The sequence below is a fragment of the Rhizobium sp. MHM7A genome (genome assembly GCF_005862215.1).
GTDB lineage: Bacteria > Pseudomonadota > Alphaproteobacteria > Rhizobiales > Rhizobiaceae > Rhizobium > Rhizobium bangladeshense.
Genome location: NZ_VCHT01000014.1, coordinates 114736 through 171892 on the forward strand (window position 1 = coordinate 114736; position 57157 = coordinate 171892).

At 62.2% G+C, this 57157-nt stretch carries 51 protein-coding genes (2 of these 51 running past the window's edge); 34 read left to right on the plus strand and 17 right to left on the minus strand.

Going from position 1 to position 57157, the window contains the following annotated elements:
• Together FFR93_RS32070 and FFR93_RS32075 are read left to right on the plus strand one after the other, a co-directional pair.
• On the plus strand, positions 1-1359 hold the 3' portion of the coding sequence (locus FFR93_RS32070; RefSeq protein ID WP_138396176.1) for an ABC transporter ATP-binding protein. The gene continues 540 nt to the left of window position 1, outside the view; the window shows 1359 of its 1899 coding nt (coding positions 541-1899); the start codon falls outside the window, past its left edge; its stop codon occupies positions 1357-1359.
• A gap of 104 nt (positions 1360-1463) precedes the next feature.
• A complete protein-coding gene (locus FFR93_RS32075; protein WP_064707356.1) occupies positions 1464-1757 on the plus strand; it encodes a hypothetical protein in 294 nt (97 codons plus the stop codon).
• A gap of 217 nt (positions 1758-1974) precedes the next feature.
• Here the strand turns inward: FFR93_RS32075 and FFR93_RS32080 are convergent, their stop codons facing one another.
• On the minus strand, positions 1975-2337 hold the full coding sequence (locus FFR93_RS32080; protein ID WP_064707357.1) for a response regulator: 363 nt from the start codon (positions 2335-2337) through the stop codon (positions 1975-1977).
• The gene (locus tag FFR93_RS32085; RefSeq protein ID WP_138396177.1) at positions 2334-4520 is read right to left on the minus strand and encodes a PAS domain S-box protein; all 2187 of its coding nucleotides are present in this window, start codon (positions 4518-4520) and stop codon (positions 2334-2336) included. Before FFR93_RS32085 ends, FFR93_RS32080 begins: the two co-directional genes overlap by 4 nt.
• A 475-nt stretch (positions 4521-4995) precedes the next feature.
• Between FFR93_RS32085 and FFR93_RS32090 the strand changes: the two genes are divergently transcribed.
• On the plus strand, positions 4996-6036 hold the full coding sequence (locus FFR93_RS32090; protein ID WP_138396178.1) for a LacI family DNA-binding transcriptional regulator: 1041 nt from the start codon (positions 4996-4998) through the stop codon (positions 6034-6036).
• Positions 6037-6117: 81 nt separating this feature from the next.
• A complete protein-coding gene (locus FFR93_RS32095; RefSeq protein WP_138396179.1) occupies positions 6118-7155 on the plus strand; it encodes a LacI family DNA-binding transcriptional regulator in 1038 nt (345 codons plus the stop codon).
• Positions 7156-7191: 36 nt separating this feature from the next.
• On the opposite strand, the gene FFR93_RS32100 is transcribed toward FFR93_RS32095, so the two are convergent.
• Together FFR93_RS32100 and FFR93_RS32105 are read right to left on the minus strand one after the other, a co-directional pair.
• A complete protein-coding gene (locus FFR93_RS32100; protein ID WP_138396180.1) occupies positions 7192-8484 on the minus strand; it encodes an MFS transporter in 1293 nt (430 codons plus the stop codon).
• A 137-nt stretch (positions 8485-8621) separates the two neighbouring features.
• Positions 8622-9821 (minus strand): multidrug effflux MFS transporter, encoded by a 1200-nt coding sequence (locus FFR93_RS32105; RefSeq protein WP_138396181.1) that lies wholly within the window; start codon positions 9819-9821, stop codon positions 8622-8624.
• A 253-nt stretch (positions 9822-10074) separates the two neighbouring features.
• Here FFR93_RS32105 and FFR93_RS32110 point away from each other — a divergent pair, with 253 nt between their 5' ends.
• Positions 10075-10779, plus strand: a complete 705-nt coding sequence (locus FFR93_RS32110; protein ID WP_138396182.1) for a TetR/AcrR family transcriptional regulator — start codon at positions 10075-10077, stop codon at positions 10777-10779.
• A gap of 12 nt (positions 10780-10791) precedes the next feature.
• Here the strand turns inward: FFR93_RS32110 and FFR93_RS32115 are convergent, their stop codons facing one another.
• Positions 10792-11232, minus strand: coding sequence for a response regulator (locus FFR93_RS32115; RefSeq protein ID WP_064707364.1), 441 nt, complete (start codon positions 11230-11232; stop codon positions 10792-10794).
• Positions 11233-11513: 281 nt separating this feature from the next.
• Between FFR93_RS32115 and FFR93_RS32120 the strand changes: the two genes are divergently transcribed.
• The 6 genes from FFR93_RS32120 (at position 11514) to cueR (ending at position 25707) form a co-directional block, all read left to right on the plus strand.
• The gene (locus tag FFR93_RS32120) at positions 11514-12053 is read left to right on the plus strand and encodes a L,D-transpeptidase family protein (protein WP_064707365.1); all 540 of its coding nucleotides are present in this window, start codon (positions 11514-11516) and stop codon (positions 12051-12053) included.
• A 378-nt stretch (positions 12054-12431) separates the two neighbouring features.
• The gene (locus FFR93_RS32125; protein ID WP_138396183.1) at positions 12432-17900 is read left to right on the plus strand and encodes an alpha-2-macroglobulin family protein; all 5469 of its coding nucleotides are present in this window, start codon (positions 12432-12434) and stop codon (positions 17898-17900) included.
• Positions 17900-19981: a penicillin-binding protein 1C gene (pbpC, locus tag FFR93_RS32130; protein ID WP_138396184.1), complete on the plus strand. Its 2082-nt coding sequence runs from the start codon at positions 17900-17902 to the stop codon at positions 19979-19981. Before FFR93_RS32125 ends, pbpC begins: the two co-directional genes overlap by 1 nt.
• Positions 19982-20041: 60 nt before the next feature.
• Positions 20042-22651, plus strand: a complete 2610-nt coding sequence (gene treY, locus FFR93_RS32135) for a malto-oligosyltrehalose synthase (RefSeq protein ID WP_138396185.1) — start codon at positions 20042-20044, stop codon at positions 22649-22651.
• A 125-nt stretch (positions 22652-22776) separates the two neighbouring features.
• Positions 22777-25308: a heavy metal translocating P-type ATPase gene (locus FFR93_RS32140; protein ID WP_138396186.1), complete on the plus strand. Its 2532-nt coding sequence runs from the start codon at positions 22777-22779 to the stop codon at positions 25306-25308.
• A gap of 9 nt (positions 25309-25317) precedes the next feature.
• A complete protein-coding gene (gene cueR, locus FFR93_RS32145) occupies positions 25318-25707 on the plus strand; it encodes a Cu(I)-responsive transcriptional regulator (protein ID WP_064707370.1) in 390 nt (129 codons plus the stop codon).
• 23 nt (positions 25708-25730) lie between these two features.
• Here the strand turns inward: cueR and FFR93_RS32150 are convergent, their stop codons facing one another.
• On the minus strand, positions 25731-26015 hold the full coding sequence (locus FFR93_RS32150) for a hypothetical protein (RefSeq protein WP_138396187.1): 285 nt from the start codon (positions 26013-26015) through the stop codon (positions 25731-25733).
• A gap of 186 nt (positions 26016-26201) precedes the next feature.
• On the opposite strand from FFR93_RS32150, the gene FFR93_RS32155 reads away from it, so the two are divergent.
• Genes FFR93_RS32155 through FFR93_RS32165 form a run of 3 tightly spaced genes read left to right on the plus strand, consistent with a single transcriptional unit; the run spans position 26202 to position 28226 of the window.
• Complete coding sequence (locus tag FFR93_RS32155; RefSeq protein WP_064707372.1) at positions 26202-26741, plus strand: sigma-70 family RNA polymerase sigma factor; 540 nt, start codon at positions 26202-26204, stop codon at positions 26739-26741.
• A complete protein-coding gene (locus FFR93_RS32160; RefSeq protein ID WP_138396188.1) occupies positions 26728-27495 on the plus strand; it encodes an anti-sigma factor in 768 nt (255 codons plus the stop codon). Before FFR93_RS32155 ends, FFR93_RS32160 begins: the two co-directional genes overlap by 14 nt.
• 20 nt (positions 27496-27515) lie before the next feature.
• The gene (locus FFR93_RS32165) at positions 27516-28226 is read left to right on the plus strand and encodes a Bax inhibitor-1/YccA family protein (protein ID WP_138396189.1); all 711 of its coding nucleotides are present in this window, start codon (positions 27516-27518) and stop codon (positions 28224-28226) included.
• A gap of 127 nt (positions 28227-28353) precedes the next feature.
• Here FFR93_RS32165 and FFR93_RS32170 read toward each other — a convergent pair whose 3' ends face one another.
• The 4 genes from FFR93_RS32170 to repA form a co-directional block, all read right to left on the minus strand.
• Positions 28354-29487 carry an RHE_PE00001 family protein gene (locus tag FFR93_RS32170; protein ID WP_138396190.1) on the minus strand — a complete coding sequence of 378 codons (1134 nt, stop codon included), beginning with the start codon at positions 29485-29487 and terminating at the stop codon, positions 28354-28356.
• 175 nt (positions 29488-29662) lie between these two features.
• On the minus strand, positions 29663-30877 hold the full coding sequence (repC, locus tag FFR93_RS32175; RefSeq protein WP_138396191.1) for a plasmid replication protein RepC: 1215 nt from the start codon (positions 30875-30877) through the stop codon (positions 29663-29665).
• 154 nt (positions 30878-31031) lie between these two features.
• Positions 31032-32027: a plasmid partitioning protein RepB gene (repB, locus tag FFR93_RS32180; RefSeq protein ID WP_138396192.1), complete on the minus strand. Its 996-nt coding sequence runs from the start codon at positions 32025-32027 to the stop codon at positions 31032-31034.
• Positions 32024-33220, minus strand: coding sequence for a plasmid partitioning protein RepA (gene repA / locus FFR93_RS32185; protein WP_138396193.1), 1197 nt, complete (start codon positions 33218-33220; stop codon positions 32024-32026). The genes repB and repA overlap by 4 nt, the downstream gene beginning before the upstream one ends.
• A gap of 202 nt (positions 33221-33422) precedes the next feature.
• Here repA and cobF point away from each other — a divergent pair, with 202 nt between their 5' ends.
• The 5 genes from cobF to FFR93_RS32210 all read left to right on the plus strand — a co-directional run bounded on the left by cobF (position 33423) and on the right by FFR93_RS32210 (position 37754).
• On the plus strand, positions 33423-34187 hold the full coding sequence (gene cobF, locus FFR93_RS32190; protein WP_138396194.1) for a precorrin-6A synthase (deacetylating): 765 nt from the start codon (positions 33423-33425) through the stop codon (positions 34185-34187).
• Between the two features lie 63 nt (positions 34188-34250).
• Positions 34251-35630 (plus strand): precorrin-3B synthase, encoded by a 1380-nt coding sequence (cobG, locus tag FFR93_RS32195; RefSeq protein ID WP_138396195.1) that lies wholly within the window; start codon positions 34251-34253, stop codon positions 35628-35630.
• A gap of 2 nt (positions 35631-35632) precedes the next feature.
• A complete protein-coding gene (locus FFR93_RS32200; protein WP_064707379.1) occupies positions 35633-36265 on the plus strand; it encodes a precorrin-8X methylmutase in 633 nt (210 codons plus the stop codon).
• A complete protein-coding gene (locus tag FFR93_RS32205) occupies positions 36262-36993 on the plus strand; it encodes a precorrin-2 C(20)-methyltransferase (RefSeq protein ID WP_064713286.1) in 732 nt (243 codons plus the stop codon). Before FFR93_RS32200 ends, FFR93_RS32205 begins: the two co-directional genes overlap by 4 nt.
• On the plus strand, positions 36990-37754 hold the full coding sequence (locus tag FFR93_RS32210; RefSeq protein WP_138396196.1) for a precorrin-3B C(17)-methyltransferase: 765 nt from the start codon (positions 36990-36992) through the stop codon (positions 37752-37754). The genes FFR93_RS32205 and FFR93_RS32210 overlap by 4 nt, the downstream gene beginning before the upstream one ends.
• Here FFR93_RS32210 and FFR93_RS32215 read toward each other — a convergent pair.
• Positions 37718-38488 (minus strand): cobalt-precorrin-6A reductase, encoded by a 771-nt coding sequence (locus tag FFR93_RS32215; protein ID WP_064707382.1) that lies wholly within the window; start codon positions 38486-38488, stop codon positions 37718-37720. The genes FFR93_RS32210 and FFR93_RS32215 overlap by 37 nt on opposite strands.
• Between FFR93_RS32215 and cbiE the strand changes: the two genes are divergently transcribed.
• Entirely contained in the window at positions 38487-39719 is a 1233-nt protein-coding gene (gene cbiE / locus FFR93_RS32220) for a precorrin-6y C5,15-methyltransferase (decarboxylating) subunit CbiE (protein ID WP_138396197.1), read from the plus strand. The two genes, FFR93_RS32215 and cbiE, sit on opposite strands and share 2 nt — an antisense overlap.
• Before the next feature lie 4 nt (positions 39720-39723).
• Positions 39724-40482 (plus strand): precorrin-4 C(11)-methyltransferase, encoded by a 759-nt coding sequence (cobM, locus tag FFR93_RS32225; protein ID WP_138396198.1) that lies wholly within the window; start codon positions 39724-39726, stop codon positions 40480-40482.
• A 57-nt stretch (positions 40483-40539) separates the two neighbouring features.
• On the opposite strand, the gene FFR93_RS32230 is transcribed toward cobM, so the two are convergent.
• The 3 genes from FFR93_RS32230 to FFR93_RS32235 are packed head-to-tail and all read right to left on the minus strand — an operon-like array spanning position 40540 to position 42543.
• A complete protein-coding gene (locus tag FFR93_RS32230) occupies positions 40540-41352 on the minus strand; it encodes a TIM barrel protein (protein WP_138396199.1) in 813 nt (270 codons plus the stop codon).
• Positions 41349-41495, minus strand: a complete 147-nt coding sequence (locus tag FFR93_RS41090) for a hypothetical protein (protein WP_171049287.1) — start codon at positions 41493-41495, stop codon at positions 41349-41351. The genes FFR93_RS32230 and FFR93_RS41090 overlap by 4 nt, the downstream gene beginning before the upstream one ends.
• Before the next feature lie 19 nt (positions 41496-41514).
• Positions 41515-42543 (minus strand): LacI family DNA-binding transcriptional regulator, encoded by a 1029-nt coding sequence (locus FFR93_RS32235; protein WP_138396200.1) that lies wholly within the window; start codon positions 42541-42543, stop codon positions 41515-41517.
• Between the two features lie 133 nt (positions 42544-42676).
• On the opposite strand from FFR93_RS32235, the gene FFR93_RS32240 reads away from it, so the two are divergent.
• The 13 genes from FFR93_RS32240 to FFR93_RS32295 all read left to right on the plus strand — a co-directional run bounded on the left by FFR93_RS32240 (position 42677) and on the right by FFR93_RS32295 (position 55470).
• Positions 42677-43765, plus strand: a complete 1089-nt coding sequence (locus tag FFR93_RS32240; RefSeq protein WP_138396201.1) for a fatty acid desaturase family protein — start codon at positions 42677-42679, stop codon at positions 43763-43765.
• Between the two features lie 22 nt (positions 43766-43787).
• Positions 43788-44102 (plus strand): MocE family 2Fe-2S type ferredoxin, encoded by a 315-nt coding sequence (locus FFR93_RS32245; protein ID WP_138396202.1) that lies wholly within the window; start codon positions 43788-43790, stop codon positions 44100-44102.
• An 11-nt stretch (positions 44103-44113) separates the two neighbouring features.
• A complete protein-coding gene (locus FFR93_RS32250) occupies positions 44114-45340 on the plus strand; it encodes an FAD-dependent oxidoreductase (protein ID WP_138396203.1) in 1227 nt (408 codons plus the stop codon).
• 27 nt (positions 45341-45367) lie between these two features.
• On the plus strand, positions 45368-46183 hold the full coding sequence (locus FFR93_RS32255) for a 3-methyl-2-oxobutanoate hydroxymethyltransferase (protein WP_171049288.1): 816 nt from the start codon (positions 45368-45370) through the stop codon (positions 46181-46183).
• A 78-nt stretch (positions 46184-46261) separates the two neighbouring features.
• Complete coding sequence (locus FFR93_RS32260; RefSeq protein WP_171049289.1) at positions 46262-47200, plus strand: hypothetical protein; 939 nt, start codon at positions 46262-46264, stop codon at positions 47198-47200.
• A gap of 69 nt (positions 47201-47269) precedes the next feature.
• The gene (gene nadA, locus FFR93_RS32265) at positions 47270-48241 is read left to right on the plus strand and encodes a quinolinate synthase NadA (protein WP_138396205.1); all 972 of its coding nucleotides are present in this window, start codon (positions 47270-47272) and stop codon (positions 48239-48241) included.
• Positions 48238-49782, plus strand: a complete 1545-nt coding sequence (locus FFR93_RS32270; protein WP_138396206.1) for an L-aspartate oxidase — start codon at positions 48238-48240, stop codon at positions 49780-49782. The genes nadA and FFR93_RS32270 overlap by 4 nt, the downstream gene beginning before the upstream one ends.
• Before the next feature lies 1 nt (position 49783).
• A complete protein-coding gene (gene nadC / locus FFR93_RS32275) occupies positions 49784-50665 on the plus strand; it encodes a carboxylating nicotinate-nucleotide diphosphorylase (protein ID WP_138396207.1) in 882 nt (293 codons plus the stop codon).
• A 254-nt stretch (positions 50666-50919) separates the two neighbouring features.
• Positions 50920-52875 (plus strand): BTAD domain-containing putative transcriptional regulator, encoded by a 1956-nt coding sequence (locus FFR93_RS32280; RefSeq protein WP_138396208.1) that lies wholly within the window; start codon positions 50920-50922, stop codon positions 52873-52875.
• A 103-nt stretch (positions 52876-52978) separates the two neighbouring features.
• A complete protein-coding gene (locus tag FFR93_RS41095; protein WP_167358959.1) occupies positions 52979-53122 on the plus strand; it encodes a hypothetical protein in 144 nt (47 codons plus the stop codon).
• Between the two features lie 13 nt (positions 53123-53135).
• Positions 53136-54398 (plus strand): YcaO-like family protein, encoded by a 1263-nt coding sequence (locus FFR93_RS32285; protein WP_138396209.1) that lies wholly within the window; start codon positions 53136-53138, stop codon positions 54396-54398.
• A complete protein-coding gene (locus tag FFR93_RS32290) occupies positions 54395-55138 on the plus strand; it encodes a TfuA-like protein (RefSeq protein ID WP_064707396.1) in 744 nt (247 codons plus the stop codon). The genes FFR93_RS32285 and FFR93_RS32290 overlap by 4 nt, the downstream gene beginning before the upstream one ends.
• Positions 55139-55203: 65 nt before the next feature.
• On the plus strand, positions 55204-55470 hold the full coding sequence (locus FFR93_RS32295; protein ID WP_004668299.1) for a hypothetical protein: 267 nt from the start codon (positions 55204-55206) through the stop codon (positions 55468-55470).
• Positions 55471-55511: 41 nt separating this feature from the next.
• On the opposite strand, the gene FFR93_RS32300 is transcribed toward FFR93_RS32295, so the two are convergent.
• The 3 genes from FFR93_RS32300 to FFR93_RS32310 form a co-directional block, all read right to left on the minus strand.
• Positions 55512-55916 (minus strand): helix-turn-helix transcriptional regulator, encoded by a 405-nt coding sequence (locus tag FFR93_RS32300; RefSeq protein ID WP_011428287.1) that lies wholly within the window; start codon positions 55914-55916, stop codon positions 55512-55514.
• Between the two features lie 271 nt (positions 55917-56187).
• A complete protein-coding gene (locus FFR93_RS32305; protein ID WP_138396210.1) occupies positions 56188-57024 on the minus strand; it encodes an amidohydrolase in 837 nt (278 codons plus the stop codon).
• A gap of 66 nt (positions 57025-57090) precedes the next feature.
• Positions 57091-57157 carry the 3' portion of an IclR family transcriptional regulator gene (locus FFR93_RS32310; protein ID WP_138396211.1) on the minus strand. The gene runs 722 nt beyond the window's last position, so only the last 67 of its 789 coding nucleotides appear in the window; the start codon falls outside the window, past its right edge; its stop codon occupies positions 57091-57093.

A 57157-nucleotide genomic window follows, 5' to 3' on the forward strand; every position in this document is an offset into this window, starting at 1 on the left:
GTGCTGCTCTTCGGCATCATCTTCGTGATGCTGTATCTCGATTTCAAGCTGGGGTTGCTCACCCTCTCGGTGCTGCCTGTGCTCTTCATCGTCCGGCTGTTCTGGCTGCCGCTCGCCCGCAAGTCGTTCATGGCCGCGCACGAGACCAATTCGGTTGCGAACGGCGCGCTCGCCGAAGCGATCCACGGCGTGCGCGCCGTACAGAGCATGGACCGACAGGGCGTCAACTTCATGCTCTACGACGACAAGGCGCATGCTAATCTCAAGACGCATCTGACGGCAGCGCGTTATGCCCAGGTGATGGTGCCGATCGTCGACAGCCTGACCGGCGTGGCGATGGCGCTCGTCATCGTCGTCGGCGGCGCCCGCGTTCTCAACCAGGCGCTCGACGTCGGCGTGCTCGTCGCCTTCCTCTTCTACATCCAGCGTTTCTTCGACCCGATCCGGTCGCTGACTTTGCAATATTCGGTGATGCAGCGTGCCATGGCGTCGGGCCAGCGGCTGACCGAAGTGCTCGACGTGCCAGTTGACATCAAAGACGCGTCTGACGCCAAGACCCTGTCCCGCGACATGGACGGCTCGGTGGAATTCAAGGATGTCGTCTTCGGCTACAATCCGAAGCATCCGGTGCTGAAACATGTGAGCTTCAAAGTCAATCCGGGCGAGACGGTGGCGCTTGTCGGGCCGACGGGATCGGGCAAATCGAGCTGCATGTCGCTTATCCATCGCTTCTACGACGTGCAGCAGGGCCAGGTACTGGTCGGCGGCCATGACGTCAGGAAACTGACGCAGGATTCGCTCGGAGCGCAGATAGCCATGGTGCTGCAGGAGCCCTTCCTCTTTACCGGCACCGTCTTTGAAAACATCCGCTACCACAAGGTCAATGCGACCCGCGAGCAGGTGATCGAGGCGGCCAAAGCCGTCGGCGCGCATGAGTTTGTCATGCGCCTCCCCGATGGTTACGACAGCGTTCTCGGTGAGCGCGGCGGCAATCTCTCGCTCGGGCAGCGCCAGCTTCTGAGTTTTGCCCGCGCTTTGGTGGCGGATGCGAAGATCCTCGTTCTCGACGAGGCGACGGCCAATATCGACAGCTATACCGAAATGCTGATCCAGAAGGCTCTGGTGAAGCTGCTCGAAAACCGCACCGGTCTCGTCATCGCCCATCGCCTGGCGACGATCCGCGAAGCCGACCGCATCATCGTGCTGCAGAACGGCGAGATCATCGAAAGCGGCGATCACCGCCAGCTGATGAAGAACGGCAAGCTCTATTCCAAGCTCTATAATCTCAACTACGCCTCATTCGACGATATTCCCGAAGATGTGCTGGATGAGACGACGGCTGCGGAATCGGCGACCTGATGCCGGATGACCTGCGTTAATGCCTGTCGCAAAGTTTGAACGAACCAACGCCTTGCTGCCGCATTTCCCTTTTATCCGGGGCAAGTGCCACTGAGGAGAATGTCATGAAGAGAATTATTAGCAGCCTGTTGATCGCGACGGCCCTTGTTGGATCGGCCATTCAGCCTGCTGCCGCGCGTGACCGTCATCATGATGACACCGGTCGAATTATTGCCGGCGGCGTTGCCGCAGGTGTGGTCGGCGGCCTGATCGGAGGTGCGATAGCCAATAGCGGCCCTCGCTATATCGATGGCCCCCGCTATGTCGAACCGGCTCCGAGATGTTGGTACGAGGACCGCGATGTCCGCAACCGCTATGATGGCGGTTATCACGTCGAGACGGTACGCGTCTGCGAATAGCCTGAAATTTTGCGGCGGCATTGATGCGATTCAACGCCGCCGCTTTCGCGATCAGCCGAGTCTGCAACCGCCGCCTCGCTTATGCCAAGCACCATCGCGGTGCCGTTCAGCCTAAGCAAGATCACGGTCATAAGATCGGCGACACCCCCGAGTTTCATCGATAAAGACGAGCCGCCTCGGATCGAAGCGCAAGTCTTCAGTTGCCTGTCCCATTTCATCAGAAATTCAATGCGACTGCGATCGTCTGCTGTAGCTCGTTCTTCGAAAAGGGCTTGCCGACCAACGGCTGGTGAGCAAATTCAGCAGGCAATCCACTCAGGCCATATCCGGTGCTGAATATGAATGGAATTTGACGTTTGCGGAGGATTTCCGCGATCGAAAAGCTGGGCTCGCCAGCGAGGTTGACGTCCAGCACCGCCAGATCGACTTCCGCTTTGGTCGCGACGATTCGCGCGTCCGCAAGCCGCGATACGGAAGCGACGACCTCGAAACCGAGATCCTCGAGCATGTCCTCGATCATCAGGGCCACCAGGCCCTCGTCCTCGACAACGAGGACCTTCAGGCCGGAAATGTTTCTCATGCGTCCACCAGTCCGACTGGAATCGAGATGCGACAGGCTACGCCGGCCTGCTCAAAGGCGAGGTCAAACTCACCTCCCAGGTCGCGCTCGATGCAGCGTTCCATCAGCCGGGTGCCGAAACCGCGCCGGGTCGGTGGCCGGACCGGAGGCCCGTCATGCTCATGCCATTCGAGGATAATCCGTGGCTGAGCTCCGGCCTCACCTCGCAGACGCCAAGTCAGGGATAGCCAGCCCGCCTCCGAGGATAGTGCTCCGTATTTGATTGCATTCGTGGCGAGCTCATTGAGAGCCATTGTCAGGCTGAGTGCTGTCCTCGAATTTAGAGCAGCAGGAGGCCCATGGACCTTGATGCGCCCGGCTGCTTCGCCGGCGAGCGGCATCAGCACCTCCCGGGCGAGCGAATCCAGGGGAGCGTCCTCCCAGTGCCGCTTGGTCAGAAGATCGTGGGCGCGGGAAAGAGCCAACAGTCGGTCTTCGAAGCGCCGCAGGAAATCATCGAGATCGTCGGCGTATCTTGCGGTCTGTCCGGACAATGATTGCACGGTCGCCAGCATATTTTTGACGCGATGATTGAGCTCGTCAATGAGAGTCTTCTGCCTGCTTTCGGCCCTTTTGCGCTCGGTGATGTCGACGAGCATGTTTATCGCTCCGACGAGATGTCCATCGCCGTCATGAAGCGGCGTGGGATAGGGTATGAAGGGAACACGGCTGCCGTCCGGCCGCTCCGCAATGGCCTCCACTCCGCGAACCGGACGATCTTCCCTCAACGCTATGGCCATCGGACACTGGTCGTGCGGCAGTGGCGTGCCATCGGGATTGAAGAGACGCCAGGTGACACACCACATGTCGCCGGCCTGTGGCGTTCGCCCTGACATCTGTATCGCCGCCTTGTTATAGAAAGTAATCCGTCCCGCCTGATCCGTCGTATAGATTGCGGCCGGTAGTGCTTCGAGCAAATCGCGCATGTGTTGCTCGCTTGCGCGTATCTGATCTTCCATCTGCTTTGCGGCAGTGACGTCCTGGATTATGCGCACGCCGTAACGGAAGCCGCCGACCTTATCCCGCACGGACGAGCTATGGATATCGAGGTAGACGATGCTTCCATCCGGTTTTGTTGCGCGTTTGCGCAGCACATAATTATCGAGTTCTCCGACGATCTGACGCGCATAGAGTGTGGCGTCCTCCTCTCGGTCGTCACCATAGGTGTAGTCGAAGAAGCTCATGCTGAGAAGCTCGTCCCGAGAACGCCCCAGCATCTGGCACAGAGCGTCGTTGACGCGAAGCAGGCGCCCTGCGGAGTCCGCTTCCGCAATTCCGATAGTCGCAGCCTCGTAGGTCGCGGCAAGACGTTCCTCACTGTCCCTGCGGGCGCTCTCGGCTTCGTGGAGATCGGTCACATCGGTCGTGAAACAACGCGTATTGAGGAACTCTCCATCCTCGAACCGGCTGTTGGAGGTGATCAGCACATGTTTGATCGAACCGTCTTTGGCGCACAAACGAGCAGGATAACGGTCGAGCTTCTCGCCGCATGACAATTTGTGGAGGATATCCCCGATCACCGGCGCATCCGCGTGAAATTCGGCGATATGCCGTCCGACATACTCTTCGGCGGTGTAACCGAGAAGAGCAAGCTCTGCCTTGTTGGCGCGCTGGATGATGCCATCCCCACCAACGATGTGAAGACCTATTGCGCTGTTCTCGAAGAAATCCTCAAGATCTGTGTTTTTGCGATGCACCTCCTGCTCCATGGCCTTGTGCGCTGAGATGTCCTGGAAGCAGTTTATCGCACCTTGAATACGGCCCTCGTCGTCTTTCAGCGCACGCACGTTCACCAGTGCAACAAGACGCGAGCCATCCGGCCTTTCGATGACGACCTCAGCGTTGCGGACTTCCCTGCCGGTGAAAACAGCCGTCGCCATCGGGCAGACTTCGTGATCCAGGGGAGTTCCGTCCTGCAGGAAAAGAGCATGTGAACCGCAGAAGCGTTCGCGCCTGTCTTCGAGCGGAGGCGTTCTTCCCCAGAGGTTGGCGGCTTCTTTGTTATAGCGGACAAGCCAACCGTCGTGATCGCATAGATAGACGGCACCAGGGATTGCGTCCAGCACGCTCGGCGCCGCAGCAACAAGCGCGTCGTATTCGCTCATCTTGCGGGCGGGGACGGGGAATTCCTCGATATTCGACATCGGCGACCTTTGCGCTTATGATCTTGTCGTCGCAATCGAGGCAATTGTGGTGTCACGCGAGGTAGCACGATCTCGTCCACCTCATCCGCTAATCCATCGAACCAACAGCAACACGTCTAAACGTGCAACTTTGGGATTGGTTTCATCTGATAGCGAAGTTTCCAGAGGTCCTCAAAGTTGATGCAGTCGACCCCTGGCTCACCAGCGCAACTCGTTGCAGCTGCACAAAGTCTTTCAGCGTCGGTCCAAGCGCCTTAAGCCTCCCCGCAGCTTCGCCGGAAGCTCTTCCAACTGAGCCTTGGCGATGTCCAGCGCCTCGGCGCGGTTCGATTGAGATGCCGGTCGCGGATTTGCCCGATGAAGATCAGATGCTAGATCTCATAAGGATGCTATTGACGTTGGCCACGCCGCAAAATTCGGGCTGCCGCGGCCGTCTGTCATCTGGCTGTCAGAGACAATCAATACCTGACAGTTGATGAATGATGGTCCGGCGAACGGCGGCAAGACGCCAAAAAAAGAACGCATGCGTTTCGTCAGCGCCGAGCAGGTGGCACAGCTGGCGGGCGTTTCGCGTTCGGCCGTCTCGCGCAGCTTTACGCCAGGCGCGAGCGTTGCGCCTGCAACCCGCGAAAAAGTGCTGCGGGCCGCAGACGAACTCGGCTACCACGTCAACGACCTGGCGCGGGGCGTGCTTGCCAATCAGAGTCGCCTGGTCGGCATCGTCGCCACGCGGCCGGAGGTGGGTTTCCGCGCACATCTGGCCGCCGCCCTTGCCAAAGCCCTGATCCGGCGCGGAAGCATTCCGATCCTCATCAACACCGGCCAGACGGAAGACGAACTGCTCGCCGCCCAGAAGATGCTGATAGGCCATCGCGCCGAGGCGATCATCATCCTGTCCGGCTCGCCGCCGGCGAGTTTCCTCGAGCTCGCGCAGCGGAACGGCCAGCCGCTCGTCGTCATCGGCCGTTCGGAGCCAGACGTCGACCATGTGCGCGCCGGCAACTCCGAAGCCTCGCGCAGGGCGGCGACAGCCTTTTACGAAAGCGGCCGGCGTCGGCTGGCGGTCATCGGCTCCAACTCGGGGACGCCTGCGATCGTCGAGCGCGAAACCGCCTTCCTTTCCGCGGCCGAGTCGCTCGGCGCATCCGTTGTCGTCGTACGCGGCGACGATTCCGATTATGAGAGCGGCGTCGTTGCCGGCCGCGCGCTCTTATCAGAAAAAATAAAGACCGACGCTGTCTTCTGCGCCAACGACCTGATCGCCTTCGGACTGATGGATGTCGCGCGCCAGGAAGCACGGCTGCGCATTGCGGAAGATGTCGCCGTCATCGGTTTCGATGATGTGCCGGAATCCTCCTGGCTGAGCTATCAGCTGACCACCTTCCGCCAGGATCCTTTGACCATGGCGCAACGCGCCGTCGCGCTAATGGAGCGGCGGCTTGAAAACCCGAACGCGCCGCCGGCTTACGAACGCGTCATTCCGGAACTCGTCATCCGCCAGAGCTTCAGGCCATAACCCGTCCCCCGACTTTTCGCGGGCGGCATCCTGTGGCAAGAAAGGGCAAATACGATCCGGTCGGGAGGAAAATCGTCGGAGATGAAGGGAATTCGTCAGCTCGCCGAGCATCTCGACATTTCGATCGGGACCGTGTCCCGAGCGCTGAACGGGAAGCCGGATGTCAATGAAGACACGCGCCGGCGCGTGCTCGCCGCCGCCGAAGAGCTCGGTTATGTCGCCAACCAGTCGGGCCGCAGTCTCCGCCAGGGGATGACCAACGTCATCGGCCTGATGCTGGAGGTCAGCCGCGAGACGGTCGAAAACAGCGACGACTTCTTCCTCGGCGTCACCGACGGGCTGCAGAGCGTCTTTTCCCGCCACAAGCTCGATCTGGTCATGCTGCCCTGCCCCGATGACGAGGACCCGCATGAATATCTGAAGCGCATGGTGGCGCGGCGGCTGGTCGATGCGATGATCATCTCGGCGACGCGGCGCACCGATCGGCGCATCGAGCTTCTGGAAAAGGCCCGCATCCCCTTCGTGGCGCTCGGCCGCAGTGCGTCAGGCGGCAGCTATACCTGGATGGACCTCGATTTCGAGGGCGTGGCGGCGCGCGGCGTCGACCGGCTCGTGGCTAAGGGTCACCGGCGGATTGCGGTGGCGGCCCCCTCCTCCGACATCAATCTCGGCTACATCTTCATCGACAGCTACCGCCAGGCGCTGAAACGCCACGATATTCCCTTCGACCCGGCCCTCGTCATCCGCGTCAAGTCGAGCGAACAGGGGGGTTATCAGGCCGGTCACGAGCTGCTGATGATCGAAGAACGCCCGACCGCGATCATCCTCATCCACGAGCTGATGGCGATCGGGCTGTACCGGCGGCTTGCCGAAGCTGGCATCGTGCCGGGGCGCGATCTCGCCGTCGTCGGCTTCCGTGAGGAGCCGCGCACGCATTTCCTGCAGCCGTCGCTGACTTCCTTTCGCATGTCACTGCGCGATCTCGGCGCCCAGCTGGGGGAAACCTTGCTCGCCACCATGCCGGCCTATGCCGATCATTATCCGCAGGGCGCCCGCAACAGGATCTGGCCGATGGAGCTCGTTCCAGGCGAAAGCGACGCCTTCACGCTGACCGGCTGAACCCCGTCACATAGGCAAGGTTCAGCCGGGCCGGCATCAGGCGCGGCCTGAGGCCGCCTGATGCTCCCGGCTCGACAGCTGATGCGCGACGAAGAAGACCAACACGGCGCCGGCAGCAAGGCAGGCGGCCAGGAAGAACATCGGTGCGATGGTGCTTCCGCTCTCATCCTTGATCCAAGGCACGACGTTTTGGGCGATGAAGCCGCCGAGGTTGCCGACCGAGTTGATTGCGGCAAGGCCGGCCGCCGCACCCGCGCCTTTCAGGAAACGCGAAGGCAGGCTCCAGAACACCGGCTGGGGGGCGAAGATGCCGGCGGCAGCGACGCAGAGGAAGACGAATTGCACCGTATGGTTCGGGATCAGAGCTGACAGCAGCAGGCAAGCCGCGCCAATGAAGGCCGGAGTGACGATATAGGGCGTCTTCGATTGCGCCTTGTCGGCCATGGCGGGCACTGCATAGAGCGAGACGGCGACAAGCAGCCAGGGAATGACGTTGAGGAGACCGTTCACGGTGTTGCTTACGCCGAAGGCCTGGACGATGGTCGGCAGCCAATAGCTGAGCCCATAGGCCGACAGCGGAAAGGCGATATAGCAGAGCGCCATTAGAAGGACGCGCGGATCGACGAGCGCCTTGAAACCATTCTCGGCATTCTCGCCCATGCCGGCGTTTTCCGCAGTGAGCCGGCGTTGGAGCCAGTCCTTCTCCTCACGGCTGAGGAAACCTGCGCTCTCCGGCCGGCCGGGAAGATAGTAAAAGGTGACGATCCCGGCGATGACGGCCGGCACACCGGTCGCCAGGAATACCCATTCCCAGCCGGCAAAGCCGTAGAGGCCGTCGAGATCAAGCAGCACGCCGCCAAGCGGTGCACCGACGGCATTGGCGATCGCGCTGAAAATCATGAACAGCCCGACCATCCGACCGCGATAGGCCGAAGGGAACCAGAGCGTCAGCAGGTAGAGCACGCCAGGGAAGAAGCCGGCTTCGCAGACGCCGAGCAGGAAACGCAGGATATAGAACATCGTCGCGTTCTGCGTGAAGGCGAGCGCCACGGTGACAAGCCCCCAGGAGACCAGGATGCGTGCGAACCAGACACGCGCGCCGAGCCTGTCGAGGAAGAGATTGCTCGGCACTTCGAAGAGAAAATAACCGATGAAGAAGAGCGAAGCGCCAAGACCATAGGCATATTCGCTCAACCCGAGAGCATCAACCATCTGCAGCTTGGCGAAGCTGACGTTCTGCCGGTCGATATAGGCGATCAGATAGAGAATGCCGAGAAACGGCATCAGCTTCCAGGTGATTTTCGTGATCAACCGCTTCTCATCGACCATGCATATTCTCCAGATTGCGACCGTTTATGCAGCCTAAATAGAGCGGCTCTCCGATAATCAATTAGGCGTTGCATATTGTCGCAGCTCGCGCTGGGATGAGACGTCGCACCCGGCGACCGGGTGCGGCCTGTCTCCGGTCATTCGGCCGCGGCGACGGCGGCGCGGCGGCCGATCGTTGCCTGGGTCAGCACGAAAGCCGAGAAGGCGCAAAGTGCGATGCCGGCGGCCATCGGAACGGCCGTGCCGTCGAAGAACAGGCTCGATATGACCATGGCGACGGCGGCGATCACGAAATGCAGCGTACCCATCAGCGACGAGGCGGTGCCGGCGATTGCGCCGTGATCCTCAAGGGCAAGCACCGCGCTCGTCGGAATGACGAGCCCGAGGAAACCGTAACCGATGAAGAGGAAAGTCGCCATGACCGGCAGCTGATTGAAGCCTGCAGCCATCACCACCGCCACGACGATCATGGCCAGCGCGAATGCGCTGACGGCAATCCGCATGACGCGCACCAGGCCGAAACGCTCCCCGAGCCAGCCCGTCGCCTGCGATACCGCGAAGAAGGACACGGCATTGATCGAGAAGGCGAAGCTATATTCGGTCGGCGTCAGCCCGTAATGCTGGATGAGCACGAAGGGCGAGTTGGCGAGATAGACAAGGAAGCTCGAAATGCCGAGACCGCCGATGAAGGTCAGCGTCAGGAAATTACGGTCTGCGAGCAACAGACGATAGGCCTTCATGGCGCTGCGGAGGCCACTGCCGCCGCGCTCACTAGCAGGCCGTGTTTCATCGAGCTGTGTGGCGAGCAACCCCAGGCCAATTGCGGCAGCAATTGTCACAGCCCAGAACACACCGCGCCAGCCGTAAAACTCGATGACGGCGCTGCCCGTCAGGGGTGCCAGGATCGGCGAGATCGAGAAGACCAGCATCAGCAGCGACATCAGCCGTGCGGCTTGGACGCCGGTGTGCATGTCCCGGACGATGGCGCGCGGAATGACCATGCCGGCAGCGCCGCCGATACCCTGGACGAAACGGAAGGCGATCAGCGTTTCGATATCGGTCGCGAGCGCGCAGCCGATCGAGGCGAGCGCGAAAAGGCCGATGCCGAAATAGAGCGGCAGCTTGCGGCCCCACATGTCCGACAGCGGCCCGTATACGAGTTGGGCGAGCGCAAAGGAGATGAAGAAGGCGAGCAGGGTCAGCTGGGTAACGTTGTTATCCGCATGCAGGTCCTGGCCGATAGAGGGCAGCGCAGGCAGATACATGTCGATGGCAAAGGGGCCGATGGCCGACAACAGGCCGAGGATGAGGGCAATGCGAAAGAAGGAAGCCGTCATAATGGTGATCTTTCGTAATAGCGCAGCGGAGGCGCCTGATCGTCGCTCCGCACTCTTTAGAATCACGCATCGTGCTTTCCGAAAACCGGTTCGATTTCCGCGCCGATGCGCCGGTTGAATGATGATCGTTCGCGCGAAGACGAAGTTGGGAGCTCATATCTCCAGCGTGGAACCAAGAGTGTCAATAAATTTGGACACACCTGTAAAGCTAGACGCCATTGTCTAAACCGTCAAGACGTCTTATCTTCGCTCCATGAAAGACAGCATGACACCGGCAGTCCGGACGACTGGGCATTCGCAGCGTGGACAATGCGCCAAGCGTATGTCGATCCTCGACGCCGCCGCCGACGTCTTCTGCCGCCAGGGTTTTGCAGCCGCCAGCATCGACGAGATTGCCGCCGTCGCCTGTGTCTCCCGTCAGACGATCTACAACCATTATCGTGAAAAGGAGACGCTGTTTGTCGCGGTCGTCGAGGACGTGATGAATCGCGCCAACGCCATGCTCTTTTCCGTGCTGTCGACCTTTCCTGACAGCGCCGATGATCTGGAGGACGATTTGACGGCCTTTGCCGTGCGCCTCAACAAAAACTGCATCTGCAATCATGATGGAAAATTCCTGCGCAAGCTGGTGCAAACGGAGGGCGAGCGATATCCGCACCTCTTCGAAAACTGGCGTCAGCAGGGGCCGAGCAAGCTGACCACTGCGCTTTCCGCGCTTCTCGCGCGCCTTGCCCACAAACAAGCTCTTGCCATCGATGATTTCGACATCGCCGCCCGGCAGTTCGTGGCGCTCGCCAATGCCGACCTGCAGATGATGACGCTGTTTGGCGGCACACCCTCCAATGAAGAGCTGGAAAAGGCGGCGCGCAACGCCGTGCGTACTTTTCTCAAAGCCTATGGCGGCCCGAAGGCCGAAAAGGCCGGCGCACAGCCGCAGCTCGCGGCCATATCCGACTGATCACCCCTGGTATCAAGTAAAGACCGTCATCTGCGCAGGCACGACCGCGAACATGCCGACGCGGCGGGCGGCAAGATACTTGACCAGCTGTTCGACAACCGAAGGCATGACCGGCTTCTGGACCACGCCGACCGCGCCCTTGACGCCGTCGGCGACAGTCTCGGGATTGCCCGTCATGAAGACGACGGCAATGCCATGCTCTTCTGCCAGCCGCCTGCCGAGCTCAGGCCCGGTCGGGCCGTCGGCGAGATTGACGTCAACGAAGGCGATATCGGCGGACGGCGCCAGCCGCAGCGCCTGTTCGCGATCATTCGCAAGGCCGGCGACCTGCATGCCGATGCCCTCCACCGTCGCGCCGAGATCAAGCGCGATGAGGAACTCATCTTCGACGATCAGCACTCTCTGCTTCATGAGATCATCTCGTTGGCAGCGCCGCACGACATTGGTGGCCATGATACGTCCCCTTGCTACGCAAATACTTCGAAAGAAGGAGCCGCTTCGGCAGCCTGTCCCTGCCGAAACTCATTGTCGTAACGGGGAACTTGACGATATGTTCCGCGGTGGAACGCGATTTTCGCCATTTAACATATTGTTAACGTTGATAAATTCTTAACGGAGAACCGACAAGGCGAAATCGGCCCGATCATCTTTCAAACTCGAGCGAGCACTTCTGGACACGGACGCCCGATGATACGATATGATTATCCCATCGGTTTTGGTGGTTGAGGATAACATTGAGAACCAAGCTTATCGTCCTGGCCATCGTAGCCGTCAGCCTGTTCGCTTATACCAAAGTGATGGCCAGGATCGGCTCAGGCTCGCCGTCCCCGGATGCACCGCCGGAGCAAAGGGCCGATCTCATTCGCGTTTATAAATCCGAACGCCGCATGGTCCTCTTCAAAGGGGACGCTCCGATCTCGACCTATCAAATTTCGCTCGGAAGTGCCGCCGATGCGGGTCCCAAGCAACGCGAAGGCGACGAGAAAACACCGGAAGGGCGTTATGAAATAGACTGGCGCAATCCCAAATCCGTGGCCCATCTGAGCCTGCACATCTCCTATCCGAATGCGAAAGAGCGGCGCGAGGCGGAGGCGAATGGCTTTTCGCCAGGCGGCAGCATCATGATCCACGGACTGCCCAATGGCTGGGGCCTGCTAGGAGGGATCCATAGACTGTGGGATTGGACGGATGGCTGTATCGCCGTCACCAATGCAGAAATGAGTGATATCTGGGCACGCGTTCCCGATCACACGCCCATCGACATCATGCCTTAGGATCAGCCGCGCAAATCGACAGGCTTAAGTCAGCCTTGCCCTGCCTGACGAAAACCGCCCGGCTGCGGCAATCAGCGGGAAGCCACCGGCGAAAATAGTGGTTTCGTCAATCGCCGCCGCCGAATGACGAGGGCCTCCCCGGCGGCGCCTGCCATCCCCGTCCCGAGCGGGACATCAGCGGCAGCAAGGAGAAAGGCAAGGTTCCGAGGGCGGGAAGACAAGGCCGCCGAGGCAGATCACAAGGCGGCCGCTCAGGCCGATGTGACAACCAAATGAAAGCGTGTGTTTGAAGATGAAACAGCGCGCAAGTTGAGTTGACAATCTCGTGAGGAGTGAGGAGAGTGCCGCCGATCAGAGCCAGCATTCCGGGGGGAACCTATGTCCGTGCGCTCGTTCTTTGCTTTCGCCACCATCACATTGTTTTCCGCGATCGCCATCGGCTTTCCAGCCGCCGCTGCGGAGACTAAGCGCGACATCCAGACGATCAAGGACGCCGATTTCTTCGGCTTCGATCTCCGCACCGAGCAGAACGTCTCGCTCGATCAGTGCAAGACCTCCTGCATCGGCGACAAGAGCTGCAAGGCCTTCACCTACAATCCCAAGGTGAAATGGTGCTTCCTGAAATCAGATTTCAAGACGATGAACGCCTTCCCCGGCGCCATCGCCGGCAAGATCGTCGAGACATCAGCCCAGGTGGAGCCTGACATCGGTGTCGCGCCGCGCCTGACATTCCTGAGTAACGACCTCGTTCAGCAGGCTCGCGATTTCAAGGACAATCTTGCCTTGACCGACGGTCAGCAGGGCCAGGGCGCCGACAGCCTGACGGCCAACGCCCGTCTCGACATGACCGCCAATAATCTGACCGACGCGCTGATCTCCTTTCACGGCGCGCTCTCGATCACGCCTGAAGATGCCGATCTCTGGCTCGAAACCGCCCGTGCCGCGATTTCCTTCGGCAGCACGGAAAGCAGCGTCACCGGCCAGGCCGTGCTCGACGCGCTGAACGGCTACGAACTGACGCGCACCAAGGCCAAACGCGCCGAGGCGCTTGCCGTCCTCGCCACCGCTCTCGAACGAAACGCCAATTACCGCCCGGCGCTCGACGCCTACAAGGCGAGCCTGGCGCTGGCTGCCTCCGACGATGTGCAGACCGCCTACGTGCAGCTCAGAGCGACGCAGGGCTTTCGCATCACCGAACACACGGTCGATGCCGACAGCGCCACGCCGAGAGCCTGTGCCACCTTCTCCGAGGCGCTCGTCAAGACCACCGACTACACGCCTTTCGTAACGCTGAACGGCGAAGCGCCGAAGGCGGTCGAAACCAAGAATAAGCAGATCTGCGTCGAGGGCCTGACGCACGGCCAGACCTACAAGATCACCTTCCGCCCCGGCTTGCCGTCATCAGTCGACGAAGCGCTCGAGGAGCCCGTCAGCATCGACGTCTATATCAAGGATCGCACGCAGATGGTGCGTTTCACCGGCGACAGCTTCGTACTGCCCTCAACGGCGCGCCGCGGCATCCCGGTCGTCTCGGTGAACCTGGCGTCCGCCAGCCTTAAACTCTACCGCATCGGCGATCGCGGTATCGCGTCCCTGCTGACGAACTCCCAGTTCCTGAGCCAGCTCGATGGCTACAGCGCTCAAAACATTCAGGATCAGAGCGGCGAGCTGGTTTGGCAGGGCTCGATCGAGATCGCCAACGAGCTCAACAAGGACATCATCACGAGCTTCCCGGTCGATGAGGCGCTGCCCGAACGCAAGCCTGGCATCTACGTGATGACCGCGACGGCACCTAATGCACCGGCGCAGGAGTGGGATTCGCAGGCGACGCAATGGTTCCTGGTCTCGGATATCGGCATCAGCACCTATGCAGGCACCGACGGGCTCAACGTCTTCACTCGTTCGCTCGCCTCGGCAAAGCCGATATCAGGCGTCGAATTGCAGCTGCTCGCCAAGAACAATGAGGTGCTCGGAACGGCGACGACAGATGAAAACGGCCGCGCCACCTTCAGCGCCGGCCTGATCCGCGGAACGGCGGCGCTGACGCCCGCCGTCATCGCCGCCAGGAACGGTACGTCCGACTACGTCTTCCTCGACATGACACGCGCCGGCTTTGATCTTTCCGACCGCGGCGTCACCGGTCGTGCGGCGCCCGGCGCAATCGACGTGCTGACCTTCACCGAACGCGGCATCTATCGCGCAGGGGAAACTGTCCACGCCCAGGCGCTTGCCCGCGACACCGACGGCAACGCCATCGAGAACCTGCCGCTGACCTTCATCTTCAGCCGTCCGGACGGCGTCGAAGACCGCCGGATCGTCAGCCAGACCAGCAATCTCGGCGGTTACTCCGTCGATTTCGCCACCCAGGAAAACGCCATGCGCGGCACCTGGACGATGAACATCTATACCGACCCGAAGGGCAGCGCGATCGCCAGCAAGAGTTTCCTCGTCGACGACTTCGTGCCCGATCGCACCGACATGGAGATCAAGACCAAGGCCAAGGAAATCGGTCCGGACACGCCGGCAACGATTACCATCTCCGGCAGATATCTCTACGGCGCCCCGGCCGCCGGCTTGACGCTCGAGGGCGACGTAGTCGTCAAGCCGACGCGTGAGAGCGCCGCCTATAAGGGCTTCCTCTTCGGCCTCGCCGACGAGGAGGCGAACGAGGATTCGCGCCTGCCGATCGACGGGCTGCCGGCGCTTGACGAGAACGGGCAAGCTTCGACTGACCTGACTGTCAGCGATCTGCCGGCAACGACGCAGCTGCTCAACGCCACCGTTTATATCCGCATGCAGGAAGCGGGCGGGCGCGCCATCGAACGCTCGCTTGTCCTTCCGGTGAAGAATGAGCGCGCTTCGATCGGCATCAAGCCGGAATTTTCCGACGAGCTGCCCGAGAACGCCATCGCCAACTTCACGGTGATCGGCGTCGATGCCGACGGACAGAAGCAGGAGGCCAAGGGCCTGCGCTGGAAATTCTACAGCCTCAACCGCGAATACCAATGGTATCGCGAGGGGACCGCCTGGAAGTACGAGCCGGTCTATACCGCCGAGCAGATTTCCAACGGCAGCGTCGACGCGACGACGGATGGCGGCAAGATTTCCGTGCCGGTGACCTGGGGCCGCTACCGCCTGGAAGTGGAAAGCCCTGAGGCCGATGGCCCGACCTCGAGTGTCGAATTCGATGCTGGTTGGTTCGTGGCCTCGACTTCGACCGAAACGCCGGACGGCCTGGAAATCGCGCTCGACAAGGACAGCTACAAGATCGGCGAAACCGCCAAGCTGAAAGTCACCTCGCGCTACGGCGGCGAACTGATGGTGACGGCCGGAACCGAAAAGCTCGTCGCCGTGCAGAACGCCACGATGGGCGAGACCGGCGGCGAGGTCGACATCCCGGTCACGGCGGACTGGGGTGCCGGCGCCTATGTCACGGCAACGCTCTTCCGCGCCGGCGACGCGCAGGACAGCCATATGCCGATGCGCTCGATCGGCATCAAATGGCTGAAAGTCGATCCCGAACAGCGCGCGCTTGAGGTAAAGCTTGATACGCCGGAAAAGATGCTGCCGCGCGGACCGCTTGATATCGGCCTGCAGGTGACGGGCGCAGGTGCCAACGAGGATGCCTATGTGACCGTTGCCGCCGTCGATGTCGGCATACTCAATCTGACGCGCTATGAACCGCCGAATCCGGAAGACTGGTATTTCGGCCAGCGCCAGCTCGGTCTCGAGATCCGCGACCTCTATGGCCGGCTGATCGACGGCTCTCTGGGTGCGACCGGAAAACTCCGAACCGGCGGCGACGGCGGCGCGATTGCGCTGCAGGCAAGCCCGCCGACGCAGAAGCTCGTCGCCTTCTTCTCCGGCCCGATAAAGCTCGACGCCGAGGGCAAGGCGAAAGTCTCCTTCGATATTCCGCAGTTCAACGGCACCGCACGCATCATGGCGGTCGCCTGGTCGAAGACCGGTGTCGGGCATGGCGTCAAGGACGTCATCATCCGCGATCCCGTGGTGGTGACCGCGAGCCTGCCGAAATTCCTCGCACCCGGCGACAAGGCCAATCTGCGCCTCGACATCGCCAATACCGATGCGCCGGCCGGCGATTACAAGCTGCAGCTGACTGGCAATGACGCGGTCGGCATCGATGAAGCGTCCGCCACGCAGACGATCCGTCTCGAGGCCGGCGCGAAGTCCGAACTGACGCTTTCGCTGATCGGCAAACAGCCGGGCGCCGGCAGCGTCTCGATCGACCTTTCCGACGCCTCCGGCCTTTCGCTCGACCAGACCGTCGATGTGCCCGTGCGCCCCTCCTCCTTGCCGATCACCCAGCGCAGGGTGCTGGCGCTGAAGCCGGGAGCCAAGCTGACGGTGGACAAGAATCTGTTGGCCGATAGCGTACTGCCCGGCGCCGCAATCAGCGTCAATGTCACGCGTTCGGCGGCCTTCGACATCCCGGCGCTGCTGATGACGCTCGACCGCTATCCCTTAGGCTGCGCCGAGCAGACCACCAGCCGGGCGCTGCCACTGCTTTATCTCGCCGAAGTGGCGAAGCAGGCCGGCATCGAAAACGACGACGACGTGCAAAAGCGCGTGCAGGATGCAATCTATCGCGTGCTCTCCTACCAGGCCTCGGCCGGCAGTTTCGGCCTGTGGGGACCGGATTCGGGCGATGTTTGGCTCGATAGCTACGTCACCGATTTCCTCACGCGGGCCCGCGAAATGAAGTATGACGTGCCGGAAAAGGCCTTCGCGCAGGCGCTCGAAAACCTGCAGAACACCCTGTCTTACACCACCGACATCAAGGGCCAGGGCGACCAGATCGCCTATGCCATCTATGTTCTGGCGCGCAATAAGAAGGCCGCGATCAGCGACCTGCGGTACTATGCCGATACGATGATCAACGACTTCCCGACGCCGCTTGCCAAGGCGCATATTGCCGCCGCACTGGCGCTCTATGGCGACGCCCAGCGTTCGAAGAACATTTTCATCGACGCACTGCAGATGTCGCAGCAATCGATGGTGTCGCGCGTGAACCTCTCGCGCACCGATTACGGCACGATCCTGCGCGACGGTGCGGCGATCCTGGCGCTCGCCGCCGAAAGCCGCCCGGTGCCGCCTGTCATCCCCGATCTCGCCAAGGCCGTCGCCAAGGAATGGGGCCGCAGCAAATACAAGAGCACCCAGGAAGAGACCTGGATGCTGCTTGCCGCGCGCGCCATCCAGGGCGGCGATGACGGCCTGAAGGTCGATGTCAATGGCGCCGCCCATAGCGGCGCCTACATGGCACGCATGACCGGCGACGCGCTCGCCGGTCATCCTCTGACCCTGACCAACCAGACGAAGGAGGCGGTCTCGGCTGTCGTCACCACCGTTGCCGCCCCCACCGTGCCGCTGCCGGCCGGCGGTGACGGCTTCACTATTGAGCGCAGCTATTACACGCTCGGCGGCGAGGAGGCCAATGTCAGCGAGGCGAAGCAGAACGAGCGCTACGTGGTGGTCATCCACGTGCGCGAGACCAATGACTGGCCGTCCCGCATCGTCATCACCGATCTTCTGCCGGCCGGCTTCGAAATCGACAATCCAAACCTCGTCGACAGCGCCCAAATGACGAATTTCGACTGGATCGGCGAAATCTCCACCGCCCATACGGAATTCCGCTATGACCGTTTTGTTGCCGCCTTCAACCGCGCGTCGGGCGACAGTCGTGAATTCAACGTCGCCTATGTCGTGCGGGCCGTCACCCCCGGCACCTACGACCATCCGGCAGCAAGTGTCGAGGACATGTACAGGCCGGAGCTCTCGGCCCGCACGGCGACCGGTAAGATGGAGGTTGTAGCAGCGCAATAATGAGGCTGTGGCACAAGTTCGCGGTTGGGTCCGCCGCCGGCATCCTTCTCGCCGGCGCGGCTCTCTTCGCGCTCGATGCAGCCGACCGGGCTTTTCCGCCGCCGCTCGACAAGACGGATGTGGTTTCCCCGGAGGTGCTGGATGCCGATGGCCAGCTGTTGCGCGCCTTCGCGACGCCGGAAGGCCGTTGGCGGCTCAAAACTGTGGTCACCGATGTCGATCCGCAATTCCTGCGCATGCTCGTCGCCTATGAGGACCAGCGTTTCTACGAGCACCGCGGCATCGATGTCTGGGCGCTGGGGCGTGCCAGCCTGCAGTTCGTCCGCAACGGCCGCATCGTCTCCGGCGCCTCGACGCTTTCGATGCAGGTGGCGCGTCTGATCGAGCCGCGCGCGGAACGCTCGTTTTCAGCAAAACTTCTGCAGCTTGCACGCGCCGTGCAGATCGAACGACGGCTGTCGAAGGAAGAGATCCTCGACCTCTATCTCACACATGCGCCCTATGGCGGCAACCTCGAGGGCGTGCGCGCCGCAAGCCTTGCCTATTTCGGCAAGGAGCCGCGCCGCCTGACGGTGGCCGAGGCGGCGCTGCTGGTCGCCCTGCCGCAATTGCCGGAACGGCGTCGGCCGGACCGCAATCTCAAGGCGGCGCAGGAGGCGCGCAAGCGCGTGCTCGACCGTGTCGCAGTGGCCGAAGCCGTCGGCGACGGTGAGGCGGAACGGGCCGAAGCAGTCGCCGTTCCGCCGCGGCGCATGCAGCTGCCTGCCCTTGCCGCCCATCTCGCCGAAGCCGCACGCCGCCGGGAGCCGGCCGCTCTCAAGCATCAGACGACGTTGAAGAAGCAGGTGCAGCAGGGGCTGGAGTCCGTTGCGCGCGCATCGACGGCGAAACTCGGGCCGAAGCTTTCCCTTGCCATGGTGATGGCGGATGCGCAGACCGGTGCCATCGTCGGCGAAGTCGGATCGGCCGATTATTTCGACGCCAGCCGCTCAGGCTGGATCGACATGACGCGCGTCAACCGCTCGCCGGGGTCGACGCTGAAGCCCTTCATCTACGGGCTCGCCTTCGAGCAGGGCCTCATTTCCCAGGAGACGATCATCGAAGACCGGCCCGCCGATTTCTTCGGCTACCGCCCGCGCAATTTCGACATGAGCTATCAGGGCGATGTCACCGTGCGCGAGGCCCTGCAGCTCTCCTTGAACGTGCCGGCCGTCAAGCTGCTCGACGCGGTCGGGCCGTCGCGGCTGCTGGTGCGCTTCCGCCGCGCCGAAGTACGCCCAGCCCTGCCGCCGAACGAGACACCGGGACTGGCAATCGGTCTCGGCGGCGTCGGCATCACGCTGAAGGATCTGGTGCAGCTTTATACGGCGCTCGCCAATCGCGGCCAGCCGGCACGGCTCGGCGACGGCGTCACCGGCACACCGGGCAAGCTCGACGGCGAACCGCTGCTGGAGCCGGTCGCGGTATGGAACGTCGCCGATATTCTCTCCGGCGTCATTCCCCCCGCAGGCGCACCGCAGCGCGGCATCGCCTATAAGACCGGCACGAGCTACGGCTATCGCGACGCCTGGTCGGTTGGCTATGACGGACGTTATGTGCTCGGCGTCTGGGTCGGTCGGCCTGACAACAGCGCGGTTCCGGGCTTGACCGGCTATGGCACCGCAGCACCGATGCTGTTCGAGGCTTTCGGCAAATCCGGCATCGCCACGACGCCCCTGCCCCGCCCACCGGCGGGAGCCGTGCGCATCGCCCAGTCGGAGCTGCCGATCAGCCAGCGGCGTTTTGCGCTCAATGCCAGCGGCCTGCTCGTCGCCTCCGGCCGCGAGCCCGCGCCCCAAATCGTCTATCCGCCCGAGGGAGCCCATATCGATCTCGGCGCAAAAGGGGGCGACCTGTCGCCGCTGATGCTGAAGCTGCAAGGCGGCCGCGCGCCCTTCCGCTGGCTCGCCAACGGTAAGCCTTTGCCCGATCTCTCCCGCCGGCGCACCCAGCAATGGCTGCCGGATGGCGGCGGCTATTCGAAACTGACCGTCATCGATTCAGCCGGACGCGCCGCAAGTGTGGGTGTTTTCATCGACTGAAGGAACCAAAGACCGGACACAACCGTTGGAAAAGGTCTCCCTCCAACGTCAGACGGCCTCATGACTCTTCCGACAGCGACCTACCGGATACAGTTCCGCAACGGCATGACTTTCGATCGTGCCTGCGACCTCGTTCCCTATCTCAAGACGCTCGGCATCAGCCACCTCTATGCCTCACCGATTTTCACCGCCGTCAGCGGCTCGACTCACGGCTATGACGTCACTGACGCCAATGAGATCGATCCGGCGCTTGGTGGCCGCGCGGGGTTCGACCGGCTGACGGAAAGCCTCGCCTCGGCGGGCATGGGCTTGGTTCTCGACATCGTTCCGAACCATATGGCCGCTTCACCTGACAACGCCTGGTGGCGGGACGTACTGGCCTTCGGCCGGCAGAGCGCCTATGCGCGCCATTTTGACATCGACTGGAACGAGCCGCTGACCCTGCCGCAGCTCGGCCGGGATTTCGAAGAGGCGCTGGCAGCCGGCGAACTGCGCCTCGTGCTCGACGAGACGCACGGCACCTTCGCCATGGCTTATTTTCAAACGTCGTTGCCTGTCAAACCCAGCAGCTACGGCGCGATCGCAGACCGGCTCGACGATCCGGTCGCAACGCGAATGGCGGAGGCTGCGGCCGTGAGATCAGGCGAAGACTTCGCCCGCGCGTTGCGCGACATCCTCTTCGAAGGGGGCGATCGCGCGGCCCTCCGGCAAAAGCTCGAGGACATCTCGTCCGATCGCGAATTCCTCAGGAGCCTGCATGACGACCAGCATTGGCGACTGATCCATTGGAAGGAAGCGGCGCGGCACCTGAGTTACCGCCGCTTTTTCGAGGTGACCGGACTGGTGGGGACCCGGGTCGAGGATCCCGCGGTGTTCGCGGACCTGCACAGGCTGGTGCTTGAACTCGTGCGTGATGGCAAGGTGCAGGGCCTGCGCATCGACCATGTCGACGGGCTCGCCGAACCCAAGGCCTATCTCGACAGACTGAAGGCAGAAGTGGGGGCCGACACCTATATCGTCGTCGAAAAGATCCTCGGGGCGGGCGAGGTCCTGCCTGAGAGCTGGCCGGTTGCCGGCACCACCGGATATGAATTCATCGCCGCCCTCGGCGAAGTTTTCATCGACCCCGGCGGCCTGCGGATATTGGACGATGCCTATCGCGGCCTCGCCGGCGAGGCGGGCGATCTCGAGGAGGGCCGGCGGCTTGCCAAGCAACAGATGGTCGAGTGCAATTTCGCCGGTGAGACCGGCAAGCTGGTCGCGATGGCAGCGGGCATCTTTCCCGAGATAAGCCGAGAAGAGATCGCCACCGCCGTGCGCGAGCTGCTGATCGCTTTCCCCGTCTACCGCACCTATGGCGACGGCGGCCCGCTTAGCTGGCAGGATTCGGCCGTCCTTGCCTCGACCGCGTCGCAGGTCATGGCGCAGCTCGACGACCGGCGCGCGCTCGATCACGTGCTGAAGCTTCTCGAAGGCAAGATCGAAGGTCCGGCGGCCCATGAATTCCGCATTCGATTCCAGCAGCTGAGCGGGCCTGTCATGGCGAAGGCGACAGAGGATACGCTGTTCTACCGCTATAACAGGCTGCTTGCCGCAAACGAGGTCGGCGGCGAACCCGGAAAGGCGCCCGAGGGACCCGACGGATTCCATCGTCGCATGGCCGAGCGGGCGCGGCTGCAGCCGCATGGGCTTTCCGCAAGCTCCACTCACGACACCAAGCGCGGCGAGGATGCGCGCGCGAGGCTCTACGTCTTGAGCGAGGGTGCGGATGTTTTTGCCCAGGCGGTGGAGCGTTGGCGCGAGATGAACCGGCCGTGGCTGAAGCATCTGCCGAGTGGTGCGGCGCCCGAGCCAAATACCGAATGGATGCTGTATCAGGCGCTCGCCGGCGTCTGGCCGGAGGAGTTCGACAGAGCACAGACGGAGGACCTTCGCGCACGATTTACCGATTACGCGCTGAAGTCGGTGCGCGAGGCGAAACTGCGCAGCGCCTGGACCCAACAGGACGACGCCTACGAGGAGGCGGTCACGGCCTATGCGGCGGCGCTTGTGTCGCCGGATAATGACGCTTTTCTGGAAGATTTCGAACGGGTGCTGCAGCCCTTCATCGCGGCAGGTTACGTGAACAGCCTTTCGCAGACACTGCTCAAGCTGACGGCGCCGGGCATACCCGACATTTACCAGGGCGCGGAGGTTTTCGATTTCAGTCTTGTCGATCCCGACAATCGCCGGCCGGTCGATCATGCACAGCTGACGGCTTGGCTTGATGAAGCCGGACCGATCGCCAAGGTCCAGGCGGCGGCATTGAAGCAGCGCATTATCGCAATCGGCCTGCAGCTGCGCCAGCGGCACCCGGTTCTCTTTGCCAGGGGCGACTATTTGCCGTTGAAGACGACGGGCAGCCGCCGTGATCATGTGCTGGCCTTTGCGCGGGTGCATAACAGCGAATTCGCAATCACCGTCGCCCCGCGGCTGATGTTCGGCTGGCTTGATCCCGGCGTCCTTTTTGCCGGTCCGGAGTTCTGGGAGGACACGGCGATCGCGGTGCCCTCCCCTCTTCACGGGTTGAAGGCGGATCTCGTGACTGGAAAAACCATCGAGCCCGGAGGCAGCATTTCGGTGGCCGCGCTGCTCGGGAGCCAGCCGCTCGGCCTGATCAGCCCGATCTGAGGATCGGACGCGATCTGGTGCGCCAGTTTTCGATAAAATCGATGTCATCAAAATTAGCGCTTGACCTTCCAGTTACTGGAAGGTGGATAAGCTCTCCAACTGCCCTTCGGGCATAGGAGACAGTCATGGATACCAGGCACGAACACGACCACCATCATCATCACAGCCACAGCCACGGCGACGGTCATTGCCATTGCGGCCATGATCATGAGAAGGCCGCCGAAGCGATGATCCGTGATCCCGTCTGCGGCATGACGGTCGATCCGCAAGCCGGCAAACCTTCGGTCGAACACATGGGCCGTATCTATCATTTCTGCTCCGAGAGCTGCCGCACGAAGTTCGCGGCCCAGCCGCAGGATTATCTGACGGCGAAGGATCCGGTCTGCGGCATGGTCGTTGATCGTTCGACGGCAAAATACTTCCTGAAATTCGAGGGCGAGAAATTCTACTTCTGCTCGACCGCCTGCCAAACCAAATTCGAGGCCGACCCGTCGGCCTATCGCGACGGCGCCCGTCCGGCGCCAAAGCCTGCCCCGCAGGGTACGCTCTATACCTGCCCGATGCACCCGGAAGTCGTCAGCGACCGGCCTGGCGACTGCCCGAAATGCGGCATGGCGCTGGAGCCGATGGGCATTCCTCCGGCCGATGAAGGACCAAATCCGGAACTTGTCGATTTCGTCAGACGGCTTTGGGTTAGCGCCGTCCTTGCCTTGCCGCTGCTGGCGCTCGGCATGGGGCCGATGCTCGGCCTTCCTCTCCGTGAAGCGATCGGCGAACCATGGGCGGCCTATATCGAACTGCTGCTGGCAACGCCGGTTGTACTGTGGGCTGCCCTGCCGTTCTTCCGCCGCGCATGGGCCTCTCTCGTCAATCGCAGCCCCAACATGTGGACGCTGATCGGCCTCGGCGTCGGCACGGCCTATGTCTACAGCGTCGTCGCCACGCTCGCGCCCGGAATTTTCCCGATGAGCTTTCGCGGCCACGGCGCCTCCGTGCCCGTCTATTTCGAAGCGGCGGCCGTCATCGTTGCCTTGGTCTTCGTCGGACAGGTGCTGGAATTGAAGGCGCGCGAGCGTACCGGCTCGGCGATCCGCGCTTTGCTCGACCTCGCGCCGAAAACAGCGCGGCGCATCGATGCCGATGGCAGTGAGACCGACGTGCCGGTGGAGGAGATCCAGACCGGCGATCGGCTGCGCGTGCGCCCCGGCGAGCGCGTGCCGGTGGATGGTTCTGTCCTCGAAGGCCAGTCGACCGTCGACGAATCGATGATAACGGGCGAACCCCTGCCGGTCGAGAAAACGACGGGTGACGGGCTGACCGGCGGCACGATCAACAAGAACGGCTCTCTCGTCATGTCGGCCGAGAAGGTCGGCGCAGACACGGTGCTGTCGCGCATCGTCGACATGGTCGCCAAGGCGCAGCGCTCACGAGCGCCGATTCAGGGCGCGGTCGACCGGGTTTCGGCCTTCTTCGTGCCTGCTGTCGTCGCCGTAGCCATCCTGGCCTTCGTCGTCTGGGCAGCCATCGGACCGGAGCCGAGCCTGGCAAATGCGCTGCTTGCCGCCGTCGCCGTTTTGATCATTGCCTGCCCCTGTGCGCTCGGCCTTGCGACGCCGATGTCGATCATGATCGCGACCGGACGCGGCGCTGGCGAAGGCGTGCTGATCAAGGACGCCGAAGCGCTGGAGCGCTTTTCCAAGGTCGACACGCTGATCGTCGACAAGACCGGCACGCTGACCGAAGGCAAGCCTGTGCTCACCGACATCGTCGCCGTCGGCAACGTCGAGGAGAACCGGCTGCTGTCGCTGGCGGCGAGCCTCGAGCGCGGCTCCGAGCATCCGCTTGCCGAAGCGATCGTATCGGGCGCCGAAGAGCGCGGTGCCGCCTCCGTGGAGGTGACCGGCTTCGAGGCCAAGACGGGCAAAGGTGTCCAGGGTATTGCCGGCGGTACGAGGGTGGCACTCGGCAATGCAGCAATGCTCGCCGATCTCGGCGTCGATCCGTCGGCGCTGTCGGAGAAGACCGATGCCCTGCACGGCGATTGCAAGACGGTGATGTTCGTGACGCTCGACGGCAAGCTTGCCGGTCTGGTCGCCGTCGCCGACCGGATCAAGCCGACGACATCAGCTGCAATCAAAGCGCTGCACGAAAGCGGACTGAAGATCATCATGGCGACCGGCGACAACGAGCGGACGGCGCGGGCCGTGGCGAAAAGCCTCGGGATCGATGAGGTTCGCGCGGATGTGCTGCCGGAAGGCAAGAAGGCGCTGATCGAGGAACTACGCGCCAAAGGCGCGGTCATCGCCATGGCAGGGGACGGCATCAACGACGCCCCGGCACTTGCTACCGCCGATGTCGGCATCGCCATGGGCACCGGCGCCGATGTTGCGATGGAAAGCGCAGGCATTACATTGGTCAAAGGCGATCTCAACGGGATCGTCAGGGCGCGGCGGCTGGCTGAGGCTACGATGCGTAATATCCGCCAGAATCTCGGCTTCGCCTTTGGTTATAACGCGCTCGGCGTTCCGGTCGCCGCCGGGGTCCTCTATCCCGTTTTCGGCTTGCTGCTCTCACCGATGATCGCCGCGGCGGCGATGAGCCTCTCATCGGTATCGGTGATCGCCAATGCGCTGAGACTGCGCTTTGCAAAATTATAGGAGACGGCAATGAATATCGGCGAAGCATCTGAGCGCTCCGGCCTGCCTTCGAAGACCATCCGCTACTACGAGGATATCGGCCTGATCCGCCCCGAAAGGGGCGGAAACGGCTATCGCGACTATGCTGCGGCCGATGTTCACAAGCTGCGCTTCCTGCAGCGTTCGCGCGGCCTCGGCTTTTCCGTCGAGGAATGCCGGCAATTGCTGGCGCTTTACGAGGACAAAGCCCGGGCGAGCGCTGACGTCAGGGACATTGCTGAGACGAAGCTCGGGGAGATCGACCGCAAGATTCGCGAGCTGACGGAACTTCGGCGCACCCTCGAGCATCTCGTGCATGCCTGCCACGGCAACGATCGCCCGGACTGTCCAATTCTCGAAGAGCTTTCGGACTATCGCTGACCATTTTAGAAAAGCCGGAAAGGCTAGCTGACCGTCTGGAATGGAGCCAGCTCGGCGGGCTCGTCCTCGTCGCCGTCATCAAGCACGCCTTCATCGAGGCGATGCTTGATCGCAAGCGCATAAATCACGTCGAGAATATTGCGATCCTTGAGATGAGGATCAGTCAGAGCGAGAAGCGAAGCCCTGACAATCTTCTTACTGGTGGCATTCGGGCATCGGGCCTTGACGAACTCAAAAAGTGACTCACCCGTCAGCCCTTCCATGGCGCCGTCTACGAGTGCTTCGTAGACCCGCTTCTTTTCCTTCATCTTTTATATTCCCCTCCAAATCAGCGGCGCGATGATCTGTCATGCAATTGTCATAAACAATCGCCGATTTAAGGCGCACCTGCGGTTGGCGATGGTATTCCCCGGTTCTTCGGCGGCGATGTCCGGCCGGCATGTTTTTTTTCTGTCACGGGGAATAAAATCCGGCGCGCTTGCGTATACTCAATCATGGAACGGAAAGAACGGCCCTTCGATGTCATCGGACAGCTTGCAGCGCTGAGGCGCTACGCTCGCGCGCTGGTGCGCAACGCGGATGAGGCGGAGGATCTGGTGCATGATGCTTTGGTGCGCGCCTTCGAGAAGAGAAAGAGCTTCCGAAGCGGTGGCAATCTGCGCACCTGGCTGCTTTCCATCCTGCACAATGCCTATATTGATCGTCTTCGTCAGAACCGGTCGCTGACGCGTCGCCACGACGAAGCGGCTGTCGAAGCCGAGCAGTCGCTGCCGGCCGGGCAAGAACATGCCGTGCGCCTGCAGCAGGTGCGCGATGCCTTCTTCGACCTGCCCGAGGAACAGCGCGAAGCCCTGCATCTCGTTGCCATCGAAGACCTTTCCTATCAGGAAGCCGCCAGTGCGCTCGGCATTCCGATCGGCACGCTGATGTCGCGCATCTCCCGCGCCCGCGCGCAGCTGCGCGAGTTCGAGCAAAAGACGCCGCGCGTTTCGCATCTGAGATTAATCGAAGGGAGCGGCAATGAAAGCAATTGACCCAATCATCGATGCCGATCTCGACGCTTATGTGGATGGCGAGCTCGATGTCGCCCGTCGTATCCAGGTAGAATCCTATCTCTCGGAGAATCCGGCGATCGCCGCCAAGGTCATGGCCGATCTCAGCATGAAGGGTGAGCTGCGTCTGGCACTTGCCAGCGAAAACGTCTTCGGCCGTCCCGAGACCCGCGATGCCGCCCGCCGGCTGGAGCGTGGCCTTTCCTATGGCCGCATCCTCCATTCCATGCAGCGTATCGCCGCCGTCGGCATTCTGGTCACCGCCGGCTGGGTGGCGCATAATTCATTCGGCGCCTTTTCAGCGACCGAGGTGGCGGCTTCCGTTCCGGCGCCCGCTTATGTCGAGGATGCCGTCCGCGCCTATCAGACCGCGGCCCTGCGCGCCTCGATGCCCTCCCAGACGCCGACAAGCTATAGCGCCGAAGAAATACGCGCCGCCACCGCGATCGTCATGCCGGAATTGCCGAAAGACTGGAAGATCACCGATGTGCAGATATTCCCGTCCGAATTCGGCCCGAGTGTAGAGATGGCAATCAAGGTGGCTGATGGAAAGCGGCTCTCGCTTTTCGCCGTCCGTCCGGGGGCCTTCGAGGTCCAGCCGGTCAGCCATCTCGCACTCGAAAAAGCTGAAGCCGCCTATTGGCAGATCGGCGACGTCGCCTATGCGCTGATTGCCGATGATAGCGGCCTCAATCTCGATCAGGCGGCCGAACGGCTCGCCCGCTCGCTCTATTAGTTCAAACCGAGGAGATCAGCATGAACCCGATCAATCCCCGCTACGGAGCCGTCGCCGGCTCTCAAGCCCTCTTCGACGAAGGCCTGCGCCAGCATATGCTGCGCGTCTACAACTATATGGCTCTCGGCCTCGTGATAACAGGCCTTGTCGCCTTCGTCGTCGGCTCGACGCCAGCCCTCTATGTCCCGATCTTCGGCTCGCCGCTGAAGTGGGTCGTGATGCTCGCACCGCTCGCCTTCGTCTTCTTCTTCTCGTTCAAAATCCAGACGATGTCGGCCAGCACCGCTCAGATCACCTTCTGGGCCTTCTGCGCCGTGATGGGTCTGTCGCTCGCCTCCGTCTTCCTGGTCTTTACCGGGACGAGTATCGCGCGGACATTTTTCATCACCGCCACGATGTTCGGCGCCACCAGCCTTTACGGCTATGTGACGAAGCGTGACCTCTCGCGCATTGGCTCGTTCCTGATCATGGGCCTGTTCGGCGTCATCATCGCCAGCATTGTCAACATCTTCCTGGGTTCGAGCGCGCTGCAGTTTGCGATCTCGGTGATCGGTATCGTCGTCTTCGTCGGTCTGACTGCCTACGACACGCAGAACATCAAGGAACAATATTCGGAAAACTACGATCAGGAATCGAACCAGAAGCTCGCCGTCTTCGGTGCGCTCTCGCTCTACCTGAACTTCGTCAACATCTTCCAGCTTCTGCTCAACTTCACCGGCGAGCGGGAATAGGACCGCGCTTCTGGGGGCAATGGAAGCGCAAGAGCGTCCGGTCTGCAGTCTGTGACAGGATGGCAGACCGGGCGCTCACTCTAAAAGGAAACGGCCGGGGCAACGCCCGGCCGTTTCTTTTTCGAACTCAGATGATGCCCCAGGCCCGATAGCGGCCACGGCCGGTGATTTCACGAATACCGATCTCGTTGACAAGGTTCAGCGCTCCGCGCGGCGTGATGCGCAGATGCCGCGCGATCATCGCTGCCGACACCATCGGCCGCGACAGAATGAAATCGGCAAGCTCCGGCAGGCTGCTGTTCGAGCGACGGCCGCGAAAGCGCAGTTCCATCTGCGTGCGGGCAAGCGACAACCGGTCGATTTCCTTGAGGCCGGCAGCAGCAGCCAGCTGCATCGCATCGAGAAAAGCTTGCAGCCGAATCGCCCGGTCGCGGGCCCTACGCCGCTCGTGGCGCACCAATTTCAGCCCGCCATAAAAGGAGAAGAGATGCGAAGTGACCTTTCCGCGGGCGCGCAGGTAGCTTTCTACCAGAAGACCACCGAGCCAATGCTGACGCCGTAACGGCTCGATCCTGTCCCAGGCTTCGAAAAGGATGACGGCGCCTAGAACCGGCGGAAGGCTGTCAGCCAGTGGCAGCACGCCCCGCCATTCTGCAAGCCGCTGTTCCTCATCCCATTCCTCATCGCCAAGCAGGCCGAAGGGATCATCGTTGCGCTTGGCCGGAGATATTGCGGCCGTCTCGCCGAGCGCCGCTTTGCCCGTATGGATGTCGATGAGCTTCTGTGAGCGGGCAAGAATCGCATCAATCTCGGCCATTTCGGCAGCAAGCGGCCCCTCTTCATTCTCGCCTTCGTCGCCCGCCTCAACCGTAACTGCCGGGCTCTTGGCCTCCTGAGTGATGCCCTCCCCTTCCCCCGTTGTCGCGGTCAGCGTTGCCAGCCCCGAGGCGCCGAGTGCCCAGGACGGTTCGCCGGTCCAGATGCGTCGACGCGTCCGCAGCACTGAATGAGCGATCGTCAGTTCGTGGCTGGGAGCGCGGCTATCCATATGCGCGTCGTGCAGAACGAGATCCTCGACATGAACGAGCTCACCGGCGACCCATAACGCGCCCGCCGCATCGAAGAAGTGGCTGCGTTCGGCAAATCCCCCGCCAACCGGCGAGCGCAGCACCCGCTCGTCCAACCGCGCCACCACATCCTCGGCCGCAGCAAGCAGTGGAAGCAGGGCTTGAAGCATCACAGCGTCGACGTCGTAGCGCATTGTTAACCTTTACGGTTTTTAACAAACGGAAGCAAATGAGGCGTTTCGTTCCGCCATTTATGACATGGTTAACGGTGTCTTTCAACCAAAGTGCGGGATGGAAGCGGAGAAGATGGCTGATTGCCGGTCCACACTCCCTCCAGACGCTGCGACTGGCGCGAAGCTTTTGGGCGGTTCATCCCGTTTTTCTCGCCATGGGCCCGTTGGCCCGCATCAACGCCATCAGCATCGGACCCAGCGAGAACTCGCCGCGCTCCGCCCGCCGCGTCAGATCACGCAGATAGCCGCCTGCCGAATTGATATGGCCGCCGCGTTCCAGAATGCAGGCAATCACGGTGGCAGCATTTTCCGGTCCCATAACATCGCAGGCCTGCTGATAGGCACTGGGGCTGACGCCAAGGGTGGAACGGACGACGACGGCGGCGGTCATCAAATCCCGCCAGCTGCCGATCCCGCCGCCCGGCCCATAGGCAACAATCTCGGGGCAGGCCTGCAGTACCATGGCAAGGGGGAAGGATTTCGGCGGCTCCCGCCATGGCCGCGGCTCTTCCTCCGGCTTGGCGCCCTGCTTCGGTTCGAAGCCTGGTTCAAGTTCAAATGTGGGGTGTGGGTTTGAATTATGTATGTGCCGACCGTTTTGGCTGTCATTGGCGCCTGTTTTTTTTGCTTTCGTCTTCGATTCCAGCGTCTTGACGATCAGCTCGCGGAAAGCTTCGAGGTCGGTCAGCAGGCTCCGGATCTCCGCGGCCGACGGACGGCGCGGCAGGCTCGCCGAGAGGCGATTGAAATGCTGCTGCATCTCGATCCATTCGCCGGCAATTTCCTCTTCCAGCGCGATCTCGATGAGTTTGGCGATATCACGCCGGCAAAGGCTGAGCCGCTCCCGCAGGCGCTTCCATTCCAGCTTGTCGGCAAGCACCTGTGCCGCCTGGGCTTCGATCTCGCGAGCACGCACGAGGAGTGGCGCCAGGCTGAAGCCAAATGCCTCCCCAAGCCCTCCCTCGCCGTTGCGGCGGGCAAAACGCTTTCCGTTCGGGCTGTCCCGCCGGATGATCAGACCGGCCGCTACCAGCATTGCCAGGTTTCGCCGCAGCGTGGTGCCGGCCATGCCATGTGTGCGCAGCGACAGCTGCTCGTTCGAAGGGAAGACGACGAAACCGTTAGCCTCGGCAATCTCGTTCTTCGGATAGAAGGTCAACAGCGCGTTGAGAACGGCAAGCGCACGATCGGACACGCCGATCATGTTCTTTGCTTCGCAGAGTGCGCGAAAAATCTTCCACTTGTCGACCGATGCGTCCGGATCGATCCTGCTTGCGCTCTCCTGGCTTGCCAGCATGCCACGCGTCATCGATCGCCGCCCAAAGGGCGTCGATACATATTGAGGCTCCATGTCCCTCACCTTTTTCAAGGCAAAAGAAATCTTACCACCCAAAAGGATGCCGAAGATGCTTGACACTGATTCGAGGAAGTGCGATTCTCAGATTGTCCAGATATGAGAAAGGCTTCCGCGACGGCAACGTTCGGAGGCTTTTTTCTTTTGCGGCCTACTCTCCTGCTTGCAACTTGCCGGCCCGATAGGCTTCGTAAAGCTCATCGAGACGGCGTGAAATGTAAGCGCCGAAATCCGGCGCATCGCCGGTCTTCAACGCGATCGTGAAAGAATTGCCGGCGCTTCTGATCCGGCCGGCAATCTTGCCGCCGCTCTTCGGCTTCCAGTCATATTCCGTGGGCTCCGGCTTCGCCTCTTTTCTGGCGAGTTCGGCTACTAAGAGCTCAAACCGGCGATCGCTCTCCTCCGCCCTGAACCCCTCCGAGGCGACAAGCTTCGCGAGCCGCGCCGCCGTCGTGCCATTCCAGTCCTGGGCAAGCGCCATCCATTTGCGCCGACCGATACCGGGCGCGGCCCCAACGGACCTGATGATTTCGGCCGGAATGACCTTGGCCACGGACAACAGCTTCGATAGCTCCGTCTTATCAGTGGACAGCGCCTTCATGATGACGGGACGCTCAAACCCTTTGAGCTCGAGATTAAGAGCGAAGACTGCGCGTTCGATATAGGAAAGGTTCCGACGCGCCGAATTTTCGATGCCCTGCGCAATGACGACGTCGGTGTCATCGAGCTGACGGACGATCGCCTGCACCTTGCGCCCGAGCAGCTTGACGGCCTGCAGCCGGCGATGGCCGTAGGCGATCTGGTAACGCTCCCCCTCTTCGGGATGGCGACGAACGAGGATCGGCACTTCCTGACCATTCTCGGCAATCGACTGAACCAGCTCGTCCTCGATATCGAGCGGCTGGTCGGCAAGGCGGTCGCGGACGAAGGAAGAATCGATCAGATCGGGATTGAGTTCGACGATGCGCTCGCCGGAGAGCAAAGCCTCCTGCATGGCCCTGCTCTCTTCCTCCATGCGGCCGAGGGTCAGCGCCATTGTCCGAACCGGCCCGGCCGATCCGCGCGAAGACGGCTCCTCGTAGTTGGCCGCGGCCAACTCCTGCGCCGTATCGTCGAAAAGACCTTTCAGGCGATCACGTCTGCTCATGTGCGGCCCCAGGCTCTGTGAATGCCAGCAAGAACCTCGCCATTCGCGGCGTTGACCGATTCCAGCGCCCGGTCATAAGTCGAGCGGCGCACCTGCCCTTTCTCGATTTCGTAAAGCGTCTGCTTTGTCAGGCCGGCGTCGGCGATTGCGGTCGATTTGAGAATGGTTGCCGTCAGCACGTCCTCGCCAAACAGGCTGCGCAGCAGCGCAACGATCTGTGACTGCGGCGCATCGAAGGGTTCGTGACGGGTGACGACATATTTGATGAAGTCGTGCTGCAGGTCGCCGCCGGCCTTGCGAACCACAGAAAGAAGATCCGAGGTCATCAACAGGAACTGCGACATCGACGCGACATCGACCATCTGCGGGTGGATGGTGATGAGCAACGACGTGGCGGCGCAAACGGCACCGAGGGTGAGGTAGCCGAGCTGCGGCGGGCAGTCGATCACCACCACATCGTAATCGGCTTCCACCTCGGCAACAGCGACGCCGACACGCCGGAAAAACAGTTCGGCTGGCTTCTGGCGGTCATTGAGCGCCCGGGGCGTCTCATGCTCGAACTCCATTAGTTCGAGGTTGCCGGGCACTAGATCGAGTCCGTCGAAATAGGTCCTGCGGACGATTTCCTTCAGCGGCTTGCGGTTCGCATCATAACGAATGGCGCCATAAAGCGTGTCGCCCTCGGAAAGATCGAATTCTGGCTGAACGCCCAGCATGGAGGAGAGCGAAGCCTGCGGGTCGAGATCGATCGCCAGCACCCGGTAACCCTCCAGCGCCAGATATTGCGCCAGATAAAGCGTCGTCGTCGTCTTGGCCGAACCGCCCTTGAAATTGGTGACGGCGACGGTCTGTAGCTTTTCGCCGGGGCGGCGCCACGGGAGATAGCTGAGCGCATCCTTCGGCTTGAGATTCGCCATATAATGGCGCAATTCATTGATCTGGCCGAGCGTGTAGGAGCGCCGGCCATTGGAGGAAAGTTCCGGCTGCGGGCCCTTGCCATCTAACGAAAGCTGCCGAAGATAACCGTCGGAAACGCCGATCATCTGAGCAGCCTCGCCGGAAGAGAATGTGCGCAGCGTCTTCTGCGAAAGCGGCGGAAACAGCTTGTCGCGGAGGAGCTTCAGTTGCCGCGAAAGCTGGTTCGCATGCCGCTCGATCCGCACGTCTGTCGTCGATACGCTAATGTTGTCCAAAACACCCATTCCTTTTCGATGCGCTTTTCTGTCAACATAGCGTCAAAAAGCGTATCGAAAGTGACACGATTCGGGATTTACGGCAACAATAGGGGTCAGGGCGCCGCAGTTGGCGGAGTTGGCCGCGGCCAACTCCCTACCCCGCCCTTGCGGCCGGCCCAGTTTTTGGGCAAGACCGCTTGGACTCACGGGGAATATCCGCTTGAAGCATATCAGTATCATCGGAATCGGCACCGGCAATCCCGAGCACGTCACTATGCAGGCGATTAAAGCGATGAACGCCGCCGAGGTGATCTTTCTGCCGCTCAAGGGCGCCGGCAAGGAAGAACTCGCCGAGATCAGGCGGGAGATCTGCGAGCGCTATGTCACCCGCTCAGGCACCCGCGTCGCGGAATTCGAGGTGCCGCAAAGGCAGATTGCAGACAGAACCTACGCACAAAGCGTCGATGCCTGGCACGGTCAGATCGCCAGCATCTATCGAGAGTTGATATCGGGCCTGCCGGACGGCGGCACCGGCGCCTTTCTCGTCTGGGGTGATCCCAGTCTTTACGACAGCACGATCCGCATTATTGAACGCGTGCGTCAATCAAACAGCATTGATTTCGACTACAGCGTGGTTCCCGGCATCACCAGCATCCAGGCTCTGGCGGCCAGTCACAAAATCCCGCTCAACCTCGTCGGCAAACCCGTCGAGATCACTACCGGGCGGCGGCTGGCGCAAGATGGACTTCAGAGCGACAGCACCGTCGTCATGCTCGATGGCGAACAGGCCTTTGCTAAGGTCGACGATCCCGATGCCGAGATCTTCTGGGGCGCCTACCTTGGCACCGGGGACGAGATCATCAGATCGGGGCGGCTCGGAGACATCGCGGCCGATATTCAGGCGCTCCGGACCGAAGCCAGACGGCGGCACGGCTGGATCATGGACATATATCTCCTGCGCAAGGGACGTGACTTCGAGGAATAGCCGTCGCCATGATGTTTTGCCGCGCCGGTCGCGATCATGTAAGAGATGGTCAGAGGATTGAGAATGGGCACGAAGGCCGCCAAGGCGATCGACAGGACAGGCACGGCGGATCTCCATGATCGACCGCCGGCGAAGATACGTCCGCGCGGCGCCTGCCCCGCGCTTGCCGCACCCATGCCGACTGGCGATGGCTTGCTCGTGAGGCTGCGGCCGGCGGGCGGCGCCTTGACGCTGTCGCAATTCTTGGCCCTCACCTGCGCGGCGGCAGAGCATGGAAACAGCATCTTGGAAATCACCGCGCGCGGCAACTTGCAGATCCGCGGATTGCGGCCCGAAACTGTGGGCCGGCTCGCTGCCGATCTCGATACGGCCGGAATCGCCGTGCCAGACGGTCCCGCAGTCGAGATATCGCCACTGCACGGCATCGATCCCGAAGAGATAAGCGACCCGGCAGCGCTGGAAAAGACGTTGCGCTGCAAGCTCAGAGAGCTGCTCGCCTCGCCGCGGCTCGCGCCGAAACTCTCGTTCATCATCGACGGCGGCGGAGCGTTCGGGATGTCGGCCCTTGCCGCCGATATCCGTATCGTCGCGCAACCCGGCGCACAATGGCTCGTTGCCATCAACGGCGACGGCGAGACGGCAATGCCGGTCGCGAACGGCTCCGCTGAGGAGGCGATTTCAGCCGTTGGGGAGATACTCGAACTGCTGGCGGTCGGGCAGAGCAGGAGGGCGAGGGATATCGATCCGGCACTTCTGCGGGCACGCTTTCCGGCTATGGGCGCAATCCGATTTCGTCCGTTACATCAAGCAAGGACGCCGCTTTCCGGCTTGCACCGGCTGAAGGACGGAAAGCACGTGCTCGGCGTCCGGCCGGAATTCGGCCAGATGAGGGCGTCCGATCTGACCGCCCTGCTCGAAGACGCAAGAGCTCACGGCGCTACAGCCATCAGACTTGCGCCCGGCCGCGGCTTCTTCTTCACCGGCTTTCCGGCAGATACCGCGCCGGCTCTGCAGACATCTGCGAGCAAACATGGCTTCACCGTGCAACCCGGGGAAAAAAGTGAATATATCGCAGCCTGCGCCGGCGCCGGCGCCTGCAGCTCCGCTTTCTACGAGACGAGAACCCAAGCGCGCCGCTTAATTGCCGCAGCACCCGTTCTCTTCGACGGATCTCTAACCATCCATCTCTCCGGCTGTTTGAAAGGCTGCGCCCAGGCCGGGCCGGCGCTGACCCTGACCGGATCGGCGGAAGGTTTCGACCTCATCCTCGACGGGCTTGCTTCAGATCTGCCGGATGAACGGATCGCTGGCGGTCGGATCGATTTCGCTATAGAGAGGCTCGCCCGGTCCATCGAAGACAACAGGAGCGCTGGCGAATCGGCCGCCGCCTGCCTTACACGACTTGGCGCAACCGGCGTTTCGAAGGCGCTGCGACAGGAATAGCAATGCCAGACTACGATTATATCCGCAGCGGCGACGCGATCTACGAGCGTTCCTTTGCAATCATCCGCGCCGAGGCCGAACTTTCGCGTTTCACCGAAGATGAGGCTGAAATCGCCGTTCGCATGATCCATGCCTGCGGGCTGGTGGAAGCGGCGAAGCATTTCGTCTTTTCCACAGATTTCGTCAGCACCGCGCGCGATGCACTCAAGACCGGCGCGCCGATTTTCTGCGATGCGGAAATGGTGTCGCACGGCGTCACACGGGCACGGCTGCCGGCGCTGAACGAGGTGGTCTGCACATTGCGCGATCCCGCAACGCCGGAACTCGCACGGGAGATCGGCAATACACGCTCGGCCGCCGCCATGCATCTCTGGCTCGAAAGGCTCGGCGGAAGCATCGTCGCCATTGGCAATGCGCCGACGGCGCTCTTCCATCTTCTCGAACTCCTGCGCGACGGCGCGCCGAAACCCGCGGCGATCCTCGGCATGCCTGTCGGGTTCGTCGGCGCGGCGGAATCGAAGGATGCGCTGGCAGAAAATTCCTATGGCGTTCCCTTCGCCATTGTGCGCGGCCGGCTCGGCGGCAGCGCCATGACGGCAGCCGCCATCAATGCGCTTGCGAGGCCTGGCCTATGATGACATCAGGCCGTCTCATCGGCGTCGGCACGGGTCCCGGCGATCCCGAGCTTCTCACCCTCAAGGCCGTGCGCGCCATCGAAGGCGCTGACGTCATCGCCTATTTCGCCAAGCAGGGTAGGGGCGGCAACGGCAAGGCGATCGTCGAGCCGCTGCTGAAAACAGGGGTGACGCTGTTGCCGCTCTACTATCCCGTCACCACCGAGATCGACAAGGGTGACGAACGCTATCAGAGCCTGATCACCGAATTCTACGACTGGTCTGCAAGAGACATCGCCGGGCATCTCGACGCCGGCCGGACCGTCGCCGTCCTCAGCGAAGGCGACCCGCTCTTCTACGGCTCGTATATGCACCTGCATGTCAGGCTCTCGAAGCGCTACCCCACCGAAGTGATCCCCGGCATCAGCGCCATGTCCGGCTGTTGGTCGCTGGCTGGCATGCCGATCGTCCAGGGTGACGACGTGCTGTCCGTACTGCCCGGTACGATGGTCGAGGCCGAGCTGACGCGTCGCCTTGCCGATACACAAGCCGCCGTCATCATGAAGGTGGGCCGAAATCTGCCGAAGATCCGCAGGGCGCTTTCGGCCGCCGGCCGGCTTGCCGAGGCCGTCTATGTCGAGCGCGGCACCATGGCGAGTGCGGCGATGGAGAAGCTTGCCGACAGGGCCGAAGGCGATGCGCCCTACTTCTCGCTCGTGCTGGTGCCGGGCTGGGAGGGCAGCCGATGAGTGGCAGGCTTTTCGTCATCGGCACCGGCCCGGGCAACCCTCAGCAAATGACTGCGGAAGCGCTGGCAGCAGTCGATGCGGCGACGGATTTCTTCGGCTACGGACCTTATCTTGATCGGCTGCAGCTCCGCTCGGATCAACTGCGGCATGCCTCTGACAATCGCGAGGAGCTCGACAGGGCAGGGGCGGCGCTTTCCATGGCGTCGGATGGCGCCAACGTCTGCATCGTCTCCGGCGGCGATCCCGGAGTATTCGCCATGGCAGCCGCCGTCTGCGAGGCGATCGAGAAGGGGCCGGCGGCCTGGCGCGCCGTCGATCTCACCGTGCTCCCCGGCGTCACGGCGATGCTGGCGGTGGCAGCAAGGGCCGGCGCGCCGCTTGGCCACGATTTCTGCGCAATATCGCTATCAGATAACCTAAAGCCTTGGAATGTCATAGAAAACCGGCTGGATCTGGCGGCAAAGGCGGGGTTCGTCATCGCGCTCTATAATCCGATCAGCCGGGCGCGGCCCTGGCAACTCGGCGAGGCTTTCAAGCTATTGCGCCACCATCTGCCAGCAACAACACCGGTGATTTTCGGGCGCGCGGCCGGGCGGCCAAACGAGCGCATCGCGGTGCAGCCGCTATCGGAGGCGGATGCATCGATTGCCGATATGGCGACCTGCATCATCATCGGCTCCGCCGAAACGCGGATCGTCGCGCGTCCCGGCAAGCTGGACCTGGTCTATACGCCGCGTTTCATGGCGGGAGGGAAAAGGTGATCGATCGCCGCAAGCGCCGCCTCGACCGTTTCGACCGATTCGACCATCGACGAGGGCGCGCGCGCCACCATCATCACCTCAATGCCGAGCAAACGGGCCGCCTCGATCTTCGCATAGGTCGCGGAGCCGCCGCTGTTCTTGGCAATGATGACATCGATATGGTGCTGTTTCAGCAAAGCGCATTCACTTTCCATCCGGAACGGGCCGCGATCGAGAATATACTCGACATTCGCAAGCGTGAGCGGCGGTTCGACGGGATCGACGCTGCGGATGAGATAGTGATGTTGCGGCGCCGCTTCCGCGTGGTGAGCGCCCTGCCGGCCGGTTGCCAGGAAGACATGGCGGGGAGATTGGCCGAGGGCCGCGAGGGCCGCCGGAATGCTGCGGGCTTTGCGCCAGCGATCGCCCGGCAGGCGTTGCCATTCGGGCCGGCGCAGGGCGATCGCAGCGACATGGGCGGCCTCGGCCGCGATGGCGGCATTTTCCGAAATTCGTTCTGCGAAAGGGTGCGTGGCATCGATCAGCAGTCCGTAGCCGCCGGCCTTCAGAAAATCGGCAAGCGCCAAGGCACCGCCGAAACCACCGATCCGGACCGGAACAGGCTGCGCAGCCGGTTTTTCGGTACGTCCGGCAAGCGACAGCAGAACATCGCAATCATCACGCGCCGCGAGCCCTTCGGCGAGCAGGCGCGCCTCGCGGGTGCCGCCGAGGATCAGGATGCGAAGCCTTCCCATGTCTGATGTCTTTCCCACTTGCACACAGCGCTGGCTGACTATTATCGGCATCGGCGAAGATGGTCCAGCAGGGCTGGGTGATGAGGCGAAGGGGCTGCTCGCGGAGGCTCCCGCGGTCTTCGGCGGAGCGCGGCACCATGCGCTTGCCGCATCGCTTATATCGGGCGAAAAGCTTGCCTGGCAGAGTCCCTTCGAGCACTCGGTCAATGCCGTCCTTGAAAGGCGCGGCACCCCTGTCGTCGTGCTCGCCTCCGGCGATCCGTTTCTCTACGGCGTCGGCGCAACCCTCTCGCGCCGTGTAGCGGCGGAGGAAATGCGTGTCATCCCCGCGCCATCGGCCTTCAGCCTTGCCGCCTCCCGGCTCTGCTGGCCGCAGCAGGACGTGACGGCGATTTCGCTGCACGGGCGGCCGCTCGACCTGGTCCGACCGCATCTGCACCCCGGGCGGCGCATCATTGCTCTGACTTCTGATGAGAAGGGACCCGGCGAGCTCGCTGCTCTCATTGCCTCCGCAGGCTTCGGTCAGTCACAGCTTACCGTAATCGAAGCGTTGGGCGGTGCGCGGGAACGACAAAGAAGCGTCGTGGCGGCGGCTTTCGATCTCACCGACATCGATCCCCTGAACGTCTGCGCGCTTGAGATTGCGGCAGGGGAGGGGGCTCGCATTCTGCCTTTTGCCGCAGGTCTCGAGGATGGTTTGTTCGAGCACGACGGCCAGATCACCAAACGGGAGATCCGGGCGATGACGCTTTCGGCGCTTGCGCCACGTCATGGCGAACTGCTCTGGGACGTCGGCGCCGGCTCGGGATCGGTCGGCATTGAGTGGATGTTGGCCGATCCGTCACTGAAGTCGATCGCCGTCGAGCAATCGCCGGAGCGGGCGGCGCGGATTGCCCGCAATGCATCCGCCTTTGGCGTGCCGCATCTCGCCGTCGTCGAGGGTTCAGCGCCCGCTGCGCTGAGGGGCCTTCCGGAGCCGGATGCGATTTTCCTCGGCGGCGGCGGCAGCGAACCTGATGTCATCGATACTGCCACTGCCGCGCTGAAGCGGGGAGGGCGGCTCGTCGCCAATGCCGTAACGCTGGAGATGGAAGCCGTGCTGTTTTCCGAACATGCCAAACGCGGCGGCTCCCTCACGCGGATCGAAATATCGCGCGCTACGCCGCTTGGCGGCATGAACGGCTGGCGGCCGGCCATGCCGGTGACGCAATGGCGCTGGACGAAAGGATAATGGGATGACGGTGCATTTCATTGGCGCGGGGCCAGGTGCCGCGGATCTGATCACGGTGCGTGGCCGCGATCTCATCGCCCGCTGCCCGCTCTGCCTCTATGCCGGCTCGATCGTCTCGCCGGAACTGCTGCAATATTGCCCGCCTGGCGCGCGCATTATCGATACTGCCCCGATGTCGCTTGATGAGATTGAGGCGGAATATCTCCGCGCCGCCGCCGCCGGCCAGGACGTCGCCCGGCTGCACTCCGGCGACCTCTCCGTCTGGAGTGCGGTGGCCGAGCAGGCGCGCCGGCTGCAGAAACATGGCATAGCCTATACGATGACACCCGGCGTTCCGGCCTTTGCCGCTGCGGCCGCAGCACTCGGACGAGAACTGACGATCCCGGCCGTCGCCCAAAGCCTGGTTCTGACCCGCGTTTCCGGGCGGGCTTCACCGATGCCGAACGAAGAGACGCTCGCGAAGTTCGGCGCGACGGGCGCCACACTTGCGATCCATCTGGCGATCCATGTTCTGAAGCAGGTAGTCGACGAATTGAAGCCGCTTTACGGCGCGGACTGCCCGGTCGTCATCGTTGTCAAGGCCTCCTGGTCGGACGAGCGCATCCTCTCCGGCACCCTCTCTGATATCGAGGCAAAAGTTGCGGCCGAACCGATCGAACGCACCGCGATCATCTTCGTCGGACCGTCGCTCGCCGCGGAAGATTTTCGCGAGAGCTCGCTCTATGATCCGGCCTATCAGCGCCGGTTCAGGGGCCGGGAATAGTGTATCGCGATCGGCCGCACGCCGGCGGCCGATCGTGAAGAGAAGCTGCCCCGGATCTCAGACCCGCGCCGTCAGATAATCCATGCTGGCTCGCAGCGCAGCGGCCGGATCCTTGACCGCATGAACTTCCGCAGCAAAAGGTTCAAAGGAGAACGGACCCTTGTAGCCCGCCTGAATAAGCGCCTTGATCTGCCCTGCATTATCGAGCCGGTCATCGCCGCCTACGAGCACGCGATGGGAGTCGCGCATCTCCGCAACGGCAACCGAGGGATCGCTGACGCCGGAAATGTGTACGAGGCCAACCAATTCGGGGAAGGTCGCTGTTTCGCCGGCAAGATGATGGTGGAACGTGTCGTGGACAAGCTTGAAGGTCGATTGCGCGCCGAGCGCCTTGATCGCCTCGGCCGCCTCGGTCTTCGAGCGCAGCGAGCAGATCTCGAAACCGAGCGGTTCGACGAGGCCGATAATGCGGGCTTTATCAAGCATCGGCTTCAGCGCGGACAATGCCTCACGCAGGTCGACCTGACGTTCGCCGTCGGCGCAGCCGGTGCCGTCGTTCTTCGGAACGAGGACGAGCGCCTTGGCGCCCGATGCGCTGGCATAGTCGATCAGTTTTTGCGCTTCCCTGGCGCGGGTTTCATTCCATTCGTTGAAACGCTGCAGGGCGTTGATCGAAATGATCGTCAGGCCGTGACGGGCGGCCGCCTGCCTGATCGCCTCGGGCTGGGTGCCGTCAAGAATGGCGTTGCCGGAAAGGTCGTTGCGGATCTCGACCGAATCCATGCCTAGCGACTTTGCCAGCGCAAAGAAATCATCGATGGCAAGCGATGGCGTCGCCATGTGGTTGAGCGCAAAGCGGATCGAAGTCATGATTGATATATCCTCCTCGTCTCCGCGTCGCGGCGGAGCAGTTCCTCGTAGATGGGCGGGCGAATCTCTATCCGAATTCCCCCGGCAATCCATCTGTCATCGCCGGCTAGGGCCTTCATTCCTGAAAGATTTTTCAACGGCATGATAGAATTCCATCATTCCTCAGATGTTCTCTGAAATGTGAATATCGAAAGGCAGGAAGAACTGTCCGGGAACAACCGTTTCGCCGTTCTTGATAGCGCCCGTCATCAGAACCATCAGTTCCTTGCAGAGTGCGGGTAAGGGAGTGCCTATCGCCATGGCGACGATATCGTCAGCAAGACCAGCTTTACTGTCGGGCGTCAGTTCGTTGACGACGAGAACGATCCTGCCGCCGAGGTTCTCTTCACGGATCGCCGAAATCGCACCTTCCATGCCCCCACCGCAGACATAAATGCCAACGAGATCGGGATGTTTCTGCAGCAGCGTCAGTGTTGCCTCGTGCGTGATCTCGGGCGTATCCAGGTTGATCAGCGTGTCGACGACGTCGAACTCCGGTGCGTTTTCGCGAAAGTAGGAACGAAAACCGATCTCGCGCAACTCATGCCCGTGGAAGCGGTGGCTGCCGACGAAACAGGCGACTTCGCCGGGCACGCGTGCTGTTTTGGCGATCGCCCAGGCGGCGGTGCGGCCGACCTTGCGGTTGTTGACGCCGATATAGGCATTGCGCACGCCTGAGGCGAAATCGGAGAGCAGCGAGAAGACCGGAACGCCCTTCTCCTTCAGTTCCTCAATGGCCGTCGTCACTGCAGGGTAATCTGGAGCGACGAGAGCAATGGCCTGATTGCGAGCACCAAGAGCCCTGAGTTTCTCCACGATCGCCGCCGGTGTCGAGGCTGGCGGGAAGTCGATCTGCGCCTGGATCCGCGCGCTCGTCACCGCGCGCGCGGCGGTTTCGATCTCGCGCGCAAAGGCCTGGTAGAAGGGCTGCATCGGCTTCTGTAGCAGAAAGGCGAGCCTGTATTGCGGCAGATCCTCGAAGACCCGTTGCCTGATTAGGCCAACGGCGTGATAGCCGATCGACTGGGCCGCATCATAGACCCGCCGCGCCGTTTCCTCCCGCACGCGGTGGCGGCCGTTGAGAACACGGTCGACGGTGGCAATGCTGACGCCCGAGGCGCGGGCGAGATCAGATATGGTAGGTCGGCGCATCGGTGCTCCTGACGGACTTCGATCACGAATGCAAGTCATCCATGAGGGTTTTTGATAGATTATATCAAGCCTGCATTGAGCGCTATCGGAAGTCAACCTATTCTCCCGGCCAAGGTATAGCGGGAGGCGGATAATGGCGACCCAGACAAAGAAACGTGACTACGACCTGCTCGGGGAAAGCGGCCGCACCGCGGTGGAGACGGGACTGGCGGCTGCCGAATGGTATCACACCGAGATTCCGCGCAAGGAGATGAAGGCGCTGATGCAGCGCTCCGATGCGCCGGCGATCCGTGACACCGTCATCTGGCTCGGCAGCATGATCATCTTCGCGGGGCTCGGCATCTATTTCTGGGGCTCGTGGATCGCACTGCCCTTCTTCCTCGCCTATGGCGTGCTCTACGGCTCGGCTTCCGACAGCCGCTGGCATGAATGCGGTCACGGCACCGCTTTCAAGACACGCTGGATGAACGACGCCGTCTACCAGATCGCCTGCTTCATGATCATGCGCAATCCGGTGACCTGGCGCTGGAGCCACACGCGCCATCACACCGATACGGTCATCGTCGGCCGCGATCCCGAGATCGCCGTCATGCGGCCGCCCGATCTCCTCCGGCTGATCCTCAATTTCTTCGGCATCCTCGACGTCTGGCATGCGATGATCGATATGCTGCGCAATGCCTTCGGCGTCATCAGCGCGGCGGAAAAAACCTTCATTCCGGAGATGGAGCAGCCGAAGGCCATCCGCTTCGCCCGTATCTGGCTGGCGATCTATGTCGTCACGATCGCAGCCGCCATCGCCATGGGTTCGATCCTGCCGCTGATGCTTATCGGCCTGCCGCGTCTCTACGGCGCCTGGCACCACGTGCTGACCGGGCTCCTGCAGCATGGCGGCCTGGCCGACAACGTCATCGATCACCGGCTGAACAGCCGTACGGTCTATATGAACCCCATCAGCCGTTTCATTTATTGGAACATGAACTACCACGTCGAACATCACATGTTCCCGATGGTGCCCTATCACGCGCTGCCCGGGCTGCACGCCATGATCAAGCACGACCTGCCGGCGCCGAACCGGTCGATCTGGTCGGGCTACCGCGAGATGATCCCGGCCTTCCTGCGGCAGCTGCGCAACGAGGATTATTTCCTGAAGCGGGAACTGCCCGCCACCGCGCGGCCCTACCGCGAGGAATTCCACAACGAACTCGCCCCGGCGGCGCAATAATCACAATCAAGGGAGGTTAACAATGAGCGGAAACTGGATCGAAGTCTGCGGCAAGGACGAGATCGACGAAGAGGATGTCATCCGATTCGATCATGGCGGGCGCACCTTCGCGGTCTACCGGAGCCCCGACGACGAATTCTTCGCCACCGACGGGCTCTGCACGCATGAACAGATCCATCTCGCCGACGGGCTTGTGATGGATGAAATCATCGAATGCCCGAAACATAACGGCCGCTTCAACTACAAGACGGGCGAAGCCAAGGGCGCTCCGGTCTGCGTCAATCTCAAGACCTATCCGGTGAAGATCGAAGGCGACACTGTCTTCATCGCGGTCTGAGGGAGGCGGACGTGGCTCATTTCGTCATCCTGGGTGCAGGCGAATGCGGTGCGCGCGCCGCTTTCGCTCTGCGGGAAAAAGGTTTTGCCGGCGAGATAACGCTTGTTGGCGCCGAACCCCTTCACCCCTACGAGCGACCGCCGCTTTCCAAGGTGTCTGCTACCGATGCCGGCGATCCGAAATTCATCGCCGCTGCGGAAAAATACGCCGAAAGCGGCATCCGGCTGCTGACCGGTGTTGAAGCCAGGGATTTCGATTCCTACTCCCGGACGGTCATGCTTTCGGATGGCACCGCGCTCTCCTACGACAAACTTCTGCTGGCGACGGGCGCGGCCGCGCGATCGTTCCCCGGCGCTCCGGAAGGCAATCCGCATATCCGTTCGCTTCGGACTCATGAGGACGCGGCCGCTCTGCGCGACGCGATGAGGCCGGGGCGGCATATCGCCATTATCGGCGGCGGCTTCATCGGGCTGGAACTTGCCGCGACGGCGCGCCAGCTTGGCGCCGACGTCACCGTTATCGAGGGGCTGGAGCGTGTGCTGAAACGTGGTGTGCCTGAGGAGATCGCCCATCTGCTGACCGAACGCCACCGCGCCGAAGGTGTCGATATCCGCTGCGGCGTCTCGATCGAGAGATTGACTGCTGAAAGCGGAAAGGCGGTCGTCAAACTGTCGACTGGCGAGATGATAGAGGCCGATCTCGCCCTCGTCGGCATCGGCGCACGGCCGAATGTCGACATCGCCGAAAGGGCAGGCCTCGCCATCGAGAACGGCATTGCCGTCGACACCTATTTGCGGACCTCGGCGCCTGATGTCTTTGCCGCCGGCGACTGCTGCTCCTTCCCGTTGCCGATCTATGGCGGCCGGCGTATCAGGCTCGAATCCTGGCGCAATGCCCAGGAGCAGGGCACATTGGCCGCAGCGAACATGCTCGGCCGCGACGAAGCCGTCTCATCCGTGCCGTGGTTCTGGTCGGATCAATACGACTTGACGCTGCAGATATCGGGCCTCGCTGAAGGGGCGGTCCTGCATTTGCGCCGCGACCTCGGCCCGGACGCCTTCATTCTCTTCCACCTCGACGCCGACGGCCGGTTGATCGCCGCAAGCGGCATCGGACCCGGCAATGCAGTGGCGCGTGACATCAGACTTGCTGAAATGTTGATCGCGGCTGGCGCCCATCCAGATCCTGCTGCGCTGACATCAAGCAACGTCAAGCTGAAATCCCTTCTGGCCGCCTGAGCCCTCCCGATATTTTCAAAGGAATTGATGATGAAAAAACATAAGCGCGCAACCGTTGCCGACCTGCTTGCTGAAAAGGGCAAGCGCCAGCTGACCATGCTGCGCGTCACCTCGCTAGAGGAGGCCGAAGCCGCCGAAAAGGCCGGGATCGACATGGTCTCGGTGCCGCCATCGCTGCTCGGTCCGGTCTTCCGCGAGATCGCCCCCACGCCCTTTGCCATTCCGGGTCTCGAATATGGCGACCATGTCTCGGCGGAAGACTATCTGCGCGCTGCTTTCGCCGCCCTGAAGGCCGGCGGCGACGCCGTCTATTGCGCGGCAAGCCTGCAGACGATCCGACGCCTGCGCGACGAGGGCGTTCCCGTCTGCGGCCATCTCGGACTGATCCCCTCGAAGGCGACCTGGACCGGCGGCTTCCGCGCCGTCGGCAAGACGGCGGCGAGTGCGGCCGAGATCTGGCGGCAGACCAAAGCGCTGGAAGAGGCCGGCGCCTTCGCCGCCGAAATCGAAGTCGTGCCGGGGGATGTCGCCGCCGCCGTCAGCAGCAACACCTCGATGCTGATGATCTCAATGGGGGCGGGCAGTGGCTGCGACGCCCAATATCTCTTCGCCGACGACGTCCTCGGCGCCAATCGCGACCACTATCCGCGCCACGCCAAGGTCTACCGCAACTTTGCCGCCGAACATGACCGGCTGCAGCGCGAACGCATCGCCGCCTTTACCGAATTCGCCGAGGACGTTAGGACCGGCGCTTATCCTGAAAAGCGTCATTGCGTCGGTATCGACGAGGCCGAACTGAAGATTTTCCTCGACCGGCTGACTAACGAGACTGGCAATCGCTGATACTTGCCCGGCGGCTCCTTCTCCCCAACGCGGAGACGGAGAAAGTTGCATTGGCTTCCGTCACCGCCTGTGGCAGGAATGATCCGTTCGATTCATTCGGAACGGAGTATTCAGTCCCCTGTGACGATCGGCTTTGCGCATGCGGAACTGATTGCGGTGCTCGTCGCGGTGACGGGGGATGAGCCGCGCGTCATGACCATCCGGTCCGGCAGTGCGCTGCCGTCGGGTCCCTTCGAAATGGGCCATCGCACCCTGCAATCGGGCTTGCGCGAGTGGGTGCAGGAGCAGACGGAACACCCGGTTGGCTACCTCGAGCAACTCTATACCTTCGCGGACCGCGATCGGAACAACGAGATTCTCGGCGGCCGGACGATCTCGATCAGCTATCTCGGCCTCGTCAACGAGCAGGCAGGCGCCGGCCGGCCGGGTTGGCACGGCTGGTACGAATATTTCCCTTGGGAAGACCATCGGCAGGGCCGGCCGGCCGTGCTGGACGATATCGTGGCACGCCTGAGAAGCTGGGCGGATGGCGATCCGGCCTGGCGCGACCATCGCCATCGTCGCGCCGACTTCACCTTCGGCCTCGACGGCGGCGGCTGGAACGAGGATCTGGCCCTGCAACGCTACGAACTGCTTTACGAAGCCGGCCTCGTGGCCGAAGCCGGATGCGGGGTGGAGGCCAATCTCGGCCGGGCAATGTTTGCCGATCACCGCCGCATTCTGGCGACAGGGATCGCTCGGCTGCGCGCCAAAATCAAATACCGCCCGGTCGTCTTCGAACTGATGCCGGAGAATTTCACGCTGCTGCGGCTGCAGCGCACCATCGAGGCCCTGGCCGGGCTGACGCTGCACAAGCAGAATTTCCGTCGCCTCATCGAACAGCAGGAACTGGTCGAGGAAACCGGCGGAACGGAAAGCGAGACCGGCGGCCGGCCGGCCAAGCTCTTCCGCTTCCGCCACACCGTGCTCGAGGAACGGGCGCTCGCAGGAACGAAATTGCCGCTCTCCCGCAATTGACATATGCTCACAGCGAGAATATGTCTTTGCCTATGATATGCTCAAATAGAGCATAATTAGGAGCCGGCCATGAATCACCCTGTTTCCGCATCCTCGCTGTACAACCGCGTCAGCCGCGTAATTCCCAAAGCCGAATGGATGTCGTTCGAGGACGACGTGGACGCCATCCTCGAGCTCAAGCGCCGCCGCAACGCCGTCATTCTCGCCCACAACTATCAGACACCCGAGATTTTTCACGGTGTGGCTGACATCGTCGGCGACAGCCTGGCGCTCGCCCGCAAGGCGGTCGAGGTCGATGCCGATGTCATCGTGCTGGCCGGCGTGCATTTCATGGCTGAAACCGCCAAGCTTCTGAACCCCAAAAAAACCGTGCTGATCCCCGATCTCGCTGCCGGCTGCTCGCTGGCGGATTCGATCACGCCTGAGGATATTGCGCTGCTGCGCCAGGCCCATCCCGGCGTCCCCGTCATCACCTATGTCAATACCTCGGCCGCGGTGAAGGCCGCCTCCGACATCTGCTGCACCTCGGGCAATGCCAAACAGGTGGTGGAGTCGCTCGGCGTGCCGAAGGTGCTGATGATCCCCGATGAATATCTCGCCCGCAACGTCGCCCGCGAGACGGATGTCGAGATCGTCGCCTGGCATGGGCATTGCGAAGTACATGAACTCTTCACCGCTGACGATGTTCGCCAGCTGCGTGAAAATCATCCCGGCGTGACGGTTCTCGCCCATCCGGAATGCCCGCCTGACGTCGTGGCGGAGGCCGATTTCGCCGGCTCCACCGCCGTGATGTCCGATTATGTCGGCAGGCAGAAGCCGGCGCGGGTCGTGCTGCTCACGGAATGCTCGATGAGCGACAATGTCGCCGTGCACCACCCCGACGTCGAGTTCATCCGCCCCTGCAATCTCTGCCCGCATATGAAGCGGATCACGCTTGCCAATATCCGCGCCGCACTTGAGGAAAATCGCCATGAAGTGACGGTCGATCCGGCAATCGCCGTCGGCGCCCGCCGCGCCGTCGAGAGGATGCTTGCGATATGACCGAGATCCTTGACCAGCTGACCGGCCGCACCGTCATCGTCGGCAGCGGCCTCGCCGGGCTGATGACGGCGCTGACGCTGGCGCCGGAACCGTCCGTCATCGTCACCCGCGCCGCCCTCGGCGCCGAGACCTCGAGCGCCTGGGCGCAGGGCGGCATTGCCGCCAGCATCGGCGCCGACGACAGCGCCGCACTTCATCTGGCCGATACGCTTTCAGCCGGCGACGGGCTCTGCGACCGAAGTGTCGCCGCCGGCATCATTGCGGAGGCGCCGGCAGCCATCGCAGCGCTGGAACAAGCCGGAGTCCGCTTCGACCGCAATGAAGCCGGAAAACTCTCGCTCGGATTGGAAGCGGCCCATAATCACCGCCGCATCGTCCATGCTGAAGGCGATGGCTCGGGTGCGGCAATCATCGAAGCGCTGGTGCGGGCTGTGGCGCGGACGCCTGCCATCACCGTGCTCGAAGGTTTCGAGGCGCGACGGATTCTGATGGATGGCGAGCGCGTCGCCGGCCTACTCTGCGCGACCGCAGCCGGCAGGGCCGCCGTTCTTCCGGCTGCAAAGCTGGTACTCGCCACCGGCGGGATCGGCGGGCTTTATGATGCGACCACCAATCCGATGGGCAATTTCGGTCAGGGGGTTGCGCTCGCGGCAAGGGCGGGTGCCGATCTTGCCGATATGGAATTCGTGCAGTTCCATCCGACGGCGCTCGATTCGCGCCGCAGGCCCCTGGCGCTTGTCAGCGAGGCGGTGCGCGGCGAGGGGGCCTTGCTCGTTAATGAACGCAGCGAACGGTTCATGGCCCGCATATCGGGCGCCGAACTTGCGCCGCGCGATGTGGTGGCGCGCGCCATCAGCGCCGAGATCGCCCGCGGCGGCCGCGTCTTCCTCGATGCCCGCAAAGCGCTCGGCAGCCGCTTTGCCACACGCTTCCCCGTCATCGCTGCCCTTTGCGGCGAGGACGGCATCGATCCGGCCCAAGACCTCATCCCGGTGCGTCCGGCCGTTCACTACCACATGGGCGGCGTCGCAACGGATGCGAATGGCCGCAGCTCGGTTCCCGGCCTCTGGATCGCCGGCGAGGCCGCGTCGACCGGTCTGCACGGAGCCAACCGGCTTGCCAGCAACTCGCTGCTGGAGGCGGCTGTCATGGGCATGCGGGCGGCGCGCGACATATCCGCCATGCCGGCGGGCGGCACCGGCGACGTCTCAGTAGAACAACTGCCGGCACCGGCCGACGCATCCCCCGTGCGGGCCGTCGTCTCGCGCCATCTCGGCGTGCTGCGCAATGCCGACGCCCTTCACGCAGCAATCGCCGCATTGCTGCCACTTGCCGAGGGTGACGGTCCTGCCGCTGATCCGGCCATCGTCGCATTGCTGATCGCCGTCTTTGCCAGCCTACGGATTGAATCGCGCGGCGCCCACGCCCGCACCGATTTTCCCCTGAAGCTCGCCGATGCGCAGCGCCGCCGGATGCGCCTTTCCCAAGCGCTGGAGATTGCCCGTGCCACACCATCCTATCCGCTGGCCAGGAGCGCCTGACATGAGCCTCGTTCCGCTTCCGCGTCTGATTGTCGAACCCCTGGTGCGGGCAGCCCTGCTCGAAGATCTCGGCCTTGCCGGCGATATCACCTCGGCGTCGGTCGTTCCCTCAGATCACCGCTCCACAGTGGTCATGGCCGCCCGCCAGCCTGGCGTGATCGCCGGCCTCGATGCGGCCGACCTCGCCTTCACGCTCGTCGACCCCGAAATCGTCATGCGTCGCCACATCGAGGACGGCGACGCCGTCAAATCGGGCGACGTGATCGCCACAGTCGAAGGTCCGTCACGCGGGCTCTTGACCGGCGAGCGCACCGCCCTGAATTTCCTCGGCCATCTCTCGGGGATCGCCACCGTCACGGCCGGGATTGCCGCCGCCATCAGCGGCACCAAGGCCTTCGTCGCCTGCACGCGCAAGACGACGCCCGGGCTGCGGGCGCTGGAGAAATATGCAGTGCGGGCCGGCGGCGGCATGAACCACCGTTTCGCACTTTATGACGCGGTGCTGATCAAGGACAACCACGTGGCCATATCAGGCGGCGTTGCCGAGGCGATCCGCCGGGCGCGGGCCGGCGTCGGTCATCTGGTGAAGATCGAGGTCGAAGTGGACCGGCTCGATCAGTTGCAGGAAGCGATGGCCGTCGGCGTCGATGCCGTTCTGCTCGACAATATGACGCCGGACCAGCTGCGCGAGGCCGTCGCCATCGTCGCCGGGCGGGCAATCACCGAGGCATCCGGCCGGGTGACGCCGGCAACGGCCGCCGCAATCGCCGCTTCCGGCGTCGACCTTATTTCGGTCGGTTGGCTGACGCACAGCGCACCAGTGCTGGATATCGGCCTCGATTTCGTCGAGGCCGACGGCGCGGCGCAAACCAGCACCAAATAGATCGCGCAGATGCTGTGATCGATCAGGTCGCTTGCTGTTGGTTGCCGCTGTGGAGGCGGCAGCGGCTGGAATAACTGATGGAAATCACATCGGGGGCAAAGTGTTGGCAAGCATTTCCGGCCGCTCATGTGAGAAAATGCAAATATTCGGTGTAAAAACTTCTTTTTGCGCTATGCGCGGGCCTATTATCGCTCTAACATGTTCCTGAGCGGCCGGTGCGCATGCGCGTCTGGTCTTCAGGGGTGAGAAGCGGGATGCAACGGACATCCGGACAGATGTCGACGAACAGGCTCTGCCTGCTCGGAAGACCGCGACTGCTGGCAGCGGGGAGGGAACTCCCCTTGCCGGAGAAGTCTTATTTTCTCTTCGCCATGCTCGCCGCCGAAGCCAATCTCGAACTCGACCGCGAAACCGTCAGGCGACAGCTCTGGCAATCGGAAGCTCCGGAAAAACGCGCAGGCAGTCTGCGCCAGCTGCTGGCGCGCATCGAGCAAAGCATTCCCGCCGATCTGCCGCCGCTGCTGAAAGCGACCCGAACCCATATCGGGCTTGCCGACGGCTGGGAAGTCGACGTCCATATACTGAAACAGAAAGGGCCGCTCGCAGCCGACGACGGCGACATTCTGAATGGCGAATTGCTCGAAGGCGCGAAGTCGCCGACGCAGGGCGCCGAGGACTGGCTGACCTTCGAGCGCCAGCGTGTCGATGAATTGCGCGCCGCCCATCTGACCAGGCTGGTCGAAACCGCCGATGACAGATCGGATGAAGAGCAGGTGACCTTCGCCCGTCGCCTGCTGGAGCTCGACCCCGCCAGCGAAACGGCCTATCGGGCCCTGATGCGCACTTATGTCCGGATGAACGATCCGGCCGCGGCCCGGCAGTCCTATCTGAAGTGCAAGAGCCAGCTGAAGGACGACTTCGACACCGAGCCGGAGGAAAGCACTACCGCGCTTGCCCGCGAACTCGGCCTGATCCCGGCAGCTCAGGCTGCGGCGGCAGAGCGCCGGTCGGCGGCGCTCGGCGGCTTCGCGGATCCGCTCGGCCAGCCGCGGATCATCATCCTGCCGCCGGAAAGCATTTTCACCGATCCGCTCATGGAGCGCGTCGGCAGGGCCCTTCTCGAAGACGTCACCATCGGCCTCAGCCAGCAGCGCGGCTTCAAGGTGATCGCAGCCCACACGAGTCTCGAGATCCTCAGCCGGGCGGTCGATCCGTCGCGCGCCGTACCCGGGCCGCTCGACCTCAGCTTCGACTATGCGGTTTACGTCACCATCCAGGGCCGCGACGAGGATATCTATGCGACCTGCCGGCTGACCCGGACGACGACGTCGGAGGTGATCTGGGCTCTGGAACTGCCGCTGGTCATGCAGAAGATCAGCGAATCCTTCGCGCATCTGACACGGCGGATCGTTTCCTCGCTCGCCGACACGATCGAGCGCCACGAGCTTGCGATGCCCATCGGCGAAGCGCCGCCATCCGCTTACCGTCTCTATCTGGAAGGCAAGCGGCTGATCGCCCAGACCGACCTGCAGCATCTGCGCCAGGCGCGTAAATGGTTCAGATCCTCGCTTAATCGTTACGAGAATTTCTCGGCCGCTCATGCCGGCGTTTCGCGCGCGCTCGGCATGGAATGGCTCATCCGCGGCATGCAGGACACCGAACTGCTCGACGAGGCGAATGGCGCAGCCCGGCTGGCGCAGCAGAGCGACCCGAACAGCGGCCGAGCTTATCGCGAACTCGGCTTCGTGGCGCTGTACCGACGCCGTTTCGACGAAAGCCTGGAATATTTCCAGCAGGCTCAGGATCTCAATCCCAACGATGCCGACATCCTCGCCGATTATGCCGACGCGCTGTGCCACAACGGCGACTTTGACAAGGCGCTGGATCTGAACAATGCGGCTTTCAAACTCAATCCGCTGCCGCCGGATTACTACTACTGGAATCGTGGCGGCATTCACTTCGACCGCGGCGAATACGAACAGACGATCGAGGCGCTTGAGCCGGTGAAGTCCAAACAGGCGACCGCCCGGCTGCTCGCAGCCGCTCACGCCATGGCGGGCGACATGAAAAAGGCCGGCAAATATGCTAACGTCGTGCTGGAGAATTTCCCCGATTTCCGCAGCGAAGACATCCGCCATTTTGTTCCCGACCGCGATCCCCGCTATACGGAAGCGCTGATTCATGGCCTGCAGCTGGCCGGACTTCCTTGATTGCATGGCCTTTTAACGAAGCCTGTAACGGTTAAATGACGCAGACAGTGTTCCCCTGCAATGGTTAACGGCAGCCGGCTGCCTATCCCATTGGAGATGGACAATGAAAACCACTGTTGAAGCTCATGCAGCAATGCCCTCCCAGCCGCGTTTCTCGGCCGCAGCCAAGGCTGCGATGAAGCAGGACGAACTTAACGTCGCTGCAAACGCTCTCGAAAACCTGACACATGCGCTGAAGTTCCGCTAAGGGCGAGATCGGTATGTCCGCTTTCGCCGACCTTGACACGCTTGCCGATGATCTCAAGCGATCATCGGCCGGCGTCAGCGACTATCACGACCGTGCAGTCACGCCGGCGCAGACCCTTGCAGCCATCAGGCCGTATCTGCGCGAATTTGGCATCACGCGCGTCGGCCTGCTGACCGCCCTCGACGTCCTTAACATCCCCGTCGCCTTCGCGACGAGGCCGAACAGCCATACGCTTTCGGTCTTCCAGGGCAAAGGCATCGACAATGATGCAGCCATGGCTTCGGCCGCCATGGAGGCGATCGAGACGCGGATCGCGGAAATTGCGCCTGCCGACCTGACGCGGGCGACGGTGGAGAGCATGCGGGCGGAACGCGCCGCCATGATCGATCTCGACAATGTCGCACGATGCGCGCCCGATGAAATCGGCGGTGATCCCATCCCCTGGTGCTCCGGACTTGACATCCTGTCCGGCAGCAGCGTCTTCGTCCCCTGGTGGCTCGTCGGCCTCGACCATCGCGGCGAGCGGCCGCGGGGCTTTGAGCAGTCGAGCGACGGGCTTGCCTCCGGCAATACGCCGTCCGAAGCGGTCCTCCACGGACTTTGCGAGCTGGTGGAGCGCGACGCCTGGGCTCTGACCCAGCTCAAATCGCCGCAGCGCCTCAAGGAGAGCCGCATCGACCCCTCCTCCTTCGGCGATGCGGTCATCGACGTCATGACAGACCGGATCACACGTGCCGGCATGCGGCTGCTGCTGCTCGACATGACAACGGATATTGGCGTTCCGGCCTTTCTGGCCATCATCATGCCCGGAAATCTTTCCGATCGCGTCGACGCGCGCTGGTCGCATGTCTGCGGTGGCTGTGGTTGCCATCCCGATCCTGTCCGCGCCGCGCTGCGCGCCATCACCGAAGCCGCGCAGAGCCGGCTGACCGCGATTGCCGGCAGTCGCGACGATTTCTCACCGCGCATCTATCAGCGGCTCGATCGGAGTACGGCGATGCAGCAACTGGTCGAACTCTGCGAGAGCGACGGCCGGATGCGCTCCTTTCAGAGCCGCCATCACCTTCCGGCGACGATCCAGGAGACCATCGGCCGGATAACCGACCGGCTGGCTGCGACCGGTATCGAGCAGATCGTCGTCGTCCCCTTCGCCCATCGGCCTTTGCCGGTCTCCGTCGTTCGGGTGATTGTGCCGGGCCTGGAGGTCGACATATCAGGTCAGTACGTCCAGCTCGGCCTGCGCGCCGTTAATACCATGAGAGGAGCCCAATCATGAAGGTTCTGTTCGTCGGTCCGAGCCTTGGTGGCGGTCTTGCCGCAGCGAGAAACATGTTTCCCTGCATCGATTTCCGTCCGCCTGCCGCCCGCGGCGACATCCTGAAGGCGGTGGAGGATGGCGCCACCGCGATCGGTCTCGTCGACGGCTATTTCGGCGATCTGCCTTCGGTCTGGCACAAGGAAATTCTCTATGCGCTCGAACACGATGTCGCCGTAGCCGGCGGCGCCAGCATGGGCGCATTGCGGGCTGCAGAATGCGCTCCGTTCGGCATGGTTGGCCTCGGTTCAATCTTCAAAGATTACGAGTCAGGACGGCTGCTGGACGACGAGGCGGTCGCGCTGGTGCACGCCCCGCAGGCGCTTGGCTGGCTGCCGCTTTCCGTACCCTGGGTCGATTTTGAGCCAACGATCGAGGCGCTTTATGCCAACGGCGATATTACCTCGGCCGAGCGCAAGAAGCTGCTGCTCTCCGGCCGCTTCCTGCACTTCTCCGAGCGAACCTATGCGCGCGTGGTCGACGAGTGCCATTTCCGCAAACCGCGCCGCGACCATCTCCTCGCCGCCCTCCGCAAGAGCCGGGTCGAACGCAAGCGAGACGACGCGCGGCTGGTGCTGGAATGGCTGCGCCGCGACGAATTCGCGCCCGTCAACCGTGACTGGCGCTTTGCCGCAACCTCGCACTGGGAACTTTTGCACGCCGAAGTCACACGTAATGTGACTCCTGTAACGCTTGAATAACGGTCGCAGCGAAAAGATGCAGTGGTGATGGAATCTGAGGCTTCACGGCCAAAGGGGCGGGAACAATGTTTGAACAACATAACGAAGGTACCGGCAGTGAATACGCAAGGATCTTCCGGCTGCTGTCAGCAGCCAAGGAGGAGGCTGAAAAGCTTCAGCTGCGTAATCTGATGCACCTGACGAACATGGCGCTGCTGCAGGTCGTAATCGATTGGGACGGCATAGACCCCGACAGGGAACTTGACGTCAACCTCGAGAAACTGCTCGGCAGCAAGGCCAAGATCGCAATGAAGGACGCTAGCGAGAATCTGATCCTGATCGATCGCCATTGACCTTCATGCAGCCCGTTGGGATCGCGTGAAGGAGATTCGGCCTATTCGGCCGCTTCACCGTCGACCTGTTCGGTGTGAGCGATTGCCTGGACAAGCTTCAGGATCTTCTTGCGAAGCGCTTCGTTTTTGATCGAGAAGAACGCCGCATTCAGGAGGACACCCTCGCGCGAAATAACGAATTCCTCGCTGGGAGCGGGGTTGTCGTTAGCCGTAACAGGGGTAGACAGGTCGTCGAAAAACGTCCTGACGTCGACATTGAGCGCACCGGCTATTTCAACCAGCATGCTGGCGGAAACGCGGTTGGAGCCTTTTTCGTATTTCTGGATCTGCTGAAACGTTACGCCGACACGATCGCCCAATTCCGTCTGCGAAACTTTGCGCAGCAAACGCTGTATGCGGATCGTCTTTCCCACATGAACATCCACTGCGTGCGGTTCTTCTTTCATTTGTTTTCCCTCCTGAGGACACGGACATGAGGTTATTCGCCATATCCGTGTCTGACAACTTTTAACTGAGACACACAAAGCTAGCAATTGTTTGGCTGTAAGTCGTCCCAAAGCGAAACACTGCATCGCTTCATATTAGCAGCAGCAAAAAACATGCCAAAGTAGCACTTTTGGGGAGTACATCATCCGATTTCAGGGGTCTCGAGCATGGCACACAGAGGTTTATGGTGGACTTCTCAGCCAAAGGATCGGAAAAGGCGTAAACAGAAATTTACAATGACCAAAGGCGCTGCGCATTGGCGAAGAGCAGTTTGGAGCGCTCCGCCTCGCTGCTGCCGGAGATGACGGCATGGGTCGCGGCAACCCAGGTGGAGAGGCCGCCGCCGAGCGTACAGACCGGCCAGTCGCTGCCCCAGACGACACGGTCCCAGCCGAAGCTTGCGATCACATGTTCGATATAGGGCGTCAGGGTCTGTGCTGCCCATGTCTCGGCATCGGCATAGGCAACGACGCCGGAAACCTTGCAGATCACGTTCGGCCGGCGAGCAATCTCCGATATGCCGGCTTTCCACGGCTGGAAGGCATCGGAGCGGATATCGGGAACGCCGCAATGGTCGAGAACGAACTGCACGTCGGGCGCGAGATCAACAAGAGCGACGACGCGACCAGCCTGATGTGGCAATGTGCAGAGGTCAAAGGTCAGGCCGCTGCCGCCGATGCGCCGAATATTTTCGCGGAAAAGGGCGCCTTCCGAAACTGTATCGGGCACGACATGAAGCACGCGGCGGAAACCCTTGACAAAGGGATCGGCCTTCTGACGCTCGAGGTAGGCGGCAAAACCTACCTCCTCGGGACGGCAGGAAACAATCGCCCCGGCAATCAGGCTGCCTTGCCTTTTGGCGATCGATGCAACGTGGTCAGTTTCGGCCTGCATGATGGCGGGATCGACATCGACCTCCATATGCAGCGCTGTCGCAATGCCGCAGCGCCGCGCCTCGACTGCATAGGTTTCATAGGGAAAATCGTGATCAAGAGCCGGCACGCCGGAGAGCCAGGGATAGGAAAGTGCTGAGCGATCAATGATGTGCAGATGAGTGTCGATGAGCACGCGTTCCTCACAGGCCGGCTGTGCCTCAACCTATCTCCGGTGAATGCATCATTCAAATAGAAATTGTCAAAGGTTGGAGTGAGCGACGTCGGCGCCAGCAAGTTGTGAAAGCTCGGCGGCCGCCTTCTGCACC

What these genes read in the sequence shown, in the direction of transcription:
- FFR93_RS32240 (WP_138396201.1), top strand. Translation starts at nt 42,677, where the DNA reads ATGGCGACCCAGACAAAGAAACGTGACTACGACCTGCTCGGGGAAAGC.
- FFR93_RS32205 (WP_064713286.1), top strand. Translation starts at nt 36,262, where the DNA reads ATGATGACATCAGGCCGTCTCATCGGCGTCGGCACGGGTCCCGGCGAT.
- repC (WP_138396191.1), bottom strand. Translation starts at nt 30,877, where the DNA reads ATGGAGCCTCAATATGTATCGACGCCCTTTGGGCGGCGATCGATGACG.
- cueR (WP_064707370.1), top strand. Translation starts at nt 25,318, where the DNA reads ATGAATATCGGCGAAGCATCTGAGCGCTCCGGCCTGCCTTCGAAGACC.
- FFR93_RS32210 (WP_138396196.1), top strand. Translation starts at nt 36,990, where the DNA reads ATGAGTGGCAGGCTTTTCGTCATCGGCACCGGCCCGGGCAACCCTCAG.
- nadC (WP_138396207.1), top strand. Translation starts at nt 49,784, where the DNA reads ATGAGCCTCGTTCCGCTTCCGCGTCTGATTGTCGAACCCCTGGTGCGG.
- FFR93_RS32255 (WP_171049288.1), top strand. Translation starts at nt 45,368, where the DNA reads ATGATGAAAAAACATAAGCGCGCAACCGTTGCCGACCTGCTTGCTGAA.
- FFR93_RS32260 (WP_171049289.1), top strand. Translation starts at nt 46,262, where the DNA reads ATGATCCGTTCGATTCATTCGGAACGGAGTATTCAGTCCCCTGTGACG.
- FFR93_RS32105 (WP_138396181.1), bottom strand. Translation starts at nt 9,821, where the DNA reads ATGACGGCTTCCTTCTTTCGCATTGCCCTCATCCTCGGCCTGTTGTCG.
- FFR93_RS32125 (WP_138396183.1), top strand. Translation starts at nt 12,432, where the DNA reads ATGTCCGTGCGCTCGTTCTTTGCTTTCGCCACCATCACATTGTTTTCC.
- FFR93_RS32290 (WP_064707396.1), top strand. Translation starts at nt 54,395, where the DNA reads ATGAAGGTTCTGTTCGTCGGTCCGAGCCTTGGTGGCGGTCTTGCCGCA.
- FFR93_RS32115 (WP_064707364.1), bottom strand. Translation starts at nt 11,232, where the DNA reads ATGGCCACCAATGTCGTGCGGCGCTGCCAACGAGATGATCTCATGAAG.
- FFR93_RS32245 (WP_138396202.1), top strand. Translation starts at nt 43,788, where the DNA reads ATGAGCGGAAACTGGATCGAAGTCTGCGGCAAGGACGAGATCGACGAA.
- FFR93_RS32295 (WP_004668299.1), top strand. Translation starts at nt 55,204, where the DNA reads ATGTTTGAACAACATAACGAAGGTACCGGCAGTGAATACGCAAGGATC.
- treY (WP_138396185.1), top strand. Translation starts at nt 20,042, where the DNA reads ATGACTCTTCCGACAGCGACCTACCGGATACAGTTCCGCAACGGCATG.
- FFR93_RS32140 (WP_138396186.1), top strand. Translation starts at nt 22,777, where the DNA reads ATGGATACCAGGCACGAACACGACCACCATCATCATCACAGCCACAGC.
- FFR93_RS32280 (WP_138396208.1), top strand. Translation starts at nt 50,920, where the DNA reads ATGCAACGGACATCCGGACAGATGTCGACGAACAGGCTCTGCCTGCTC.
- FFR93_RS41090 (WP_171049287.1), bottom strand. Translation starts at nt 41,495, where the DNA reads ATGCCGTTGAAAAATCTTTCAGGAATGAAGGCCCTAGCCGGCGATGAC.
- cobM (WP_138396198.1), top strand. Translation starts at nt 39,724, where the DNA reads ATGACGGTGCATTTCATTGGCGCGGGGCCAGGTGCCGCGGATCTGATC.
- FFR93_RS32095 (WP_138396179.1), top strand. Translation starts at nt 6,118, where the DNA reads ATGAAGGGAATTCGTCAGCTCGCCGAGCATCTCGACATTTCGATCGGG.
- FFR93_RS32165 (WP_138396189.1), top strand. Translation starts at nt 27,516, where the DNA reads ATGAACCCGATCAATCCCCGCTACGGAGCCGTCGCCGGCTCTCAAGCC.
- cbiE (WP_138396197.1), top strand. Translation starts at nt 38,487, where the DNA reads ATGTCTGATGTCTTTCCCACTTGCACACAGCGCTGGCTGACTATTATC.
- cobG (WP_138396195.1), top strand. Translation starts at nt 34,251, where the DNA reads ATGGGCACGAAGGCCGCCAAGGCGATCGACAGGACAGGCACGGCGGAT.
- FFR93_RS32110 (WP_138396182.1), top strand. Translation starts at nt 10,075, where the DNA reads ATGAAAGACAGCATGACACCGGCAGTCCGGACGACTGGGCATTCGCAG.
- FFR93_RS32160 (WP_138396188.1), top strand. Translation starts at nt 26,728, where the DNA reads ATGAAAGCAATTGACCCAATCATCGATGCCGATCTCGACGCTTATGTG.
- FFR93_RS32155 (WP_064707372.1), top strand. Translation starts at nt 26,202, where the DNA reads ATGGAACGGAAAGAACGGCCCTTCGATGTCATCGGACAGCTTGCAGCG.
- FFR93_RS32215 (WP_064707382.1), bottom strand. Translation starts at nt 38,488, where the DNA reads ATGGGAAGGCTTCGCATCCTGATCCTCGGCGGCACCCGCGAGGCGCGC.
- FFR93_RS32230 (WP_138396199.1), bottom strand. Translation starts at nt 41,352, where the DNA reads ATGACTTCGATCCGCTTTGCGCTCAACCACATGGCGACGCCATCGCTT.
- FFR93_RS32075 (WP_064707356.1), top strand. Translation starts at nt 1,464, where the DNA reads ATGAAGAGAATTATTAGCAGCCTGTTGATCGCGACGGCCCTTGTTGGA.
- FFR93_RS32080 (WP_064707357.1), bottom strand. Translation starts at nt 2,337, where the DNA reads ATGAGAAACATTTCCGGCCTGAAGGTCCTCGTTGTCGAGGACGAGGGC.
- FFR93_RS32100 (WP_138396180.1), bottom strand. Translation starts at nt 8,484, where the DNA reads ATGGTCGATGAGAAGCGGTTGATCACGAAAATCACCTGGAAGCTGATG.
- pbpC (WP_138396184.1), top strand. Translation starts at nt 17,900, where the DNA reads ATGAGGCTGTGGCACAAGTTCGCGGTTGGGTCCGCCGCCGGCATCCTT.
- nadA (WP_138396205.1), top strand. Translation starts at nt 47,270, where the DNA reads ATGAATCACCCTGTTTCCGCATCCTCGCTGTACAACCGCGTCAGCCGC.
- FFR93_RS32200 (WP_064707379.1), top strand. Translation starts at nt 35,633, where the DNA reads ATGCCAGACTACGATTATATCCGCAGCGGCGACGCGATCTACGAGCGT.
- FFR93_RS32150 (WP_138396187.1), bottom strand. Translation starts at nt 26,015, where the DNA reads ATGAAGGAAAAGAAGCGGGTCTACGAAGCACTCGTAGACGGCGCCATG.
- FFR93_RS32090 (WP_138396178.1), top strand. Translation starts at nt 4,996, where the DNA reads ATGAATGATGGTCCGGCGAACGGCGGCAAGACGCCAAAAAAAGAACGC.
- FFR93_RS32285 (WP_138396209.1), top strand. Translation starts at nt 53,136, where the DNA reads ATGTCCGCTTTCGCCGACCTTGACACGCTTGCCGATGATCTCAAGCGA.
- FFR93_RS32270 (WP_138396206.1), top strand. Translation starts at nt 48,238, where the DNA reads ATGACCGAGATCCTTGACCAGCTGACCGGCCGCACCGTCATCGTCGGC.
- FFR93_RS32300 (WP_011428287.1), bottom strand. Translation starts at nt 55,916, where the DNA reads ATGAAAGAAGAACCGCACGCAGTGGATGTTCATGTGGGAAAGACGATC.
- FFR93_RS41095 (WP_167358959.1), top strand. Translation starts at nt 52,979, where the DNA reads ATGAAAACCACTGTTGAAGCTCATGCAGCAATGCCCTCCCAGCCGCGT.
- repB (WP_138396192.1), bottom strand. Translation starts at nt 32,027, where the DNA reads ATGAGCAGACGTGATCGCCTGAAAGGTCTTTTCGACGATACGGCGCAG.
- FFR93_RS32235 (WP_138396200.1), bottom strand. Translation starts at nt 42,543, where the DNA reads ATGCGCCGACCTACCATATCTGATCTCGCCCGCGCCTCGGGCGTCAGC.
- FFR93_RS32170 (WP_138396190.1), bottom strand. Translation starts at nt 29,487, where the DNA reads ATGCGCTACGACGTCGACGCTGTGATGCTTCAAGCCCTGCTTCCACTG.
- FFR93_RS32085 (WP_138396177.1), bottom strand. Translation starts at nt 4,520, where the DNA reads ATGTCGAATATCGAGGAATTCCCCGTCCCCGCCCGCAAGATGAGCGAA.